The 44505-nt window shown below is 70.0% G+C and carries 44 protein-coding genes and 1 pseudogene; 17 read left to right on the forward strand and 28 right to left on the reverse strand.

Going from position 1 to position 44505, the window contains the following annotated elements; genetic code table 11:
• Positions 1 to 253 precede the first annotated feature (253 nt).
• The 4 genes from hsaB to hsaA are packed head-to-tail and all read right to left on the reverse strand — an operon-like array spanning position 254 to position 3851.
• Entirely contained in the window at positions 254 to 820 is a 567-nt protein-coding gene (gene hsaB, locus AC30CM_RS21630) for a 3-hydroxy-9,10-secoandrosta-1,3,5(10)-triene-9,17-dione monooxygenase reductase subunit (protein ID WP_490118967.1), read from the reverse strand.
• Between the two features lie 6 nt (positions 821 to 826).
• Complete coding sequence (gene hsaC, locus AC30CM_RS21635; RefSeq protein WP_490118968.1) at positions 827 to 1726, reverse strand: iron-dependent extradiol dioxygenase HsaC; 900 nt, start codon at positions 1724 to 1726, stop codon at positions 827 to 829.
• Positions 1727 to 1749: 23 nt separating this feature from the next.
• Positions 1750 to 2643 carry a 4,5:9,10-diseco-3-hydroxy-5,9,17-trioxoandrosta-1(10),2-diene-4-oate hydrolase gene (gene hsaD, locus AC30CM_RS21640; protein WP_490118969.1) on the reverse strand — a complete coding sequence of 298 codons (894 nt, stop codon included), beginning with the start codon at positions 2641 to 2643 and terminating at the stop codon, positions 1750 to 1752.
• A complete protein-coding gene (hsaA, locus tag AC30CM_RS21645; RefSeq protein WP_490118970.1) occupies positions 2643 to 3851 on the reverse strand; it encodes a 3-hydroxy-9,10-secoandrosta-1,3,5(10)-triene-9,17-dione monooxygenase oxygenase subunit in 1209 nt (402 codons plus the stop codon). Before hsaA ends, hsaD begins: the two co-directional genes overlap by 1 nt.
• 169 nt (positions 3852 to 4020) lie before the next feature.
• Here hsaA and AC30CM_RS21650 point away from each other — a divergent pair, with 169 nt between their 5' ends.
• Complete coding sequence (locus AC30CM_RS21650) at positions 4021 to 5082, forward strand: 2Fe-2S iron-sulfur cluster-binding protein (protein WP_490118971.1); 1062 nt, start codon at positions 4021 to 4023, stop codon at positions 5080 to 5082.
• A 22-nt stretch (positions 5083 to 5104) separates the two neighbouring features.
• On the forward strand, positions 5105 to 5638 hold the full coding sequence (locus tag AC30CM_RS21655) for a hypothetical protein (protein WP_490118972.1): 534 nt from the start codon (positions 5105 to 5107) through the stop codon (positions 5636 to 5638).
• Here the strand turns inward: AC30CM_RS21655 and AC30CM_RS21660 are convergent.
• The gene (locus tag AC30CM_RS21660; protein ID WP_490118973.1) at positions 5635 to 7761 is read right to left on the reverse strand and encodes an acyl-CoA dehydrogenase family protein; all 2127 of its coding nucleotides are present in this window, start codon (positions 7759 to 7761) and stop codon (positions 5635 to 5637) included. The two genes, AC30CM_RS21655 and AC30CM_RS21660, sit on opposite strands and share 4 nt — an antisense overlap.
• A gap of 277 nt (positions 7762 to 8038) precedes the next feature.
• Here AC30CM_RS21660 and kstR point away from each other — a divergent pair, with 277 nt between their 5' ends.
• A complete protein-coding gene (gene kstR, locus AC30CM_RS21665) occupies positions 8039 to 8644 on the forward strand; it encodes a cholesterol catabolism transcriptional regulator KstR (RefSeq protein WP_490119008.1) in 606 nt (201 codons plus the stop codon).
• A gap of 21 nt (positions 8645 to 8665) precedes the next feature.
• Positions 8666 to 9421 (forward strand): trehalose-phosphatase, encoded by a 756-nt coding sequence (gene otsB / locus AC30CM_RS21670; RefSeq protein ID WP_490118974.1) that lies wholly within the window; start codon positions 8666 to 8668, stop codon positions 9419 to 9421.
• Here otsB and AC30CM_RS21675 read toward each other — a convergent pair.
• From AC30CM_RS21675 to AC30CM_RS21700, 6 genes are all read right to left on the reverse strand, one after another.
• Positions 9418 to 10659 (reverse strand): globin domain-containing protein, encoded by a 1242-nt coding sequence (locus AC30CM_RS21675; protein ID WP_490118975.1) that lies wholly within the window; start codon positions 10657 to 10659, stop codon positions 9418 to 9420. The genes otsB and AC30CM_RS21675 overlap by 4 nt on opposite strands.
• A complete protein-coding gene (locus tag AC30CM_RS21680) occupies positions 10656 to 11111 on the reverse strand; it encodes an RrF2 family transcriptional regulator (RefSeq protein ID WP_490118976.1) in 456 nt (151 codons plus the stop codon). Before AC30CM_RS21680 ends, AC30CM_RS21675 begins: the two co-directional genes overlap by 4 nt.
• Positions 11112 to 11209: 98 nt before the next feature.
• The gene (locus AC30CM_RS21685; RefSeq protein WP_490118977.1) at positions 11210 to 12310 is read right to left on the reverse strand and encodes an Rv3575c family transcriptional regulator; all 1101 of its coding nucleotides are present in this window, start codon (positions 12308 to 12310) and stop codon (positions 11210 to 11212) included.
• Positions 12311 to 12590: 280 nt separating this feature from the next.
• Complete coding sequence (locus AC30CM_RS21690) at positions 12591 to 13475, reverse strand: metal ABC transporter permease (RefSeq protein ID WP_490118978.1); 885 nt, start codon at positions 13473 to 13475, stop codon at positions 12591 to 12593.
• Positions 13472 to 14266 carry a metal ABC transporter ATP-binding protein gene (locus AC30CM_RS21695; RefSeq protein ID WP_490118979.1) on the reverse strand — a complete coding sequence of 265 codons (795 nt, stop codon included), beginning with the start codon at positions 14264 to 14266 and terminating at the stop codon, positions 13472 to 13474. Before AC30CM_RS21695 ends, AC30CM_RS21690 begins: the two co-directional genes overlap by 4 nt.
• Positions 14253 to 15302 (reverse strand): metal ABC transporter solute-binding protein, Zn/Mn family, encoded by a 1050-nt coding sequence (locus tag AC30CM_RS21700; protein WP_490118980.1) that lies wholly within the window; start codon positions 15300 to 15302, stop codon positions 14253 to 14255. Before AC30CM_RS21700 ends, AC30CM_RS21695 begins: the two co-directional genes overlap by 14 nt.
• A gap of 76 nt (positions 15303 to 15378) precedes the next feature.
• Here AC30CM_RS21700 and AC30CM_RS21705 point away from each other — a divergent pair, with 76 nt between their 5' ends.
• Entirely contained in the window at positions 15379 to 16527 is a 1149-nt protein-coding gene (locus AC30CM_RS21705; RefSeq protein WP_490118981.1) for a GTP-binding protein, read from the forward strand.
• Here AC30CM_RS21705 and AC30CM_RS21710 read toward each other — a convergent pair.
• The 3 genes from AC30CM_RS21710 to AC30CM_RS21720 all read right to left on the reverse strand — a co-directional run bounded on the left by AC30CM_RS21710 (position 16513) and on the right by AC30CM_RS21720 (position 19864).
• On the reverse strand, positions 16513 to 18663 hold the full coding sequence (locus AC30CM_RS21710; protein WP_490118982.1) for a heavy metal translocating P-type ATPase: 2151 nt from the start codon (positions 18661 to 18663) through the stop codon (positions 16513 to 16515). The two genes, AC30CM_RS21705 and AC30CM_RS21710, sit on opposite strands and share 15 nt — an antisense overlap.
• A 4-nt stretch (positions 18664 to 18667) precedes the next feature.
• Positions 18668 to 18952 (reverse strand): DUF1490 family protein, encoded by a 285-nt coding sequence (locus AC30CM_RS21715; protein ID WP_490118983.1) that lies wholly within the window; start codon positions 18950 to 18952, stop codon positions 18668 to 18670.
• A gap of 78 nt (positions 18953 to 19030) precedes the next feature.
• A complete protein-coding gene (locus tag AC30CM_RS21720) occupies positions 19031 to 19864 on the reverse strand; it encodes a sulfurtransferase (RefSeq protein WP_490118984.1) in 834 nt (277 codons plus the stop codon).
• Here AC30CM_RS21720 and AC30CM_RS21725 point away from each other — a divergent pair.
• The 3 genes from AC30CM_RS21725 to AC30CM_RS21735 are packed head-to-tail and all read left to right on the forward strand — an operon-like array spanning position 19863 to position 22818.
• A complete protein-coding gene (locus tag AC30CM_RS21725) occupies positions 19863 to 20663 on the forward strand; it encodes a LamB/YcsF family protein (RefSeq protein ID WP_490118985.1) in 801 nt (266 codons plus the stop codon). The two genes, AC30CM_RS21720 and AC30CM_RS21725, sit on opposite strands and share 2 nt — an antisense overlap.
• Positions 20663 to 21583: an MBL fold metallo-hydrolase gene (locus AC30CM_RS21730; protein ID WP_490118986.1), complete on the forward strand. Its 921-nt coding sequence runs from the start codon at positions 20663 to 20665 to the stop codon at positions 21581 to 21583. Before AC30CM_RS21725 ends, AC30CM_RS21730 begins: the two co-directional genes overlap by 1 nt.
• On the forward strand, positions 21574 to 22818 hold the full coding sequence (locus AC30CM_RS21735; protein WP_490118987.1) for an SLC13 family permease: 1245 nt from the start codon (positions 21574 to 21576) through the stop codon (positions 22816 to 22818). The genes AC30CM_RS21730 and AC30CM_RS21735 overlap by 10 nt, the downstream gene beginning before the upstream one ends.
• Here the strand turns inward: AC30CM_RS21735 and rlmB are convergent.
• Genes rlmB through carD form a run of 4 tightly spaced genes read right to left on the reverse strand, consistent with a single transcriptional unit; the run spans position 22815 to position 26204 of the window.
• Positions 22815 to 23762 carry a 23S rRNA (guanosine(2251)-2'-O)-methyltransferase RlmB gene (gene rlmB, locus AC30CM_RS21740; RefSeq protein ID WP_490118988.1) on the reverse strand — a complete coding sequence of 316 codons (948 nt, stop codon included), beginning with the start codon at positions 23760 to 23762 and terminating at the stop codon, positions 22815 to 22817. The genes AC30CM_RS21735 and rlmB overlap by 4 nt on opposite strands.
• Positions 23762 to 25153, reverse strand: coding sequence for a cysteine--tRNA ligase (gene cysS / locus AC30CM_RS21745; RefSeq protein WP_490118989.1), 1392 nt, complete (start codon positions 25151 to 25153; stop codon positions 23762 to 23764). Before cysS ends, rlmB begins: the two co-directional genes overlap by 1 nt.
• A 56-nt stretch (positions 25154 to 25209) precedes the next feature.
• Entirely contained in the window at positions 25210 to 25716 is a 507-nt protein-coding gene (ispF, locus tag AC30CM_RS21750; RefSeq protein WP_490118990.1) for a 2-C-methyl-D-erythritol 2,4-cyclodiphosphate synthase, read from the reverse strand.
• Positions 25716 to 26204: an RNA polymerase-binding transcription factor CarD gene (gene carD, locus AC30CM_RS21755; protein WP_490119009.1), complete on the reverse strand. Its 489-nt coding sequence runs from the start codon at positions 26202 to 26204 to the stop codon at positions 25716 to 25718. Before carD ends, ispF begins: the two co-directional genes overlap by 1 nt.
• Before the next feature lie 347 nt (positions 26205 to 26551).
• On the opposite strand from carD, the gene AC30CM_RS21760 reads away from it, so the two are divergent.
• From AC30CM_RS21760 to disA, 3 genes are all read left to right on the forward strand, one after another.
• Entirely contained in the window at positions 26552 to 27169 is a 618-nt protein-coding gene (locus AC30CM_RS21760) for a copper chaperone PCu(A)C domain-containing protein (RefSeq protein ID WP_490118991.1), read from the forward strand.
• A gap of 63 nt (positions 27170 to 27232) precedes the next feature.
• Complete coding sequence (radA, locus tag AC30CM_RS21765) at positions 27233 to 28618, forward strand: DNA repair protein RadA (RefSeq protein ID WP_490118992.1); 1386 nt, start codon at positions 27233 to 27235, stop codon at positions 28616 to 28618.
• Positions 28619 to 28634: 16 nt separating this feature from the next.
• Positions 28635 to 29780 (forward strand): DNA integrity scanning diadenylate cyclase DisA, encoded by a 1146-nt coding sequence (gene disA, locus AC30CM_RS21770; protein WP_490118993.1) that lies wholly within the window; start codon positions 28635 to 28637, stop codon positions 29778 to 29780.
• Here the strand turns inward: disA and AC30CM_RS21775 are convergent.
• Both AC30CM_RS21775 and AC30CM_RS21780 read right to left on the reverse strand, forming a co-directional pair.
• Positions 29777 to 30568, reverse strand: a complete 792-nt coding sequence (locus AC30CM_RS21775; RefSeq protein ID WP_490118994.1) for a hypothetical protein — start codon at positions 30566 to 30568, stop codon at positions 29777 to 29779. The genes disA and AC30CM_RS21775 overlap by 4 nt on opposite strands.
• A 153-nt stretch (positions 30569 to 30721) precedes the next feature.
• A complete protein-coding gene (locus AC30CM_RS21780; protein ID WP_490118995.1) occupies positions 30722 to 31342 on the reverse strand; it encodes a carbonic anhydrase in 621 nt (206 codons plus the stop codon).
• On the opposite strand from AC30CM_RS21780, the gene AC30CM_RS21785 reads away from it, so the two are divergent.
• Both AC30CM_RS21785 and AC30CM_RS21790 read left to right on the forward strand, forming a co-directional pair.
• On the forward strand, positions 31341 to 32249 hold the full coding sequence (locus tag AC30CM_RS21785) for an HhH-GPD family protein (RefSeq protein WP_490118996.1): 909 nt from the start codon (positions 31341 to 31343) through the stop codon (positions 32247 to 32249). The genes AC30CM_RS21780 and AC30CM_RS21785 overlap by 2 nt on opposite strands.
• Before the next feature lie 55 nt (positions 32250 to 32304).
• The gene (locus tag AC30CM_RS21790) at positions 32305 to 33654 is read left to right on the forward strand and encodes an adenylate/guanylate cyclase domain-containing protein (RefSeq protein ID WP_490119010.1); all 1350 of its coding nucleotides are present in this window, start codon (positions 32305 to 32307) and stop codon (positions 33652 to 33654) included.
• 22 nt (positions 33655 to 33676) lie between these two features.
• Here AC30CM_RS21790 and AC30CM_RS21795 read toward each other — a convergent pair whose 3' ends face one another.
• Entirely contained in the window at positions 33677 to 34642 is a 966-nt protein-coding gene (locus tag AC30CM_RS21795) for a helix-turn-helix domain-containing protein (RefSeq protein ID WP_490118997.1), read from the reverse strand.
• 71 nt (positions 34643 to 34713) lie between these two features.
• Between AC30CM_RS21795 and AC30CM_RS21800 the strand changes: the two genes are divergently transcribed.
• Positions 34714 to 34935: a hypothetical protein gene (locus AC30CM_RS21800; protein WP_490118998.1), complete on the forward strand. Its 222-nt coding sequence runs from the start codon at positions 34714 to 34716 to the stop codon at positions 34933 to 34935.
• Here AC30CM_RS21800 and AC30CM_RS21805 read toward each other — a convergent pair.
• A complete protein-coding gene (locus AC30CM_RS21805; RefSeq protein ID WP_490118999.1) occupies positions 34932 to 35708 on the reverse strand; it encodes an alpha/beta fold hydrolase in 777 nt (258 codons plus the stop codon). The genes AC30CM_RS21800 and AC30CM_RS21805 overlap by 4 nt on opposite strands.
• Before the next feature lie 42 nt (positions 35709 to 35750).
• On the opposite strand from AC30CM_RS21805, the gene AC30CM_RS21810 reads away from it, so the two are divergent.
• Positions 35751 to 36068 carry an antibiotic biosynthesis monooxygenase family protein gene (locus AC30CM_RS21810; protein ID WP_490119000.1) on the forward strand — a complete coding sequence of 106 codons (318 nt, stop codon included), beginning with the start codon at positions 35751 to 35753 and terminating at the stop codon, positions 36066 to 36068.
• A complete protein-coding gene (locus AC30CM_RS21815; protein ID WP_490119001.1) occupies positions 36043 to 37431 on the forward strand; it encodes a serine hydrolase in 1389 nt (462 codons plus the stop codon). Before AC30CM_RS21810 ends, AC30CM_RS21815 begins: the two co-directional genes overlap by 26 nt.
• Before the next feature lies 1 nt (position 37432).
• On the opposite strand, the gene AC30CM_RS21820 is transcribed toward AC30CM_RS21815, so the two are convergent.
• The 6 genes from AC30CM_RS21820 to lysS form a co-directional block, all read right to left on the reverse strand.
• A complete protein-coding gene (locus AC30CM_RS21820) occupies positions 37433 to 37987 on the reverse strand; it encodes a histidine phosphatase family protein (RefSeq protein ID WP_490119002.1) in 555 nt (184 codons plus the stop codon).
• A gap of 3 nt (positions 37988 to 37990) precedes the next feature.
• Positions 37991 to 38794 carry a CbtA family protein gene (locus AC30CM_RS21825; protein ID WP_490119003.1) on the reverse strand — a complete coding sequence of 268 codons (804 nt, stop codon included), beginning with the start codon at positions 38792 to 38794 and terminating at the stop codon, positions 37991 to 37993.
• Positions 38795 to 38814: 20 nt separating this feature from the next.
• Positions 38815 to 39030 carry a CbtB domain-containing protein gene (locus AC30CM_RS21830; protein WP_490119004.1) on the reverse strand — a complete coding sequence of 72 codons (216 nt, stop codon included), beginning with the start codon at positions 39028 to 39030 and terminating at the stop codon, positions 38815 to 38817.
• Between the two features lie 218 nt (positions 39031 to 39248).
• Positions 39249 to 41777 (reverse strand): ATP-dependent protease ATP-binding subunit ClpC, encoded by a 2529-nt coding sequence (gene clpC1 / locus AC30CM_RS21835; RefSeq protein ID WP_490119005.1) that lies wholly within the window; start codon positions 41775 to 41777, stop codon positions 39249 to 39251.
• A 295-nt stretch (positions 41778 to 42072) separates the two neighbouring features.
• The gene (gene lsr2 / locus AC30CM_RS21840; protein WP_490119006.1) at positions 42073 to 42414 is read right to left on the reverse strand and encodes a histone-like nucleoid-structuring protein Lsr2; all 342 of its coding nucleotides are present in this window, start codon (positions 42412 to 42414) and stop codon (positions 42073 to 42075) included.
• 107 nt (positions 42415 to 42521) lie between these two features.
• Complete coding sequence (gene lysS / locus AC30CM_RS21845; protein WP_490119007.1) at positions 42522 to 44024, reverse strand: lysine--tRNA ligase; 1503 nt, start codon at positions 44022 to 44024, stop codon at positions 42522 to 42524.
• Positions 44025 to 44050: 26 nt separating this feature from the next.
• On the opposite strand from lysS, the pseudogene AC30CM_RS21850 reads away from it, so the two are divergent.
• Positions 44051 to 44505: pseudogene (locus AC30CM_RS21850) on the forward strand (amino acid deaminase); the annotation flags it as partial.

Here is a 44505-nt window from a genome sequence, read left to right on the forward strand (position 1 = left end):
CGGCATGGGCGGCGGCCAGCAGATCGGCCATGTGCGACAGCCGCGCCGCGCACGCCGCGTTCTCCAACCGCGCGCACGCCCGCAGTCCCGCCGCCGCCGTACGCGCCGCGACGACCTCGGCCACCAACATTTCGAACACATGTTCTACGATACCGGCCCCACCCACCGGCCACCAGCACCATCACCCCCACCTGTGGATGAATCCACCACTGGGGACGAACACCCGAAAACGTCAGCGCGGCATGCTAAAGCGCTACAACCACGTATCCGGCGTGGTAGCCGTCAGGAACGCCTCGAGGTCGTCGCGCCACTGTGCCGGGGTGTTCTTGTCCGGCTCGATGCCGGTGTACTCGCCCCGGTAGAACAGCAGCGGGCGCGGCTTCTCCTTCGGCACCTCCGAGAGCGAGTGCACCGCACCGAACACCACGAAGTGATCGCCGCCGTCGTGCACCGACGCCACCGTGCAGTCGATGTGCGCCAACGTGCCGTCGATGATCGGCGAGCCCAACGGCGAGGGCCGCCAATCGATCCCACCGAACTTGTCCGGCTCCTTCGAACCGAACCGCGCCGACACGTGCTGCTGACGCTCGTGCAGCACGTTCACGCAGAACTGGCCGCTGGCCTCGATCGCCTGCCACGACCGCGACACCTTCGTTGGACAGAACAGCACCAGCGGCGGCTCCAGTGACAAGGCCGCGAACGACTGGCAGGCGAACCCCACCGGCTGGTCCTCGTGCACCGTGGTGATGATGGTGACGCCCGTGCAGAACTGACCGAGCACGTGACGGAAGGTGCGCGGATCGACCTCTGGCGCGCTCACCACGGACTACTTGAAGCCGATGCTGAAGTCATGACCCCACAGGCTCACCGCGGTGCTCTCCCGCGCCACCCAATCGTCGTCGTCGACTTCCAGTCCCTCACACCCGAACTCGATGTCGAAACCACCGGGCGTCTTCATGTAGAACGACAGCATCTTGTCGTTGACGTGACGGCCGAGCGTCGCGGACATCTTCACCTTGCGGCGCAGCGCCCGATCCAGGCATAGACCCACGTCGTCCGCCTCGCCCACCTCGACCATCAGATGCACGATGCCGCTGGGCGTCTCGCCCGGCATGAAGGCCAGACTGTGGTGGCGGGGATTCACCCCGAGGAACCGCAGCCACGCCGGCGACCCGTCGGGGGGCCGGCCCACCAGCTGCGGCGGCAGCTTCATCGAGTCGCGCAGGAAGAAGCCCAGCACGTCCCGGTAGAACCGCAGGGTCTCCGCGTCATCGCGCGTGGTGAGCACCACGTGCCCCAGCCCCTGCTCTTCGGTAACGAAGCGGTGCCCGTAAGGGCTGACGACGCGGCGATGCTCCAGCGCCACCCCGTGGAACACCTCGAGGGTGTTACCCGACGGGTCGTCGAACACGATCATCTCGTCCACGCGGCGGTCGGCGAGCTGGGCGGCGGTGCCCTCCTTGTACGGCGTGCCCTCGACGTCCAGACGCTGCCGAATGTCCTGCAGCGCGGCGGCATTCGCCGTCTCCCAGCCCGATTCCAGCAACCGGTCGTGTTCGCCGGGCACGATGATCAGACGTGCCGGGAACTCGTCCATCCGCAGGTACAGCGCACCCTCGGTGGGGCCCTTGCCCTCCACCATGCCGAGCACCTTGAGCCCGTACTCCCGCCACGCCGCGACATCGGTGGCCTCGATGCGCAGGTAGCCCAGCGACTTGATGGTCACGCGCGGTTCCTTCCCTCCACCAACTACTTGCTCAAGAAGTCGACGGTCAGCTTGTTGAACTCGTCGAACTTCTCCAGCTGCGCCCAATGCCCGCACTGCCCGAAGACGTGCAGTTGCACTCGGGGAATCTGCTTGAGCGCCACCAGGGCACCGTCGAGCGGATTCACCCTGTCCTCACGACCCCAGATCAGCAGCACCGGCTGACGCAGCTTGTACACCTCGCGCCACATCATGCCCAGCTCGAAGTCCGCTCCCGCGAACGACTTGCCCATGGCCTTGGCCGCGGCCAGCGACTCGGGCTTGCTGGCGATGGCGAAGCGCTCGTCGATGAGTTCCTCGGTGATGAGGCTCTGGTCGAACACCATGATGCGCAGGAACTTCTCGATGTTCTGCCGCGTCGGGTCGACGGTGAACTTGCCCAACAGCTTGACGCCCTCGGTGGGGTCGGGCGCGAACAGGTTCACGCTCAACCCGCCCGGGCCCATGAGCACCAGCCGGCCTGCGCGCTTGGGATTGTCCAGCGCGAATCGCACCGCCGTGCCGCCGCCCAGCGAGTTGCCCACCAGGGCGGCCCGCTCGATGCCCAGGTGATCGAACAGGTTCAACAGCGCCGTGGCGCTGTAGCGGTTGTACTGCTCGTGTTCGGTGTGCTTGTCCGACAACCCATATCCGGGCTGATCGACCGCCAGCACGTGGAAGTGCTGGGCCAGGACCGCGATGTTCTTCGAGAAGTTCGACCAGCTGGACGCCCCGGGACCCCCACCGTGCAACAGCACGACGGTTCCCGCGGTATCTCGGTTCCATTCGCCCGCTTCGTGATAGTGCAAGCGCATGTCGTCGCTGACCTGCGCGTACCGCGACGTCGATTCGAAGGTGATCTCCTGCTGCTGGGCAGCTTCCGCGGCGAACGACGTCATCAGACCATCGTGTCCTGTGGCGGCAGACCGAACGCCTCGTTGCCGAAGATCATGTACGCCCGTTCGGGCTCGTTGGCCGCGTGCACCCGGCCGGCGTGGGCGTCGCGCCAAAAGCGTTGCACGGGCTTGTCGATCTCGAGCGCGGTGGCACCGGAGGCCTCGAACAGCAGGTCGATGGACGCGATGGCCCGCGCCGTGGCACGCACCTGGTCGCGGCGGGCGCGGGCGCGCAACTCGAACGGGATCTCCTGGCCCGCCTGCAACAGCGCGTACTCCTCGCCGACGTTGCCGATCAGCTGCCGCCACCCGGCGTCGATGTCACTGGCCGCCTCTGCGATGCGCACCTTGGCGAAGGGATCGTCCTTGGACTTCTCGCCGGCGAAGGCGGCGCGAACGCGCTTGCCCTGGTGCTCGACGTGCGCCTCGTAGGCGCCGTAGGCCATGCCCATGATGGGTGCGGTGATGGTGGTGGGATGCATGGTGCCCCAGGGCATCTTGTACACCGGCGCGGTGTTGTTCTCCAGGCCACCTGCGGTCTTGTCGTTCATCGCCTTGTACGACAGGAAGCGATGCCGCGGTACGAACACGTCCTTGACCACGACGGTGTTGGACCCGGTGGCCTTGAGGCCCACCACGTGCCAGACGTCGTCGATGCGGTACTCGCTGCGGGGGATGAGGAAGCTGCCGAAGTCGACGGGCTTGCCGTCCTTGATGACCGGCCCGCCGAGGAACGCCCACGTGGCGTGACCCGAACCCGACGACCACTGCCACGCACCGCTGACCAGGTAGCCGCCGTCGACGACGACGCCCGCACCCATCGGTGCGTACGAGGACGAGACGCGCACGGAGGGATCGTCACCCCACACCTCGTCCTGGGCGCGCTGGTCGAACAGCGCGAGATGCCAGTTGTGCACGCCGATGATCGAACTGACCCATCCCGTGGAACCGCAGGCGCTGCCGAGTCGACGGACCGCCTCGTAGAACACCGTGGGATCGCACTCCAGCCCGCCCCACTGCGAGGGCTGCAGCAGCTTGAAGAAGCCCACCTCGTCCAGTTCGGCGATGGTCTCGTCGGGGATCTGCCGCAGGTCCTCGGCCGCTTGGGCCCGCTTCGCGATCCGTGGCAACAGGTCGTCGATCCCGCTCAGGACCGATTGCGCATCGCGTTGTTGGATATCGTCGAGGGAAGTCACCGCTCTTGCCTCCATGGGTGTGGGCCGAGAACACCAGCCTGGCTGATTGTCAGATTAGAACACGTTACGATTTGTGTCGAGTACGGCCGTTCGTAAGTCACCTAGACCTGCGGCAGAGCGTTTTTGTAACATGTTCTAGTTCTGGCCCCGCATGGGCTGCACTGGACCCACGAGGGGAGACGGCGTGACGGACGAGCCACTCGGCAGCCACGTGCTGGAGTTGCAGGTGGCCGACGTCGTCGAGGAGACCGCCGATGCGCGTTCCCTGGTGTTCACGGTCCCCGACGGCGCCGAGATCCCGGCCGACCGGCTGCGCTACGCCCCCGGCCAGTTCCTGACCCTGCGGGTACCCAGCGACCGCACCGGCTCGGTGGCGCGCTGCTATTCGCTGTCCAGCTCACCACACACCGACTCCGCGCTCACCGTGACGGTGAAGCGCACCGACGGGGGCTACGCGTCCAACTGGCTCTGCGACAACGCTCGGCCCGGGATGCTGATGCACGTGCTGGCACCGTCGGGCACGTTCGTACCCACGTCGCTGGACACCGATCTGCTGCTGCTCGCCGCGGGCAGCGGCATCACGCCGATGATGGCGATCTGCAAGTCGGCGCTGGCCGAGGGATCCGGCAAGGTGGTGCTGGTCTATGCCAACCGCGACGAGCGCTCGGTGATCTTCGCCGAGGAGCTGCGCAAGCTCGGCCAGGAGCACCCCGACCGGCTGGTCGTCGTGCACTGGCTGGAGACCGTGCAGGGCCTGCCGTCGGCGGCCGCACTGGGCGCCCTCGTCGGCCCGTTCGCCACGCACGACGCCTTCATCTGCGGCCCCGGCCCGTTCATGGCGGCCGCGAAGGAGGCGCTGCGCGCGGCGGGCACCCCCGACCGCTCCGTCCACGTCGAGGTGTTCACCTCACTGGAATCCGACCCCTTCGCCGCCGTCGTGATCGACGAGGACGCCGACGACGACCGCGGCCCCGCGACGGCCGTCGTGGCCCTCGACGGCACCACCCACGAGGTGCGCTGGCCCCGCGGCGCCAAGCTGCTCGACGTGTTGCTGGACAAGGGCCTCGACGCCCCGTTCTCCTGCCGGGAGGGGCACTGCGGCGCGTGCGCGGTGCTGATGAAGAGCGGCGCGGTGGACATGGCGGTCAACGACGTCCTCGAACCCGCCGACCTCGAGGAGGGACTGATCCTGGCCTGCCAGGCCACCCCGACGTCGGATTCGGTGGAAGTGACCTACGACGAATGAGCCGCGGGCTACCGTGCACAGCGTGACGCGATTCGCCGGAGTGCTCGCAACGGCGGCGGCCGCCGGGCTCGTGCTGGCGGCGCTGACGCCGCCCGCGGTGGCGGGCGCCGCCGAGAACAGCGCGACGTCGTCGATTCCCGTCGACCCCGCCACCACCATCGAGATGCACACCACCGCCAACTGCGTGCTGGCCGACAACCAGTGCTACTTCACGACGTCGGCGAACCTGCGCGGCCCGGACGGCCCCATCCCGCTGCCCGGCGACTTCTACGGCCGACAGACCACCACGTTGCGGTCGATGGACCGCAACATGTACTTCGACTCGGACTTCGACGGGCCCAACACCCGAATGTTCAAGTCACTCACCGACAACGAGTTCGCGACGGTGTTCTTCGGCAACGGTCCCGCCGTGCTGCGCGGCAACACCCGCACCGTCGACTGGAGCACCGGCAGGCCCAAGACCGATGCCGACTACATCGTGTGCGCCCACATCCAGGTGGTGTACTCCGGGGTGAACCTCACCACCCCGGACGCCTGCGCGCAGACGCGCTACTAACGCGGCAGCCCCAGCAGACGCTCCCCTGCCACCGTCAGCAGGATCTGTTCGGTGCCACCGGCGATCGACAGGCACCGGGTGTTCAGGAAGTACCGCACGTCGGGTGAGTCGACGATGCCCGCCCCGGGCTGCCAGTCCATGATGGTCTCGGCCAGCGCCTGGCGGTACCGCACGCCGATCAGCTTGCGCACGCTCGACGGGGCGCCGGGATCGTGGCCCTCGAGGGCCATCTTGGCGATCAGTTGATCGAGCAGCGCACCGACCTGCGCGCCGATGATCAACTGGCCCAGGTGATCCGCGGCCGCGGGATCGAGGTCGCCCGAACCGATCACGTCGAGCAGGTGCACCATGCCCTTGTCGAGGGCGCCGCCTGCGGCCATCGCGACCCGCTCGTTGGCCAGCGTGGTGCGCGCCAGGGGCCACCCACCGTCGACGGCGCCCACCACACACTCGTCGGGCACATAGACGTCGTCGAAGAACACCTCGTTGAACAGCGCCTCCCCGGTGATCTCCCGCAGCGGCCGGATGTCGATGCCGGGCGAGCGCATGTCGACCAGGAAGTAGGTGATGCCCTTGTGCTTGGGGGCATCCGGATTGGTGCGCGCCAGGCAGATTCCCCAGTCCGCGCGGTGGGCGTTCGACGTCCACACCTTCTGCCCGGTGAGCAGCCAGCCGGTGTCCTCAGGATGGCGAACTGCCTTGGTGCGCAACGCCGCCAGGTCCGAACCCGCACCGGGCTCGCTGAACAGCTGGCACCAGTAGACGCTGCCGTCCAGCGTGCCGGGGATGAACTTCTCGATCTGCTCGGGCGTCCCGTGCCCCAGGATGGTGGGCGCCGCCCACCATCCGATGGAAATGTCCGGCCGCACGACGCCCGCCGCCTCGAGTTCCTGGTCGATGACCAACTGTTCGGCCGCCGACGCGCCCCGCCCGTAGGGCCGCGGCCAGTGCGGGGCCATCAGGCCGGACTCGGCCAGCGCGACCTGCCGCTTCTCCTCCGGCAGCGCGGCGACGTCGGCGACCAGGCCGGCGATCTCGGCGCGCACACCCTCGGCGTCGGTGACGTCGACGTGCAGGTGCCGCCGCACCCCGGCCCGCGTCAGCTCCACGCACCGGCGCAGCCAGCGCGACCGGCCGCCGAGGAACTGCCCCAGCGCGTACGCGCGGCGCAGGTAGAGGTGCGCGTCGTGTTCCCACGTGATGCCGATGCCGCCCAGGACCTGGATGCAGTCGCGGGCGTTGAGCTTGGCCGCGTCGATGCCGACGGCGGCCGAGAGCGCCGCCGCGAGCGACAGCTGCGACCCGTCCGGGTCGTCGATGGCCTCGGCGGCATCGGCGGCGGCGACGTCGACCTGCGAGGACCGCAGCAGCATCTCGGCGCACATGTGCTTGACGGCCTGAAAGCTGCCGATGGGCTTGCCGAACTGCTCGCGCACCTTGGCGTACTCGGTCGCGGTGCGCAGCGTCCAGCGCGCCAGCCCGGCTGCCTCGGCGGACAGCATCGCCGCGGTGAGTTCGGTGACGCGGGCGCCGTCGAGGCGGGTGGCCGGGGCGGCCGTCAACTCCACCCGCGCCAGAGGTCGCGAGAAGTCGGTGGCGGGCAGCGGTTCGACGGTGACGCCGGTCGCCGTCCCGTCGACCAGCACCCAGTCCTCGCCGGCGGGCAGCAGCAGCACGCCCCCGGGTTCGGCGCCCAGCACGTAGTCCGCACTGCCGGTCGCGGTGGACCCGTCGACGGCGATGTCGGCAGTCAGCGCCACCCCCGCGGTGCGCCGGCCGGCCACCAGCTCGTCGAGCAGGGCACGGTCGGTGACCAGCAGCGTGGCCAGGGCGGTGGTGGCGACGGGTCCGGGCACCAGCGCGGCCGCCGCCTCGTCGACCATGGCGCACAGCGTCTGCACGCCCGCACCGGCACCGCCGAGCGCTTCCGGCACGGCGACGCCGAAGATTCCCAACTCGGCCAGGGCCCGGTAGGGCGCGCGCCAGGCGTCGGGGTCGCCGAGCTCGACCGCACGCACCGCCGCGATGGCACCCGCACCGGCCGCCCAGTCGGCCACCAGCCCCCGCGCGGCAAACTGTTCCTCGGTGCCGGGAGCGGATCCGACGGGAGCGGACAGAGCCATCTCGGGCCTCCTTGCCTAGGGCGAGAAGGCGATGCTTCTCACTAGAACGTGTTCTAATGGTGACAGCGTTCGGCCGTCAAGTCGACGGTCGTCGTCGCAGGACACGTGGGTGCCCGCGGGTACGGAGGTGGGAAATCAGCGATCGGAATGTGTACCGTTTCTCCCCTACCGCGCAATACGAAGGAGTGCCCGCCGCATGCCTGCAGTCTCGGGGCCAGCACACACCAACCCGGGTTCCGGCGCTGAATCTGCGACCGGCCCCAGGCACGTCATGAACGTGTCCGTCCTCTCCGAGTCGGAGCTGGGCTCCGAGGCACAACGCGAACGCCGCAAGCGCATCCTCGACGCCACGCTCGCCATCGCCTCCAAGGGCGGCTACGAGGCCGTGCAGATGCGGGCCGTCGCCGAGCGTGCCGACGTCGCGGTGGGCACGCTCTACCGCTACTTCCCGTCGAAGGTGCACCTGTTGGTGTCGGCGCTGGGGCGCGAATTCGAGCGCATCGACGCCAAGACCGACCGGGCGTCGCTGACCGGCGGCACGCCGTACCAGCGGCTGAACATCATGGTGGGCAAGCTCAACCGCTCGATGCAGCGCAACCCGTTGCTCACCGAGGCCATGACACGCGCCTTCGTGTTCGCCGACGCCTCCGCAGCCGGTGAGGTCGATCACGTCGGCAAGGTGATGGACTCGATGTTCGCGCGCGCGATGAGCGACGGCGAACCCACCGAGGACCAGTACCACATCGCGCGCGTCATCTCCGACGTCTGGCTGTCGAACCTGCTGGCCTGGCTGACCAGACGCGCGTCGGCCACCGACGTCAGCAAACGCCTCGACCTGGCCGTCCGATTGCTGATCGGCGACGGCGAGCACCCGAAGATCTGACTCGCGGACCCGCCGGGAAGGATGGGCTGCGTGCTCCCGGTTGACCTGGTCCGCGCCCTCGACCACCTGGCCGCCACGCCGCGCCTGCTCGTCGTCTCCGACTTCGACGGCACGCTGGCACCCATCGTGTCCGACCCGACGACCGCGCGCGCCCTACCCGCCGCGGCGGCGGCCCTGACCGGGCTGGCCGAGCTACCCGACACCACCGCCGCCGTGGTGTCCGGCCGTGCGCTGGCCGTGCTGCGCGAACTGACGGGCCTACCGCCGACGGTGCACCTGGTAGGGAGTCACGGGGCCGAGTACGACACCGGATTCGGCATAGACGTCGACACCGAACTGCTGGACCGCATCGTCGCCGACCTCAGGGCGATCGCGGACGGTCGGCCCGGCGTCGCCGTCGAAACCAAGCCGGCGAGCGCTGCCCTGCACGTACGCAACGCCGGCCCCGACGACGCCGCCGCGGCCATGGCGGCAGCGCACGCCGCGCTGCCCGGCTGGCACGGCGCTCACCCCACCGAGGGCAAGGCGGTACTGGAGATCGCCGTCATCGACACCGACAAGGGCGCGGCGGTCGACCTGCTGCGTACGCAGACGTCGGCGACGGCGGTGCTGTTCCTCGGCGACGACGTCACCGATGAGAAGGCGTTCCGCCGCATGCGCGACGGCGACGTCGGGGTCAAGGTCGGCGACGGCGAGTCCCTGGCACGGTGGCGCGTCGATTCGCCAGCGGACGTCGCCGCGGCCCTGCTGCACCTGCGCGACGCGCGGCGCGGTTAACCCAGCAGCCAGTCGTTGGGGCTGAACAACTCGCAGTGCAGGCGGTCGGCGGGAACCCCCGACGCGACCAGCTGATCGCGCACGGCATGCACGAAACCCGGATTGCCGCACAGGTATACGCGAGCATCGGCGGGCACGTCGGGAATCACCATCCGGCCGGCGTGCACGTCGACCGCCATGGGCGTACCCGCGTCTTCGTACCAGACGTCGAGCGTGCCGTTGGGCAGCTGGTCGACCAACTCGCGCTGCCGATCGCGCAGCGGGTGTTCGGAGGCACTGCGGTCGGCGTGCCATGCCAGTACCCGCGCCTGCGGCGACGTCGCCACGAGGTACTCCAGCAACCCGATCATCGGGGTGATGCCGATGCCCGCCGAGATCAGCACCGTCGGCGCGGCGGTGGGGGTGGGCAGGTCGCCGAACGGCAGCGTGACGTCGAGCAGGTCACCCACGCGCACGGTGTCTCGAATGTGGGTGGACACCTCGCCGGCGGGCCCGGCCGCGGCGTCGACGGGCTTCACGGCGAAGGTCAGCGTCGGCGACCCCGGAGCGTTGACCAGGCTGTACTGACGGAGCTGACGCGCCCCGTCGGGCAGTACGACACCTACCGAGACATATTGTCCGGCAACGAAGCTCGGATGTTCATCGGTCGCCAGGCGGACCGTCAGCAGCACCGCTCCCGACGGATCGTCGACCCGATCGACCACCGTCGCCCGGCGATACACGTCGCCGGGCGCCACCCCGGCATCGGCGTAGAGCCGGCGCTCCATCGCGATCAGGGTGTCGGCCATGATCCAGTACACGCGGTCCCACGCCGCGGCGACCGGCGCGGTGACGGTGTCGGCACCCAGCACCTCGACGATCGCGGCGAACAGGTTGTCGTGCACCACGGGATACTGGTCCGCCGTGATCCCCAGGGAGGCGTGCTTGTGGCCGATGCGCGACAGCAGGTCCGTCGGGTGCGGCAGGTCGGGGTCGACCAGGTGCGCCGCGAACGTCGCGATCGACGCGGCCAACGCCCGCTGCTGCGCGCCCTGCGCCTGATTGCCGCGGTTGAACAGATTGCGCAGCAGCCCGGGATGATTGGCGAACAGCCGCTGATAGAAGTTCGACGTGATCTCGTCGACGTGTGCACCCACCAGCGGCAGCGTTGCCCGAATCACCTCGGCGTGCTGCGGTTCCAATTCCTCGCGGACGGTCGGATCGACGGACGGGGCTGGATGGTCGGAGACTGCGGTCATCGGTGCTTCCCTTCGGTGGAGGTGGAGATTCGGAGGATCACGGGAAGGCTTGGGCTTCCCGCGAGGTCGGTGACGGTGTAGCGGTCGAGTTCGCGGTAGAACGCGTCCTTGGCCTCGGCCAGGGCGCGCCGCAACCGGCACGCCGCGATGAGCGGGCACGGGTTCTCGCCGTCGCATTCGACGACCTCGCGGTCGCCCTCGAGTTGGCGCACCAGCCAGCCGATCGAGGCCCGGCGGCCGGCGTCGGTCAACTCCAGACCGCCGAGCCGGCCGCGGTGGGCGGTGACCATGTCCAGCTCGACGAGTCGCGAGACCGCCTTGGCGATGTGATGTTCCGACGCTGCGGCACCTGCGGCGATGGTCTTGCTGGTGACCCGGCGATCGGCGTGCTCACCGGCCGCGAGGAGCATCATCGCCCGCAACCCCAGGTCGGTGAACCGCGTCAACTGCATGCCTACAGACGCTATTAATTCCGCACCGAAGATGCGAGTTTTCTGCGTGTGTGGTCAAACACCACGTCAGACGCGGTTTTTTGACCTGCGAGAACTGGTCAGCCGGGCGGACCGGACGTGCGCCCGCGGATCAACTCGGTGTCGAGCACCTCCACCACGGGCAACCCCGACCGCGGCGGTTCGTGCAACAACCGGCCCGCCCGCCTACCCTTCTCGACGCTGGGCTGGCGCACCGTCGTCAGGCCCCGCGCCACCGCGTCGGGAACCCCGTCGAAACCGGTCACCGTCATGTCACCCGGAACGTAGATGCCGCGGGCCCGCAGGTGGTCCATCGCCGAGAGCGCCAGCACGTCGGCGGTGCACATCAGCGCGGTGATCCGCGGATTGGCCTCCAGGGCCAGCTCGGCGGCGAAGCCACCCGAGGTGGGCCGATGCTCGTAGCTCTCGACGATGGTGACACCGTCGGGATCCCGCCCGGCGGCCGCCATCGCGTCGCGCACACCCTGGACGCGATCGCCCTGAACGCCGAAGTGCGGCATGGCGATCCGTGCGGGAGCTGCCACCGCCGCCGGTGCCGCGCCGGCGGGCCACGATCGGTCGAGGCGCATGGTGAGCAGCCCGATCTCCTTGTGGCCCAACCCGATCACGTACTCGGCCACCCTGCGCATCGCGGCCCGGTCGTCGATGCCGACGTACGACGCGCCGGGGACGTCCTTGGGTTGATCGACGACCACCAGGGGCAGCGCGCGCTCCTGCACCACCTCCAGATAGGGGTCGTCGTCGGAGGCCGAGTAGACGACGAAGCCGTCGACGCCCGCGGCCAGCACGGCGGCGACCCCGTCGGCGACACTGCGATTGGGCCCGATGGCCACCAACAGCAGGCCCTGGCCCGCCGCCTCGCATGACTCGGCCAGTCCGGCAACGAAGTCGAGGGCGGCGGGATCACGGAACGAGTAGTTCAGCGGCTCGGTGATCATCAAGCCGACCGCACCGGCCCGCCGCGTCCGCAGCGACCGCGCGACGGGATCGGGCCCGGGATACCCCATCTCCTTGGCCGCCGCGAGCACGCGCTCACGCAGATCCGCCGACAGTTGGTCGGGCCGGTTGTAGGCATTCGAGATGGTGGTGCGGGACACCTTGAGTTCGGCGGCCAGGGAGGCCAGCGTCGCCCGTCTCTTGGGCGCAGGACCTCGAGCCATGCTCGGTGAGACTAGCGGGTTCGTCCAGGGCTCGTCACCGCGAGGTTCGCTACCGAACCACCTGCCTCGGTTCGCCGACCACGCCGACCCCTCATGCGTCGTCGTCGGACGAACCTCGTGCCCGCCCCGTCGTCCCCCTGTCGACGAAACCGACCCGCTGCCTGCGATGACGACCCTGAACGTCCGCCGTGTAGATATTGACAGCCCCGCTGGGGAGATGAATCGGGGAAAACCCTATGTTTGCGGTAGGGGTCCACGTCCCGACCCGGGGATGGCGTCCTCAGGCGTCGGTGAGGGTGCCGCCGTGTGTCGTGGGCGTGACGGCGCGGCGTTCGCGGCGTGACGCCAGCCACACGGCCAGCCACACCAGGGTGACCAAGCTGGTGATGACGAAACTGGGCGGCACGTTGAACATGGCCGACACCGCGAGCCCCAGCCACACGGCAAGCACGGCCAGCCCCGTGGCGAGCGCGATCGCGACACCCGGGCGCGCCGACAGCATGATCGCCGTCGCGGCGGGTGTGACGACGAGCGCGAACAGCAGCAGGGTGCCGACGGCCTGGACGGCCATGGTCACCGCCAGCCCCAGCAAGGTCATGAACACCACCGAGAGCACCCGCACCGGAACCCCCCTGGCCTCGGCGACCTGCGGGTTGACCGAGGCAAACAGCAACGGTCGATAGACGACGGCCATCGCCACGATGATCACGGCGACCCCGATGCCGAACGTGACCAGTTGGTCGTCGGTGATGGCCAGCAGGTTTCCGAACAGCACGTTGGTCACCGTGCTGTTGCTACGGGTCGCCTGCGAGCTGAAGAACAAGCCCAACCCGGTGGCCGCCGCGAGCACCGTGCCGGTGGCCACCTCGCGCTCGTCGGCGCGTTTGCCCAGGGCTCCGATCACCAGCGCGCCACCCACGCAGAACACCGTGAGCCCCGCCGTCACCGGCAGCCCCAGCAGGACCGCGCCGGTGGCACCGGGGAAGCCGATGTGCGCCAGCGCATGCGCGGCGAACGCGCTGTTGCGCACGACGATGAAGAAGCCGATGAGCCCGGCCGCGAGCGCCACCAGGGTGCCGCCGACGAGGGCGTTGCGCATGAAGTCCGACGCCAGGATCTGCGGCCAGTTGTCCTGATATCCCAGGGCCAGGATCGACGCGCTCACCACACGCTCCGCATGTACAGCTCGCCCTGCGGGGTGTGCACGACCTGGACGGACGTGCCGTAGAGGTGGGTCAGCAGCTCGTCGTTCACGACCTCGTCCATGGTGTCGAAGTGCGGGTGGCCATCCAGCAGGTAGATGGCTCCGTCGAGGATGCTCAGCAGCGGGTTGAGGTCGTGGGCGACCACCAGGATGGTCACGTCGAACTCGGACCTGATCTTGGCCAGCAGCCGCACGATGCCGCGTTGATTGCGGACGTCCAGCGACGTCAACGGTTCGTCGAGGACCAGCAGTTCGGGCCGCGACACCAGGGCCTCGGCGATCGCGATGCGCTGGCGCTGCCCGCCGGACAGCTGGGACAGCCTGCGGCAGGCGAAGTCCTGGGCGTCGACGGCGGTCAGCATCTCGTCGACACGGGCGCGCTGTTCGGCACTGGCCCGGCCGAAACCCCAGCGCCGTCCGGTGAGCCCGAGCATCACGGCATCGCGGGCCCGGATGGCCGTGCCCGCCGCAGCGGCGTAGTTCTGCGGGACATATCCGATGAGGCCGGTGGCCTCACCGGGGCGCCTGCCGAGCACCCGGATCTCCCCGGAGCTGATCGCGACCATGCCCAGCACGGCGTGCAGGAGCGTGGTCTTGCCCGAACCCGACGACCCGATGACGGCGTACGTGCCGCCGGCGGGCACCTCGAACGTGCCCTCCGACCAGATCAGGGTGCCGCCACGGACGACGCTGACGTCGTCGAACTTCAGCGCCGGCGGACCGGACGGGACGGGACGGTCAGGCCGGGACACCGAGGGCCTTGGCCAGCGAGGTGAGTTGGTCCACCTGCCAAGCCTCGAACGTTTTCGCGCCGGGCGCCACCGTTTCGGTGACGTCGACGACCGGGATGCCCGCCGACTCGGCCGCCGTGCGGATCTGCTGGGGCACCGAACCCTCGGTCTGGGTGTTGTAGATCAGCACGTCGACGCCCTTGTCGCGCAGCAGCGTCAGGAACGCGTCCAGGTCTGCCGGCGACGGATCGGTTTCGTTGGCCGAGGCCGTCTGGTAGCCCGCGGGCGTCTTGTTCTGCAGGCCGACGGCGGCCGCCATGTCGTCGAAGACGCTCTCGGTGGCGGCGTAGGTCTTGCCCGCGGCGCCGGACTTGATGGCGGCGATGGCGTCGTCGTAGGGCTTGAGGTCGGTGCCGAACTCGGCACGGCGCTCGGTGAAGTACGACGACGCGTCGGGCGCCAGCTTGGTCAGCTGGGCGGTGACCGCGTCGGCGACGGCCTTGACGGTGGCGGGGCTGTACCAGACGTGCGGGTTGGCACCCCCGTGATCGTGGCCATCGTGATCGTGGCCATCGTGATCGTGGCCATCGTGATCGTCGTGGCCTGCGGCGTCGTGGTCGGGCGCCTCGCCGCCGGCGCTCTCGCCCACGCCCAGCAGCACCGCGTCCACCACGGGAGCGTTGGGGGCCGAACCGGCCGCCAGCTTGTTGGCCCATTCGTCGTAGTGGCCGCCGTTGACCACGACGAGCTGGGCGCCCTGGAACTTCGCGGCGTCGGCGGGCGACGGCTCGTAGTCGTGGGGGTCGACCGACGAGCTGGCCAGCAGCGTGGTGACGTTGGCGCAGGCGCCCCCGAGCTCGGAGACGATGTCACCCCACTGGTCCACGCTGACGACGACGTCCACCGGCTTCGTGGGGCACGCGGGGGCATCCGAGGCGACCGTGGTCGAGCCGGACTCGGTGCCGCCGCCCGAGCAGGCGGTCAACAGCAGTGGTGCGGCGAGCAGTGCGGCGGCGAGCCGGGCGGGCACCGAGGATGCGGAGGACGTGGCGGACATGGCGATAACGATAACCGTTTGCATTAGATCCGAGCCACCCGGGGTCTACTTTAATGAAAATGATTACCATTAAGGCATGACCCTCCGCCCCGTTCCCGTCACCGTCCTGTCCGGCTTCCTCGGAGCAGGCAAGACCACCCTGCTCAACCACGTCCTGGCCAACCGCGACGGCCGTCGCGTCGCGGTCATCGTCAACGACATGAGCGAGATCAACATCGACGCCGCGCTGCTCGCCGGCCAGGGTCACCTCGACCGCACCGAGGAGAAGTTCGTCGAACTCACCAACGGCTGCATCTGCTGCACCCTGCGCGAAGACCTGGTCGAGAGCGTCGGCGCACTCGCCCGCGAAGGCCGATTCGACCACGTGCTCGTCGAATCCACCGGCATCTCCGAACCGATGCCCGTGGCCGCCACGTTCGAGTGGGAGTTCGACGACGGGTTCCGCCTCGCCGACCTCGCTCGGCTGGACACGATGGTCACCGTCGTCGACGCATCGACGTTCATGACCGAACTCGCCAGGGGCGAGGCGCTGGCCGACCGCGACCTGGCCGCAGGCGAGGGCGACGGTCGCAGCATCGCCGACCTCCTGGTGGATCAGGTGGAGTTCGCCGACGTCCTGCTCCTCAACAAGACCGACCTGGTGAGTGACGCCCTGCTCGGCACCGTCGAGACCACGATCCGTCGACTCAACCCGACCGCCAAGGTGCTGCGCACCGACCACGGCGTCGTCGACGTCGGCGACATCCTCGACACCGGCCTGTTCAACCCCCTCGCAGCCGCCGAACTGCCCGGCTGGGACGAGGAGATCGCGAACGGTCACACCCCGGAGACCGAGGAGTACGGCATCTCCTCGACGGTGTTCCGCTCCGATCGCCCCTTCCACCCGCAGCGGCTCGCCGAAGCCCTCGACGGCATGCGAGGAATCCTGCGCAGCAAGGGGTTCTGCTGGATCGCCAGCCGCCCGACGATCGCGGCGATCTGGTCGCAGGCCGGACCCAACCTGGTAATCGAACCGGCGCAGTACTGGTCGGGCACCGAGATCGCACCCGGTCAGGAACTGGTGTTCATCGGCATCCGCCTCGACCGCGCCGACGTGCACCGCAGGCTGAGGTGGGCCACCCTCGACGACGCGGAACTGGCTGCCGGGCAACGGGCCTGGCTCTCCTACCCCGATCCGCTACCCACCTGGCAGGTGCACGAACACGCGCACTCAGCTGCCCGCTGACTCCGTCCCGTACCGGATGAGCCGGGAACTGTTGCCCACCACCGCGACCGACGACGCGTTGTGCAGCACGGCCGCCAGCACCGGGGACAGCGCGCCGCCGGCACCCAGAAGCAGCCCGAACGCGTTCACCGCGATGGACATCGCGTAGTTCTGCCGGATGACGTCGACCGCGCGTCCGCCGAGGTCGCGGACGTCGAGCAGCTTGCGCAGGTCGTCGCCTGCCAGCGCGACGTCGGCGGTCTCGACGGCGACGTCGGTGCCACCCAAACCCATGGCGATGCCGATGTCGGCAGCCGCCAACGCCGGGGCATCGTTGATGCCGTCCCCCACCATGGCCACCACGTGACCCGCATCGCGGAGTTGCCGAACCACCTCGAGCTTCTCCTCGGGCAGCACCTCGGCGCGCCACTCCGTGATCCCCAGGCTCGCGGCGACGGCGCGCGCCGTCTGCGGATGATCGCCGGTGAGCATCACGATGCGGGTCACGCCCGCACTGCGCAGTCGGCGCAGCACGGGCTCGGCTTCCAGACGCACCTCGTCGCGCAGGCTGATCAGCCCCACCAGCACGCCGTCCACCGCCAGCAACAGCGGGGTTTCCGCCTCGCCGCGCAGTCGGGCCACCCACCCGTCGGCGTCCGAGCCGACGTGCACGTGTTCCTGCGTCAACAGCGCCGGACTGCCCAGCAGCAGCACCTGCCCGTCGGCGCGGGTCCGCATGCCGAGACCCACCAGCACCTCGCACTCCTCGTGGGGTGGGATGGCGATGTGCCGTTCCGTCGTCGAGCGAATCACGGCCTCCGCCAGTGGATGTCGCGAGTGGATCTCCGAGCTGGCGGCGTAGGCCAGCACGCGTTCCGGCGGCCAGTCGTCCTGGAAGCTCACCACGTTCGTGACCACCGGCCTACCGCGCGTCAGCGTGCCCGTCTTGTCGAACACCACCGCGTCGATCCGGCCGGCCTGCTCGAGGTGCGCACCGCCCTTGATGAGGATGCCCCGCCGCGCCCCGTTGCCGATCGCCGCGCTGATGGCCGTCGGCGTGGACAGGCCGACCGCACATGGGCACGCGACCAACAGCATGGTCATGGCGCGCCGCACGTCGCCGGTGAGCACCAGCGTCGCGGCGGACACCACGAACGACAGCGGGACGAATCGGCGCGAGAAGTTCTCGCCGACGGTCTGGATGGGCGCGCGGTCGTGCTGCGCCTCCTCCACGCGCGCGATGATCCGACCGATCGCAGTGTCGGCGCCGACGGCCGCAGCTGCCACCACCAGCCGACCACGGATCACGATGGACCCGGCGTGCACCCAGCCGCCGGTCTCGATGCGCACGGGCAGCGTCTCGCCGGTGATGGCCGACTGGTCGAGGATCGCCTCACCGTCGACGACGGTGCCGTCGACCGGGACCGCGACCTGCTCGTGCACCACCACGTGGTCCCCGACGCGTACCGCGTCCAGCGCCACCTGCACCTCGGTGCCGTCGGCAAGGACCGTCCACGCCGAATCCTGGTTACCACGAAGCAGATTGGCGATGGCGCGGCGCGTGCGGCGCAGTGTGAGGTCTTGCAGGTACTCCCCGATGTTGAGCAACCACAGCACCGTCAACGCCACGACGTTCTCGCGCAGCACCAGGCTGGCGACGGTCGCGGCGGACACCAGCAGGTCGGTGCCCGCCGACCGGCCACCACGCAACGACCGCAACGCGCCCCGCAAGAACGGGTATCCGGTGACGATCGTGGCGCCGGTGGCGAACGTCCGGGCCGCGGATCCCAAGAGTGGCGCCCTCCGCAGGCCGTAGCGTCGAAACCCCAACAGCGTCAGCGCGAACCCGCCGAGCGCGATGCGCAGCACGTCGGCATTGCGGACGTCGGCCGAACGCGGCACCAGGGAGGTGCCGGCAGGTGCGGCGTGCCGCGCCGCCGCGATGGCCGCCAGCAGGTCGGCGCTCGCGCACCGCAGCGGCGAGTACCACACCACCACCGAGCCGGTGCGCGGGTAGGCGTGCACCGTGCGCACCCCGGCCACGTGGTCCACCGCATCCTCCACGGCCACGGCGCGCGGCGTGTCCGAGCGCAACCACGGGACGTGGACGCGGATGCGGCCACCCGCGTCGGACAGGACGGTCAGCTCCTGCGCCATGTCGTCAGTGCTCGTGCTGGTGCTCGCCGCCCGCCGTCACCGGCGGAGTCGCCTCCTCGCCGATGCGCTCCTTGGCCTCTGCGACGACGTCGGCCACGCGCAGCCGCGCCGACTCGGCACCCTCCTCCGCCTTGCGGACGCCCCTGAGCGCGACGGCGGTGGTGGCGACGGCCGCCTCGTGCAGCGGCGCCTTGGCCGCGACCTTGCGGACGGTCTCGTATGCGGCCACGCCCACCAGGCCCGTCATCACCGTGCCCGCGGCCTTCGCCAACACACCCGACAGCATCATCCGTTCTCCCTCGACTGGTCGTACCGGCTCGCGCCGCATTTGCGACAACGATAACCATTTCCACCAGATTGCGGGCAGTCAGTCTCCCGTCGCCACCCCACGCCCCGGTTCCGCGCACCACTGTGACCACGACCCCGGGAACAACGCCACCGGCTCGCCCACCACGGCCGACGCCGCGACCAGCACCGCCGCCGTGACGCCGCTGCCGCAGTAGGCACCCGTCGCAGCACCCAGCGCGCTCCGCAACCGGGCGTCGTCGGCGAAGGTCCCGTCGGCGGTCAACACCGAGGTACTGGGCACGTTCACCGCCCCGGGAACGTGCCCGGCCACCGGATCGACGGGCTCGACGTCACCACGGAACCTCTCCGGCGCGCGGGCGTCCACCAACCCCGCGCCCACCGACGCGGCCTCCTCGGCGGTCAACGTGGGCAGCGCCCCGGCGTACAGGTCGTCGTGGGCCACCTCGACGTCCCCGGGCACGACGTCCGCCGCGCCGGTCTCCAGGGCGCCGCCGCGACCCACCCAGGCCCCCAGCCCGCCGTCCAGAATCCGTACGTCGGGGATGCCCGCCGCCGTCAACACCCACCACGCGCGCGCCGAACCCGCCCGGTTCCAGTCGTCGTAGACCACGACCGGCACCCCCGTGCGTACGCCGACCCGCCGCGCCGCGTCCCGAACGCGCGCCCCCGAGGGCAGGGGGTGCCTGCCGCGGCCGGCCACGTCGTGGTCGGACAGGTCGTCCTCGAGTGACAGGTACGCCGCGCCGGGCACGTGACCGGCCTCGTACGCGGGCCGGCCGTCGGGCACCCCGAGTTGCCAGCGCACGTCGACGAGGGTGACCGGCCGACCCGCGTCGAGGTCGGCCGCGAGATCGGCGGCGCTGATCAGGACACCGGAGCGAGTTCCGTTCATGCCTCGATGCTGCCACCCACGACGCGCCCGTAGGCTGACCGTCGTGGCCATCGACCTCAACGCCGACCTGGGCGAGGGTTTCGGCGCCTGGCGACTCGGCGACGACGAGGCCATGTTGGCACTGGTGAGCAGCGCCAACATCGCCTGCGGCTTCCACGCCGGGGACCCCAGCGGGCTGCTGCACACCTGCCGCGAGGCCGCCCGACGTGGCGTGCGCATCGGCGCCCAGGTCGGCTATCGCGACCTGGCGGGGTTCGGCCGCCGGTACATCGACGTGGATCACGACGACCTGGTGGCCGACGTCATCTACCAGATCGGCGCCCTGCAGGCCCTGGCGCGCGCCGCGGGCTCGACCGTCGCCTACGTCAAACCCCATGGCGCGCTGTACAACACCATCGTCACCGATGCCGGGCAGGCCGAGGCGGTCGCCACCGCCGTCGCCACGGTGGACCCCGGGCTACCCGTGCTGGGCCTGGCCGGATCTCGATTCTTCTCCGCCGCAACACGATTGGGCTTGCGCACGGTGGCCGAGGCATTCGCCGACCGAGCATATCGGCCCGACGGCACGCTGGTCCCCCGTCGTGAACCCGGCGCGGTGCTCGACGATCCAGGGCACGTCGCCGAACGCGTCGCCGCGATGGTGCGGCACGGCCGCGTCACGGCGGCCGACGGCAGCGAGGTCGCCATCACCGTCGAATCGGTGTGCGTCCACGGCGATTCGCCCCACGCCGTGCGCATCGCCGGCGCGGTCCGCGACCGGCTGCTCGCCGACGGCGTCGAGCTGGCGGCCTTCACCTGATGCGACTCAAGCCCGGGAGACCAGACCTGCGCGCCTACGCGGCGCACGTCGACGTACCCGTCGCCGCGCCCGACGCCCCCGTGACCGTCACCTGGGCCGGCGTCACCACCCTGCTCGTCGACGACGGCGACGGCGCACTGCTGACGGACGGGTTCTTCTCCCGCCCGGGACTGCTGGCCGTCGGGACTCGGCGACTGCGGCCCTCGCTGCCCCGCATCGACGGCAGCCTCGCCCGGTTGCGCGTCGATCGACTGGCCGCGGTGCTGCCCGTCCACTCGCACTTCGACCACGCCATGGACAGCGCCGTGGTGGCCCAGCGCACCGGCGCCCGCCTCGTCGGCGGTCGGTCGACCGCCAACGTCGGCCTCGGCGGGGGTATGCCCGCCGACCGCATCGTCGTCGTCGAACCGGCGGTGCCCGTGGACCTCGGCGCCTTCGAGGCCACGCTGATCACCGGTGCGCACTGCCCGCCCGATCGCTTCCCCGGCGAGATCGAGACCCCCGTGGTCCCTCCGGCCAGGGCGTCGGCGTACCGCTGCGGCGAGGCCTGGTCGCTGGTGCTGCATCACCGTCCCAGCGGGCGGCGGCTGCTCGTCGTCGGCAGCGCGGGGTTCGTCCCGGGAGCCCTCGCCGGGCAGCACGCCGACGTGGTGTACCTGGGAATCGGCCAGCTGGGGCTGATGCCGGAACGCTACGTCGCCGACTACTGGACCGAGACCGTGCTCACCGTCGGCGCCCGACGGGTGGTCCTGATCCACTGGGACGACTTCTTCCGGCCACTGCACGCGCCGCTGCGTGCGCTGCCGTACGCCGGCGACGACCTCGACGCCTCGATGCGGGTGCTCACGCGCCTGGCCGCGCGCGACGGCATCCCCCTGCACCTGCCGAGACTCTGGGAGCGCACCGACCCATGGCGCTGACCGTCTCGCTCCTGGCGCTGGCGGCGGTCCTCGGCTTCGCCCTGGTCCGCCCGCGCGGCCTGCCCGAGGCCGTGGCCGCGATACCGGCCGCGGCGTTGGTGATCGCCGTCGGCGCGGTGACCTGGGACCAGGCCCTCGCCGAGGTCACCCGACTACTTCCGGTGGTCGGCTTCCTGGCCGCCGTCCTCGTGCTCGCCAAGCTGTGCGACGACGAGGGTCTCTTCCACGCCGCCGGCGTCGCCATGGCCCGACGCAGTGCGGGCAATCCACGACGCCTGCTCGTCACGGTGTTCGCCATCGCCGCGGTCACCACCGCGGTGCTCAGCCTCGACGCCACCGTCGTACTGCTCACGCCCGTGGTCCTGGCCACCGCCGCGACGCTCGGTCTGCCGGCGCGGCCCCACGCCTACGCCACGGCGCACCTGGCCAACAGCGCATCGCTGCTGATGCCGGTGTCCAACCTGACGAACCTGTTGGCCTTCAGCGCCGCGGGCCTCACCTTCGCCCAGTTCACCGCCGTGATGACGCTGCCATGGCTGCTGGTGATCGCGGCCGAGTTCGTGGTGCTGCGCCTGCTGTTCCGCCGCGAACTGGCCGCCGCACCCACCGGCGACACCGCCCCGCCCCCGGCCGAGACCCCGGTGTTCGTCCTGGCCGTGCTGGGACTGACGCTCGCCGGTTTCGTGGTGCTGTCACTGGTGGACCTGTCCCCCGCGTGGGCAGCGCTCGGCGGCGCCGTGGTGCTGGGCATCCGAACGGTGGCACGGCGGCACGCCACCGCGCTGGACGTCGTGCGGTCGGCGAACGTGCCGTTCTGCGCCTTCGTGCTGTGCCTCGGCGTCGTCGTCGCCGCCGTCATGCACAACGGCCTGGACACCGCGATGCGCGACGTCGTGCCGCTCGGCACGACGCTGCCCGCACTGCTGGGCATCGCGGCCATCGCCGCGCTGCTGTCGAACGTGGTGAACAATCTGCCGGCCGTCCTGGTGCTGCTGCCGCTGGCCGCACCCATCGGCCCGGCCGCGGTGCTCGCCGTGCTGATCGGCGTCAACGTCGGACCGAACCTGACCTACCCCGGGTCGCTGTCGAACCTGCTGTGGCGCAACGTCGTGCACCGCAGCGCCGTAAAGGCGTCGTTCCTCGAGTTCAGCGGCGTGGGCCTGGCCACGGTGCCGGTGACCTTGCTGCTCGGCGTGTGCGGCCTGTGGGCCGGAATCGAACTGCTGGGCCTCTAGGCGTTACGACGCTGGCGCGCGATCTCGGCGAGCACCACGCCCGCGGCCACCGAGGCGTTGAGCGACTCGGTGGGGCCCGCCATCGGAATCGACACGATGGCATCGCAGTTCTCGCGCACCAGACGTGACAGTCCCTTGCCCTCGGACCCCACCACCACGAGGATCGGGCCGGCGCCGTCCAGTTCGTCGAGCTGGGTGTCGCCACCGGCGTCCAACCCGACCACCGTCAGCCCGGCGTCGTGGTAGCTCTTCAGCGTGCGATTCAGATTCGTGGCCCGTGCCACCGGAAGACGCGCTGCCGCACCGGCACTCGTCCGCCACGCCACCGCCGTCACCGACGCCGAGCGACGCTGCGGGATCACCACGCCGTGCCCGCCGAACGCGGCCACCGAGCGCACGATGGCTCCCAGGTTGCGCGGATCGGAGATGTTGTCCAGCGCCACCAGCAGCGCCGGTCGCACGTCCGCGGTGGCGTCGCGCAGCAGATCCTCCGGATGCGCGTACTGGTACGGCGGCACCTGCAGCGCGATGCCCTGATGAAGTCCGTTGGCGCTCAACCGATCCAGATCGTGGCGTTGCACCTCCAGGATCGCGATGCCCTTGTCGGCGGCCCGCGTCACCGACTCGGTGAGCCGCTCGTCGGATTCGGCGCCCAGCATCACCCACAGCGCGGTCGCAGGCACGCCCGCCCGCAGGCACTCCAGCACGGGGTTGCGTCCCAACACCACCTCGACGTCGTCGGTCTTCTTGGTGTGCCGACCCTGCGCCGACCGCGCCGCCTTGGCCGCCCGCTTCGCCGCGGGATGCCCGGTGCGTGCCTCGGCGGGTGGGGTGGCGCCGCGACCGGCGAGGCCACGGCGGCGCTGACCGCCGGAGCCGACCTGGGGGCCCTTCTTCGTGCCTTCCTTGCGGATCGCGCCACGGCGCTGCGAGTTGCCTGCCACTATCTTTCGCTCCCGTCGAGCAACGACCACTGCGGACCGTCGGCGGTGTCGGTGACCTCGATACCAGCCGCCTTCAACCGGTCCCTGATCTCGTCGGCCTGCGCCCAATTCTTCTGCTGTCGCGCCTCGGTGCGCTGCACCAGCGCCCACTGCACCAGTTCGTCGACCGCGGCCAGCGCCGCCGACGTCTCGTCGCGCGACTCCCACCGCTCGTCGAGCGGGTCGCAGCCGAGGATCCCCATCATCGCCCGGATGGCCCGGGCCTGCGCCATCGCGGCCTCGTGATCGCCGGAGTCCAACGCCCGGTTGCCCTCTGCCCGGGCCGAGTGCACCTCCGCGAGCGCGGCCGGCACCGCGAGGTCGTCGTCGAGCGCGGCGCCGAACCTCTCGGTGGGCTCACCCATCTCGATGGCCCCGACGCGGCTGCGCACGCGGTGCAGCAGATCCTCGATGCCGGTGTAGGCCTTCACCGCATCCTGCAGGGCGGTCTCGGAGAACTCCAGCATCGACCGGTAGTGCGCGCTGCCCAGGTAGTAGCGCAACTCTGCGGGCCGAACTCGCTGCAGCACGGCGGGAATCGAGAGCACGTTGCCGAGCGACTTGCTCATCTTCTCGCCGCCGAGCGTCACCCACCCGTTGTGCAACCAGTACCGGGCGAAACCGTCGCCCGCGGCCGTGGCCTGAGCGATCTCGTTCTCGTGATGCGGGAACACCAGGTCCATGCCGCCGGCGTGGATGTCGAACGCCGGCCCCAGGTAGGCCTCGCACATCGCCACGCACTCGGTGTGCCATCCCGGTCTGCCGGGACCCCACGGCGTGGGCCAGGACGGCTCGCCCGGCTTGGCGCCCTTCCACAGCGTGAAGTCGCGAGGATCCCGTTTGCCGGTCGCCGCGCCCTCACCCTGGTGGACGTCGTCGATGCGATGCCCGGACAGCGCCCCGTACTCCGGCAGGCTCAGCACGTCGAAGTAGACGTCGCCCGCGTTGGCGTAGGCGTGCCCGCGGTCGATCAGCCGCTCGATGAGCTCGACCATCTGCGTGATGTGGCCGGTGGCCCGCGGCTCGGCCGACGGCGGCAGTACCCCCAGCGCGTCGTAGGCCTGCGAGAACGCGCGCTCGTAGGTCGCGGCCCACTCCCACCAGGGCCGACCCGCGTCGGCCGCCTTGGTCAGGATCTTGTCGTCGATGTCGGTGACGTTGCGGATGAACGCGACGTCGTAACCCTTGTGCGTCAGCCAGCGGCGCAGCACGTCGAACGCGACCCCACTGCGAACGTGCCCGATGTGCGGCAGGCCCTGCACGGTGGCACCGCACAGATATATCGACGCGTGGCCGGGACGCAGCGGGACGAAGTCACGCACGGCACCGGTCAGGGTGTCGTGTAGCCGCATGGGCTCAGATTCTCCTCGCGTCCGCACGGCGGGCCAGCTTACCTGCCAAAACGGCGCTAAACCGCATCGGCGTCGGCCGACCGCTCGGCGTCGTTGCTCGTGATCAAGGCCGTCGCGATGGCCGCGAGGCCCTCCCCGCGGCCGGTCAGGCCCAGCCCGTCGGTGGTGGTCGCCGAGACCGACACGGGCGCCCCGAGCAGTTCGGAGAGCACGCGCTGCGCCTCGCCGCGGCGCGGACCCACCTTGGGGCGATTGCCGATGACCTGGACCGCGGCATTGCCGACCACGTAGCCCCGCGCGAGCAACAGCGAACGCACGTGCCGCAGCATGGTGGCACCGCTGACCCCGTCCCACTCGGGACGGCCGGTACCGAAGACCTCGCCGAGATCTCCGAGACCGGCCGCACTGAGCAGGGCGTCGCACAGGGCGTGCGCAGCCACGTCGCCATCGGAGTGACCAGCACACCCGTCGGCGTCATCGAACGAGAGACACAGCAGCCGGCATGGCCGCCCTGCCTCGATGGGATGGACGTCGGTCCCGAGACCGACGCGTGGAAGCCCCACTAGGAGGCGGCGGCGAGCACCTCGTCGAGAATGGTCTCGGCCTTCTCGTCGTCGGTGTTCTCGGCCAGTGCCAGCTCGCCGACGAGGATCTGCCGAGCCTTCGCCAACATGCGCTTCTCACCGGCGGACAGACCACGCTCCTGGTCCCGACGCCACAGATCGCGCACCACTTCGGCCACCTTGTTCACGTCACCGGACGCGAGCTTCTCGAGGTTGGCCTTGTAGCGGCGCGACCAGTTGGTCGGCTCCTCCGTATGCGGGGCACGCAGCACCTGGAAGACCTTGTCGAGACCTTCCTGGCCCACGACGTCGCGCACACCCACGTATTCGGCGTTGGCGGCGGGAACTCGGACCGTCAGGTCACCCTGGGCAACCTTGAGCACCAGGTATTCCTTTTGCTCGCCCTTGATGGTCCGGGTTTCGATCGCCTCGATCAACGCAGCACCGTGGTGTGGGTAGACGACGGTATCTCCGACCTTGAAAATCATCAGATTAGAGCCCCTTTCACCCGTCCATGTTAGCACGGGCGGCGATGGCGTGTCGCGCAACTATGCAGGTCAGGGGCACCATGCGGCAAGACTCGGGGTTGACAGGGTATCGAATCCGTGCAACGCGGACGGCCGATGCGGGTGCCGTCGGAGTCCTCGCGGCACCCGCTCGAGGCACCCGCGACAGGCCCCCGACACGCCCCCGACACGCCGAAGTCGACGCCCGGCAACCGGGATCGGAGACCTCCGCTTCCGCGTCCGAGGCGGCTCTACTACTCTGCATAGTCGACGCCCCGGACGACCGTCCGCGGCCGCAGGACGGCCCATGGCCCACGCAGGAGGCTCGAGTGACCCGCTCTCGATCGCGCACTTTCGCCGTCGGTTCCGGTCTGGCCGCATGCGGCCTCGCCGCCTCCGTGGTGCTGTCCGGCTGCGGCGCCGGCCAGGTGTCCCAGACCGCCATGCAGATGCCGGCGGTCAACGGCACCAACGCCTGGGTGGGCCAGGTCAACTACGGCGTGGCGCTGCGCAACCTGCACCTGCGGGCCCCCCAGACCACCGACTACGTGGAGCCCGGCAGCACCGCCGACCTGCTGTTCGTCGCGGTCAACGGCAACGCCGAGACCCCCGACCGGCTGGTGTCCATCACCTCCGACGTGGGCCGCGTGACCGTGACGGGCAATGCCGCGCTCCCCGCGGGCGGCTCGCTGCTCGTCGGCACCCCCGACGGCCAGAACGCCGTCCAGATGGACGCCGACGCGGCCGCCGAGGACGCCGACGTCGTCAAAGCCACCGTCGCGCTGAGCAAGCCCATCACCAACGGCCTGAACTACGACTTCACCTTCACCTTCGAGAAGGCAGGCGTCGCCACCGTCGCCGTGCCGATCTCGGCGGGCGAGGCCCCACGCCGCGACGCCGAACCCGCCGCCGCCCCCGGCGGCGAGGGCGAGGGCGGCGGCCACTAGCCGCACCCCGCCTGCCCGCGTGGCCTGAGCCGCGCTGTCACCGCAGGCGGATATCTTCACGGCGTGGCTTCCAAGAGTTCCAAGGCGCGGACGCAGTACCGCTGCTCGGAGTGTCAACACGTGACTCTGAAGTGGGTCGGCCGCTGCGCCGAATGCGGCACCTGGGGAACCGTCGACGAGGTACCGGTGCTGACGAGTGTGGCCGCCGGCACGCAGCGCTCCGTCGCCCCGGCGTCACCGGCAGTGCCCATCAGCTCCATCGATCCCGGCACCACGCGGCACTTCCCCACCGGCATCACCGAACTCGACCGCGTGCTCGGAGGCGGGGTGGTGCCCGGATCGGTGGCCCTGCTGGCCGGCGAACCGGGCGTCGGCAAGTCGACCCTGCTGCTGGAGGTCGTGCACCGCTGGGCCCAGTCCGGCCGCCGCGCGCTCTACCTGTCCGGCGAGGAGTCCGCGGGCCAGATCAGGCTGCGCGCCGAACGCACGGGGTGCACTCACCCCGAGGTGTTCCTGGCCGCCGAGAGCGACCTACAGATCGCGCTGGGCCACATCGAGGCGGTGCGGCCCACGCTCGTCGTCGTCGACTCCGTGCAGACCATGTCCTCCACCGACAACGACGGCGTCACCGGCGGTGTGACCCAGGTGCGCGCCGTCACCACCGCACTGACCATGGCTGCGAAGACCACGGGCGTCGCGATGGTCCTGGTCGGCCACGTCACCAAGGACGGCGCCATCGCCGGACCCCGCTCCCTGGAGCACCTCGTCGACGTCGTACTGCACTTCGAAGGCGACCGGGCGTCGACGCTGCGGATGGTGCGCGGTGTGAAGAACCGCTTCGGGGCGTCCGACGAGGTGGGCTGCTTCCAGTTGCACGACACCGGGATCGAGGGCGTCGCCGATCCGTCGGGCCTGTTCCGGGACCAACGCCCCACGCCGGTACCGGGAACCGCGGTCACGGTCACCATGGACGGCAAGCGGCCCCTCATCGGCGAGGTGCAGGCGCTCGTCGCCGAGTCGTCGGCGGGCATCCCGCGGCGCGCGACCAGCGGCATCGACTCCTCGCGCGCGGCCATGATCCTCGCGGTGCTGGAGAAGCGTGCCGGCGTCCCCCTGGGCAAGCAGGACGTCTACCTGTCGACCGTCGGCGGCATGCGGCTGTCCGACCCCTCGTCGGACCTCGCGGTCGCGACGGCCATCGCGTCGGCTGCCAGCGAGGTTCCGATGCCCGCCGACGCGGTGTTCATCGGCGAGGTGGGCCTGGCCGGCGACATCCGGCGCGTCACCGGCACCGATCGCAGGCTCGCCGAGGCCGCGCGGCTGGGATTCCGCACCGCGATGGTCCCGCCGGGCGTGACGCACGCCCCCAAGGGCCTGCGCATCCGGACCATCGAGGACATCGGCAAGTTGTTGCAAGGGGTGCGGCTGATCGCCCACAATGGCGGCTGATCCGAGGAGGCGCCCCATGGCGGTGAAGTCCGGCACCGGCAGGGCCGCTCACACCGGCGCTCGCGCCACCGCGAGCAACGTCGTGCAGCTGACCCGTCCCACCCTGCGAGAGACGCTGGGCAGGCTGGCACCGGGCACCCCGCTGCGCGACGGCCTGGAACGCATCCTGAGGGGCCGCACGGGCGCACTCATCGTCCTCGGTTACGACGAGAGCGTCGAGGCGATCTGCGACGGCGGTTTCTCCCTGGACGTCTTCTACGCCCCCACCCGCCTGCGGGAGCTGTCCAAGATGGACGGCGCGGTGGTGCTCTCCAGCGACGGCACGCACATCCTGCGCGCCAACGTGCAGCTGGTCCCGGACCCCTCGATCCCCACCGACGAATCCGGTACGCGGCACCGCTCCGCCGAGCGCACCGCCGTGCAGACGGGCTATCCGGTGATCTCGGTGAGCCACTCCATGAGCATCGTGACGGTCTACGTGGCCGGGGAGCGCCACGTGATCCCGGAGACGCCCACCATCCTGTCGCGGGCCAACCAGACCATCGCCACCCTGGAGCGCTACAAGACCCGGCTCGACGAGGTCAACCGGCAGCTGTCGACGGCCGAGATCGAGGACTTCGTGACGCTGCGCGACGTCATGACCGTGGTGCAGCGCCTCGAGATGGTGCGCCGCATCAGCCTCGAGATCGACGCCGACGTCGTCGAACTCGGTACCGACGGCCGCCAGCTGAAGCTGCAGCTGGAGGAACTGGTGGGTGACAACGACACCGCCCGCGAGCTGATCGTGCGCGACTATCACGCCAACCCGGAGCCGCCGACGGCAGCGCAGGTCGGCTCCACACTCGACGAGCTGGACGCACTGTCGGACAACGAGCTGCTCGACTTCACCACGCTGGCAAGGGTCTTCGGGTATCCGTCGACGCTCGAGGCCCAGGATTCCGCGATGAGTTCCCGCGGCTACCGCGCCATGGCCGGGATCCCGCGCCTGCAGTTCGCACACGTCGACCTGCTGGTGCGCTCGTTCGGCTCACTTCAGGGCGTGCTCGCCGCCAGCGCCAGCGATCTGCAGTCCGTCGACGGCATCGGCTCGATGTGGGCCAGGCACATCCGGGAAGGCCTCTCGGCGCTGGCCGAGTCGACCATCGCCGACCAACTGGCCTAGCCGGCAGCCGGGGCGGGGGTCTCCGGGGCCGGCGGAGCGGCCTCGGCGGGCGGCGCCGCCTGGCCCGGAGCGGCGGGGGCGGCCTCGGCGAGGATGAACGGCACGGTCGCCGATCTCAGGTTCCCCAGCTGGACCACCAGGTTGTAGGTTCCCGGCCCGATCGGCTGGCGCGGCAGGGGGCAGTTCGGCGCGGAACTCATGCCGGTCCACGTCACCTCGGTGGTGACCTGCTCACCCGGGTTGAACGTCTTGACCAGGGTTTCGTTGGACGGCGCGCAGTCCAGGTTGGACCACAGCCGTTCGTTGTTCAGGTTGTAGACGTAGGCGGCGAGCACCGCGGCGCCGACGTCGCGCTGGCACGCCACCAAGCCGATGTTGGTGACGACCATGGTGAACTTCGGCTGGTCGCCCACGACGTAGTTCGGCTGGCTGGTGATGCCCTTGACCGCGAGCGTGGAATCCGGGCAGTCGTCACCCGCCTTGAGCACCGGAGGCGGCACGACGGCGGTGGTCGGCGTCGGGGTGGGCGGCGGCGCCTGCTGCGCCGGGGGCTGAATCGGCGTCTTGACCTCGGGGTTCTCCCCCGGCAGCGGCGTCGGCGGCGCCACGGCGGCGGTGTTCACCGTCGAGTCCGGTTGCGCCTGACCGGAGTCCGAGCCCGACGCGTTCGACATCACGACCAGCACGATGGCCACGACGACGACCAGGACGAGCGTGACGACGCCTATCGCGAGGAACCGGCGCCGTCGGTAGATCTCCGGCGGTAGCGGGCGTTCGGTATCCAGCACGTTTCCACGGTAAGCGCGGGTCACGCGCGACCGCTCCACCTCACTCGGCGTGTCGCCCTCGGGCTTTGCGTGACTTCCCCGCGACGACGGCCCCGGTGTGCTATGCCACCCGTTCGGGCCCGCCCCGGGGGCGAATCAGCCCCTCGGCCGCGGTCAGGCCTCGCCGAGGTCGCCGATGTGTTCGCGCAGCTGCGCCTTGCCGTCGGCGAGGTGGTAGGTGACACCCGCGACCGCCAGCCGGCCTTCGTCGATGGCCGACGCGATGGCCGCCGACCGATCCCGCAGCTGCCGGACGGTCTCCTTGACGTGCTTGGCCTCGAACTCGTCGACGCGGGCGAGCCCCTCGCGCCGGCCGACCAGGATCGACGGCGTCACGCGCTCGACGACGTCGCGGACGTACCCGCCGGGCACCGTGCCCTCGTCGAGCGCGGTCAGCGTGGCCTGAACGGCCCCGCAGCTGTCGTGCCCGAGCACCACGATGAGCGGCACGTTGAGCACCGTGACGGCGTACTCGATGGAGCCCAGCACGGCGGAGTCGATGACGTGTCCCGCGGTGCGGACCACGAACATGTCGCCGAGACCCTGGTCGAAGATGATCTCCGCGGCCACGCGGCTGTCAGCGCATCCGAAGAGCACCGCCGTGGGCCGCTGCCCCTCGACGAGGCGGGCACGATCGGCGACGCTCTGGCTGGGGTGCTGTGGCACGCCACCGACGAAGCGGTCGTTACCCTCGCGTAGTGCCTTCCAAGCGCTCACCGGATTCGAGTTGGGCATGGCCCACATTCTGGCAGGTGCATGTCGGGAGAACACCGTGAGCCTGCTCGTCGAGGAGTTGTTGGACTGGTACGACCGCGAGCAGCGGGATCTGCCGTGGCGCCGCCCCGGCACCAGCGCCTGGCAGGTACTGGTGAGCGAGTTCATGCTGCAGCAAACCCCGGTGGCGCGCGTCGACCCGATCTGGCGGGACTGGATCGCCCGCTGGCCCACCCCGTCGGCCACCGCCGCGGCGTCGGCCGCCGACGTGCTGCGCGCCTGGGGCAAGCTCGGCTACCCCCGGCGGGCCAAGCGCCTGCACGAGTGCGCGGCCACGATCGCCACCGAGCACGGCGACGTGGTACCCGACGACGTGGACACCCTGCTGAGCCTGCCCGGCGTCGGCACCTACACCGCCCGCGCGGTGGCCTGCTTCGCCTACGGGAAGCGGGTGCCGGTGGTGGACACCAACGTTCGCCGCGTGGTGGCTCGGGTGGTGCACGGCAGGGCGGACTCGCCTGCCAGCGTCCGCGACTTGGCCGACGTCGAGGCGCTGCTCCCCGACGACGACAGCGCACCGCGATTCTCGGTGGCCCTGATGGAACTCGGCGCGGTGGTGTGTACGGCACGGTCGCCGAAGTGCGGCGCGTGCCCGCTGAGCGCGTGCGCGTGGCGCACGGCCGGATTCCCGCCCGCGACCGAACCGGCGCGCCGCGCGCAGCGCTACGCGGGCACCGACCGGCAGGTTCGCGGCAAACTCCTCGACGTGTTGCGCGCGACCGCCGCCCCAGTGACGCGAGCCGAACTCGACGTCGTGTGGCTGACCGACACCGCCCAACGCGATCGGGCGCTGCTCTCGCTGTTGACCGACGGGCTGGTGGAACAGACCGCCGACGGGTTGTTCGCCTTGGCGGGCGAGGGCGGCTGACACGCCTCGCGGGGAGGCTCACCTGGACTAACCTTGGCGCGTGGCAGGACGCGGTCTGGCGCGCACCTCACCGACGCCGCGAACCCGTTACGCGTCGCGCGGTGACCTCGACGTCGCCTATCAGGTGCTCGGCGACGGACCGATGGACCTGGTCGTCATGCCCGGGCCGTTCGTCCCCATCGACGCGATGGACGCCGAACCCGCGATGTACCGGTTCTTCCGCAGGTTGTCGTCGTTCTGCCGGGTGATCCGGTTCGACCAGCGGGGCATGGGCATGTCCTCGCGCATCGGTTCGGCCGACACGATCACGCCGTCGTGCTGGGCGGAGGACGCCGTCACGGTGCTCGACGCCATCGGATCGTCGCGCGCTGCGGTGCTGGCCTCGGGTTTCACCGCGGTGAGTGCGTTGCTGCTCGCCGCCGATCACCCCGAGCGGGTCAGCCACCTGGTCGTGGTCAACGGCGCTGCGCGGACGCTGTGGGCGCCCGACTACCCGGCAGGGGTCGCGGCCGACGGCGCCGCCGCGTTCGGCTCCGTCGCGCTGGAACCGGATGCGCTGGACCGCGGGTTCGACCTGCTGCACGTCCTCGCGCCGTCGGTGGCCGGCGACCGCGGCTTTCGCAGCTGGTGGGACCACGCCGGCAACCGCGCCGCATCGCCCAGCATGGCGCGCCGCTCCACCCAGGCCCTGACCGATGCCGACGTGCGACACAAGCTCTCGGCCATCACGGCACCGACGTTGGTCGTCCACCGCGCGGATGCGACGTTCGTGGGGCCCGGTCACGGCCGTTACCTGGGTGAGCACATCCCGGGCGCCCGCTACGTCGAGTTACCCGGTGCGGACTCGCTGTACTGGGTGGGCGACGCGGCGCCCGTGCTCGACGAGATCGAGGAGTTCGTCACCGGGGCGCGCGGCGGCGCCGACGCCGAACGGGTGCTCACCACGATCGTGTTCACCGACATCGTCGGTTCGACGGCGCGGGCCGCAGCTCTCGGAGACGACCGCTGGCGGGACCTGCTCGACCACCACGACGCCGCCGTCCGCGCCGAGCTGGAACGGTTCCGTGGTCGCGAGATCAACACGGCGGGAGACGGTTTCATCGCGACGTTCACCAGTCCCAGCACGGCGCTGGACTGTGCCGAGGCGATGGTGGACGCCGTGCGCTCGCTGGACCTGGAGGTGCGCGTGGGCGTCCACGCCGGCGAGGTCGAGATGCGCGGCGACGACGTCGCGGGCATGGCGGTGCACATCGGCGCGCGCGTCGCCGCGCTGGCCGGGCCCGGCGAGATCCTGGTGTCCTCGACGGTGCGCGAGATCGTCGCCGGGTCGAGGCGGGAGTTCACCGCGCGGGGCGCGCACGCGCTCAAGGGCGTGCCGGGCACCTGGCACCTCTACGCACTGTGAGCCTGCCCAGGCGTGACGTCACCTAGGCCGTGGCGGCGCAGTCGGCGCAGGAGAACCTCCTGCGGTAGTCCGACGGCGTGACGCCGATGACGCGACGGAAGTGGTGACGCAGCAGCGTCGACGTCCCGAACCCCGACCGGTCGGCCACCCGGTCGATGTCGAGGTCGGTCTCTTCGAGCAGGCGGCGGGCGTACAGCACGCGCTGGTCGGTGACCCATTGCATCGGGGTGCGGCCGGTCTCCTCGACGAATCGCCGCGCGAACGTGCGCGAGGACATGCTGGCGCGCTTGGCCAGGCTCGCGACGGTGTGCGGCTTGGCCAGGTTGCCGAGAATCCAATCCAGGTGTGGGGCAAAGCCTTCCGAGCAGCGCACCGGAATGGGCTGATCGATGTACTGCCGCTGCCCACCGTCGCGGTGCGGCGGCACCACCATGCGCCGGGCGATCACGTTGGTGACCTCGCTGCCGAGTTCGCGGCGTACCAGGTGCAGGCAGGCGTCGATGCCCGCGGCGGTTCCCGCGCTGGTGATCAGGTTGCCGTCGTCGACGTAGAGGACGTTGCGGTCGACCGTGGCGGTCGGGTACATCGCGGCGAGTTCGTCGGCGTGCATCCAGTGCGTCGTGCACGGTCTGCCGTCGAGCAGGCCCGCGGCGCCCGCCACGAACGCACCCGAGCACACGGTGAGGATGATCGAGCCGGTGTCGGCGGCACGCCGGATGGCATCCAGCGCCTCCTGCGGATACTCGCCACCCGCTATGGCGGGAATGGCCACCAGGTCCGCACCGACGAGGTCGTCGAACCCGTGGTCGGGGATCAGTGACGCGCCCACCGTGGTGCGCAGCGGCTTGCCCGGTTCCGGACCGCAGATCTTGAAGTCGAAGTTGGGAACCCCGTCGGCCGTCCGGTCGATGCCGAAGACCTCGCAGATGACGCCGAACTCGAAGACGGCGAGGCCGTCCAGCACCAGCGCGGAGACGCTCTTGAGCATGGCAGTATCTTATCCTCAGTCGGCGCTGCTGCCACTGTTGGCAGCAAGCTCATGGTCGAACAATTCCTGCCATGGACATCTTCCTGACCCTCGTCATCCTCGCCGCGCCGTTCACGGCGGCGGCCCTGCTGAGCTGGTGGTCCCACCGACGCCACGTCGCCGCGATCCATCCCCGGGGCCTGCCCGACGACCCCGACTGGTCGCGCGTGGCCCACGACGCCGACGCCGTGCGCACGCGCTTCGAACACCACCCCAGCTGGCCCACCCCCGGAGCCAGGGGCGAACGCCGCTAGTGCCCGCGGTGCGCGGCGAGGAACGCCGTCACCACCCGCCGGAACTCCTCGGGCGCCTCGTCGTGCACCAGGTGCCCCACACCCGGCACGCAGACGTACTCGGCGTCCGCGCCGACCTCGTGCATCTGGCGCATCTGCCCCGGTGGCGTCACCGAGTTGCCCGCCTCGATCAGCAGCGTCGGCGCCCGCACGGCGCGCCACTGCTGCCAGTACGCGCGGCGGCCCCACTCCGCGGCGATCTCGACCCAGCGGCGCGGCTCACCGTGCAGCCGCCACCCCGTCGCGGTCCGGTCGAACGCCTCCAGGAAGTACCGGCCCGCGACGTCACCGAACGCCTCCACCACCTGTGCCTGCGACGCGAACTCCGTCGGCAGCGCATAGAGCCACGGCTCCCACGGCCCGGTCGTGCGGCCCCGGAAGTCCGGAGCCATGTCCTCGACCACCAGCGCCGCCACCAACTCCGGATGGGCCGCGGCGAGGCACCACGAATGCAGCCCGCCCATCGAATGCCCGATCAGGGTGACCGGGCCGTCCGCCGCGGCGACCGTGGCGACGGCCGCCGCCAGGTCCTCGACGAAGCGTTCCGTCCGGATCGGCGCGGGGTCCGCGACGTCGAGGCCGCGATGCCACGGCGCGTCGTAGGCGTACACGTGCCCCAGTGCGGTGAGCCACGGCAGCTGCCGCGTCCACGTGCTGCCACGCCCCATCAGCCCGTGCACCAGCACCACCGGGTCCCCGGTTCCGCCGAGATCGGTCAGCGCGACGCTCGCCATGGGCTAGATACTGCCCTGACCCCGGCGAGTAACGTGTGGGCCATGTCCGTGGTGAAGATCAACGCCATCGAAGTTCCGCCCGACGCCGGCCCCGAGCTGGAGAAGCGCTTCGCCAACCGCGCGCACGCGGTCGACGGCCAGCCCGGTTTCCTGGGCTTCCAGCTGCTGCGCCCGGTCAAGGGCGAGGATCGCTACTTCGTGGTGACCCAGTGGGAGTCCGAGGAGGCCTTCCAGGCGTGGGCCAGCGGACCCGCCGTCGAGGCGCACAAGGGACAGCAGACCAAGCCGGTGGCCACCGGTGCGACGCTGCTCGAGTTCGAGGTCGTGCTCGACGTTGCAAGGACCGACGACAAGGCCTAGCGCGAGCCGGTCGCGGCGTCGACCGGTGCGGGCCCGGTGCACGGCACTGCTCGCCGCGGTCGTCGCCGCCGCCATGGCTTGCGGCTGCACCTCCCCCGCCCCTGCGCACCCCGAGACCAACTACGGCGCACACATCGACGTCAACACCCCGCAGGGGCTGCGCGCCAAGCAACTCCTCGACATGGTCAACTCCGACTGGCCGCTGGGCTCCATCACCGTGGGCACGTTCGCCAGCCCCCAGTTCGTCGAGGCCGCCACCGGCATCATGGACCGGCTGTGGGCCGACCGGCCCATCACGGTCACCAGCGTCTACGTCGGCGCCGGCCACGCCACACTGCACCTGCGCAACTCCTACGCGGTCTCCCAGGACGTCGAACTGCGCACCGACGACGCGGGTTTGGTCGATCGCCTCGAGGTCGCAGTGACCAAACCCCCCATCCGGCAGTGGGCCGACGTCGACGCCGCCATCCAGACCACCGGAGCGCGCTACTCCTACGCGGTGTCGAAGGTGACCGGCGGGACGTGCACTCGGGTGGCGGGCACCAACGCCGACGACAACCTGCCGTTGGCGTCGATCTTCAAGCTCTACGTCCTGCTGGCGGTCGCCGAGGCGGTCAACGCCGGCCGGCTGAACTGGGACGACCAGCTGCTCATCACGCCCGAGGCCAAGGCCGTCGGCTCCGCGGGCTTCGACAAGCTCCGACCCGGATCTCACGTGAGCGTCGAAGCCGCTGCGCGACAGATGATCTCGGCCAGCGACAACATGGCCACCGACCTGTTGATCAACAGGCTCGGACCCGGAGCCGTCGAGCATGCGCTGGTGACCGCGGGACACCACGACCCCGCCGCCATGACACCCTTCCCCACCACTCACGAACTGTTCACGATCGGCTGGGGCAAGCCCGACGTCCGCGAGCAGTGGAAGCAGGCCACACCCGCTCAGCGCGCGTCGATGTTGGCCCACACCAACGAGATCCCCTATGAGCCGGATCCCGAGCGCACGCGCACCCCGGCGTCGCCCTATGGCGCCGAGTGGTACGGCACCGCCATGGACATCTGCCGCGCGCACGCCGCGCTGCAGGCAGCCGCCGTGGGCAGGGCTGCGCGGGTACGCGACATCCTTTCCGCCACACCGGGTATCGACCTGGATCGCAGCAAGTGGCCGTACATCGCCGCCAAGGGCGGCAACCTGCCCGGCGACCTGTCGTTCAGCTGGTACACCACCGATCGCACCGGCCAGGGGTGGGTGAGCAGCTACCAGCTGAACTGGCCGCAGTACCGCAGCCTGACCGCTGCGACATGGCTGCTGTCGATCGCCACGCAGGCCTACGACCTGCTGCCGGTAGGCCAACCCGCCCGGTAGGTCAGTCGCGGCCCGTCGACCGCAGCGTCCACGCGTGCCCGCGCAGGTGCAGCACCGTGCGACTGGCAGGCGCAACGTCGATGCGCCAGAACGACTTCGGCGGAGCGTCGAGCGCCACCAGCACCGCCGCGCGGATCACCGCCGGAGACGTCACCGCCACCACCCTGCCGCGCCACGACCCCGGTGGCCGCAACCACGACCGCACCCGTGCCACCACGTCCACCACCGATTCGCCGCCGTGCGGTGCCTGCGAGGCATCGGTGAGCCAGACTGCGAGATCGGCCGGGGGCACCCCGGCCAGCACCTGCCCGCGCCACGTGGCGCAGTCCAGATCGGCGAGCGCGTCGTCGACCTCGGCGCGCAGGCCCAGGGCTTCGGCGGTCTGCCGCGCGCGCTTCTCGGGCCCGCAGAGCGCGACGTCGACCCGGCCCACGTCGAGTGACGTCAGTTGGGCGTGGCCCAGTGCGTTGAGGGGTTCGTCGATGGGAAATCGTCCGGCCGCCATGGCATCGGTCATGCCGTGCGAGACCAGGGTCAGCCGGACGACCTCACTCATCCGTCACCGCGTCAGGGCGTCCTGTCGCTTTCCCCCGAGCACCCGCGAGATCAACGCCGCCGACACCAGCCCGATGGTCGCCCAGATGATCATCTGGTTGCCCAGCGCGTACAGCCGGAACTCGTAGAGGTCCGCGGCGGGAAAGCCAGGGAACACGATGGATCCCGCGTCGTTCACCAGCGGCCCCGGCGTCTCGTCGATGGTCGGCAGGATCGCCATCACCACGAAGCAGGCCACCAGGTACGCCGCACCCGCGACCAGGGTCGCGTTCCACGCGCCGAGCCTCGCCGTCAGCTGGCGGCCCAGGTACACCGCCGCCACCATGAACACCGCCGACAGCCCCACCAGGAGCAGGTAGAGCATGGAGCGCTGGAAGATCGTGGCGTCGTCGCTGGTCGCCGGCGGGCTCGGCGGGTACTTCAGCGCCGGCACGATCCACAGCGCGACCAGCATGCCGCCTGCCACCAGCACCGACAGCACCCTGGGCGAGACGTTCCCGACGCGGCCGTAGGCCACGCAGAACACCACCGCGAACAGCGCCCCCAGCGCGACGCTGAACAGCAGCACGCCGAAGCCCATGCCGACGGTCGACTGGATGCCGCGGCTGAACAGTTCGCCGCCTTCGCCGTGGTGATGCCCGCCGCTACCCGCGGCCATCTCCATGGCCTGGTGCGCTGCCGCGGTGCCGTCCTCGAAGTCGATGGCGCGGCCGACGACCGGTTCGATGAAGATCTTCGAGAACACGAACGCGAGCACACCTGCGAGGGCGCCGGCCAGCAGGCCGCACCCGATGATTCGTCTTTCCATCTGAGTCGCTCGTCCCCCGGCTAGTGGCAGGGGAACCCGAGCAGGTGGCGGGCGTCGTGCACGAACTCGTGGATGTAGGTGTTGTCGCCGAACACCGACGTGGCGCCCTGGTCGAGGCCGACGAAGTACAGCACCACGAGGGCCAGGAACGCGGTGAGCGACAGCCAGAGGGCGGCCTTGGTGGCCGACAGATCGATGGCGGGCGCCTTGCCCGACCGGGCGTGCGGAGTGGTCATGGGGATTCCTTCCCGGGATTTCGCGTCCCGTATGGGGGTGACGGCATCGGGTCTGACTTTCACAGTGGCGCGACCGTCCTGGACTTTCACCAGGTTCCATCAACCGTCTCGTACAGCGAGCATCGTAAACCCCCGAGATCGCAGGCGTCGCGCATACGTCCCGGAACGCCGAATGCCCCCGGCGCGTGCCGGGGGCATTCGGTGTCGATCCGTTCGGACTACTCGCTGGCAGCCGCCGCTGCAGGCTCCGCGTCGACGGTCTCGGCCGTCTTACGCGAACCGGCGAACGTGAACTTCGCGTCCTCGGTCGCGTTGCTCTCGCCGTCCCAGCCCTCGACGTCCACGACGACGTGCTGACCCGGGCCGACCTCCTCGAAGAGGATCTTCTCCGACAGCTGGTCCTCGATCTCGCGCTGGATGGTGCGCCGCAGCGGGCGGGCACCCAGCACCGGATCGAAACCGCGCTTGGCCAGCAGGGCCTTCGCCTTCGGTGTCAGATCCATCGTCATGTCCTTGGCGGCCAACTGCTTGCCGACCCTGCCGATCATCAGGTCGACCATCTGGATGATCTCGTCCTGCGTCAGCTGGTGGAACACGATGATGTCGTCGATGCGGTTGAGGAACTCCGGCCGGAAGTGCTTCTTCAGCTCGTCGTGGACCTTCTGCTTCATCCGCTCGTAGTTGTTCTCGCCACCACCCTGGGTGAAGCCGAGACCAACGGCCTTGCTGATGTCACTGGTACCGAGGTTCGACGTGAAGATCAGCACGGTGTTCTTGAAGTCGACCGTGCGACCCTGACCGTCGGTGAGGCGGCCGTCCTCGAGCACCTGCAGGAGGCTGTTGTAGATCTCCTGGTGGGCCTTCTCGATCTCGTCGAACAGCACGACGCTGAACGGCTTGCGGCGCACCTTCTCGGTGAGCTGACCGCCCTCCTCGTACCCGACGTACCCCGGAGGGGCACCGAACAGGCGCGAGGCGGTGAAGCGGTCGTGGAACTCGCCCATGTCGATCTGGATGAGCGCGTCGTCGTCGCCGAACAGGAAGTTGGCCAGCGCCTTGGACAGCTCGGTCTTACCGACACCGGACGGGCCGGCGAAGATGAACGAACCGGACGGACGCTTCGGATCCTTCAGGCCCGCCCGCGTACGGCGGATGGCCTTGCTGACCGCCTTGACGGCGTCCTCCTGGCCGATGATCCGCTTGTGCAGCTCGTCCTCCATGCGCAGCAGGCGCGTGGTCTCGGCCTCGGTCAGCTTGAACACGGGGATGCCGGTCCAGTTGCCGAGCACCTCGGCGATCTGCTCGTCGTCGACCTCCGCGACGACGTCGAGATCGCCGGATCGCCACTGCTTCTCCCGCTCGGCGCGCTGGGCGACCAGCTGCTTCTCCTTGTCGCGCAGGCTGGCGGCCTTCTCGAAGTCCTGCGCGTCGATCGCGGACTCCTTCTCGCGACGCGCGTCGGCGATCTTCTCGTCGAACTCGCGCAGGTCCGGCGGCGCGGTCATGCGACGGATGCGCATGCGGGCACCGGCCTCGTCGATGAGGTCGATCGCCTTGTCGGGCAGGTAGCGGTCGTTGATGTAGCGATCGGCCAGCGTCGCGGCCGCCACCATGGCGCCGTCGGTGATCGAGACGCGATGGTGCGCCTCGTACCGGTCGCGCAGCCCCTTGAGGATCTCGATGGTGTGCTCGACGGTCGGCTCGCCCACCTGCACCGGCTGGAAGCGGCGTTCCAGCGCGGCGTCCTTCTCGATGTACTTGCGGTACTCGTCGAGCGTGGTGGCGCCGATGGTCTGCAGCTCGCCGCGGGCCAACTTCGGCTTCAGGATGCTGGCGGCGTCGATGGCACCCTCGGCGGCGCCCGCGCCGACGAGCGTGTGCAGCTCGTCGATGAACAGGATGATGTCGCCGCGGGTGTTGATCTCCTTGAGCACCTTCTTCAGGCGCTCTTCGAAGTCACCGCGGTAGCGGCTGCCCGCGACCAGCGAACCCAGGTCCAGGGTGTAGAGCTGCTTGTCCTTCAGCGTCTCCGGCACCTCGCCGTGGACGATGGCCTGCGCGAGGCCCTCGACGACGGCGGTCTTGCCGACGCCGGGTTCGCCGATCAGCACCGGGTTGTTCTTGGTGCGCCGGCTCAGCACCTGCATGACCCGCTCGATTTCCTTCTCGCGGCCGATGACCGGGTCGAGCTTGCCCTCCATGGCCGCCGCGGTGAGGTTGCGACCGAACTGGTCGAGCACCAGCGACGTGGACGGGTTGCCCGACTCGCCGCCGCGACCGCCGGTGCCCGCCTCGGCGGTCTCCTTGCCCTGGTAGCCGCTCAGCAGCTGGATGACCTGCTGGCGCACGCGCGTGAGTTCGGCGCCGAGCTTCACCAGCACCTGCGCGGCGACGCCCTCGCCCTCACGGATCAGACCCAGCAGGATGTGCTCGGTGCCGATGTAGTTGTGGCCGAGCTGCAGCGCCTCGCGCAGCGACAGCTCGAGGACCTTCTTGGCGCGCGGCGTGAACGGGATGTGGCCGGACGGCGCCTGCTGGCCCTGGCCGATGATCTCCTCGACCTGACTGCGCACGCCCTCCAGGGAAATGCCCAGCGACTCCAACGACTTGGCGGCGACGCCCTCGCCCTCGTGAATCAGTCCAAGAAGGATGTGCTCGGTGCCGATGTAGTTGTGGTTCAGCATCCTGGCCTCTTCTTGGGCCAGGACGACGACGCGTCGTGCGCGGTCGGTAAAGCGTTCGAACATCGGTGGTTACCTGCTCTCCATCAAATAGCGCAGTTGGTGAAACTCCGCGGCGTGGTAGACCACGCTCTGCACCTACCGTCCACTGTAGTGGGCGGCGGCCCGGGCTGCCCCGCCTGTATCCCTGTTACCCGGGACTGCACACGTGCAACGCGACCAGGTCGCGAAAGGTTTCCGCTCCAGGTCCCGCGGCGTTCCGCCGCTAGCGAACGCTTCTGGACGACACCTCGGGACCCGTCGGCCCGACGTCGAACTCGGCAACCCGTCGCGGGATTGCCAGGATCGCACGCGGACGCGATTACGTCGCGGCGTGGAACGCGTCGATGACGTCGGCGGGGATGCGTCCGCGCGACGACACGTTGTGCCCGTTGCGCCGCGCCCACTCGCGGATGGCAGCGCTCTGTTCGCGGTCGATGGCCGCCCGCCCGCGGCCGGTACCCGCCGCGCGACCGCGCCTGCGGCCACCGACCCGCCGGCCCGCTTCGACCCACGACTTGAGGTCGTTGCGCAGTTTTGCGGCATTCTTCGCCGAAAGGTCGATCTCATAGCTCACGCCGTCGAGTGAGAATTCCACCGTTTCATCGGCAGGTCCGTCACCGTCGAAATCGTCGACCAGGGTGACGGTCACCTTCTTCGCCATTTGTATTCTTGACCCTTCTGCCGTGAGCACCGTTCGGGCCCAGCAGGAACCCTGGCCCCAATGCTGACACGAAAATGCGTATCATTCAAGAAGTATGATACGCCGGGCTAGGAAGTCTGGCGGCGCACGATCGGGAACAAAACCGTTTCCCGAATCGACAACCCGGTCAATGCCATGAGAAGCCTGTCGAGGCCCATTCCGGTCCCCGTCGACGGCGGCATGCCGTATTCCATCGCCGCCAAGAAGTCCTCGTCCAGGACCATTGCCTCGTCGTCCCCGGCGGCCGCGGCACGGGCCTGTGCCGCGAACCGTTCGCGCTGCACCACGGGGTCCACCAATTCGGAGTAACCGGTCGCCAACTCGAACTTCCGGACGTACAGGTCCCACTTCTCCGTGACACCCGGAATGCTGCGGTGAGCACGGGTCAGCGGCGTCGTCTCCACCGGGAAGTCGCGGACGAAGGTCGGCGCCCACAACGTGTCACCGACGGTGTGCTCCCACAGTTCCTCGACCAGCTTGCCGTGCCCGTAACCGCGGTCACGCGGCAATTCCAGGCCCAGCCCCCCGGCGATGGCCCACAGCCGTTCCGCCGGCGTTTCCGGGGTGATCTCCTCACCGAGTGCGGTCGACAGCGAGGGATACATTTCGACGGTCGCCCATTCCCCGTCGAAGTCGTACGTCGTACCGTCGGCGAGGGTCACGTTTCGGGTGCCAATGGCTTCGTCCGCGACTTCCTGAATGACCTCGCGAGTGACGACGGCAGAATCGTCGTAGGTGCCGTAAGCCTGATATGTCTCCAGCATTGCGAATTCTGGCGAATGCGTGGAATCCGCGCCTTCGTTGCGGAAGTTCCGATTCAATTCGAAGACCTTCTCGAAACCGCCGACCAGACACCGCTTGAGGAACAACTCCGGGGCGATGCGGAGGTAGAGGTCGGCGTCGAGCGCATTCGAGTGCGTCACGAACGGCCGCGCCGCCGCGCCGCCGGCCTGCGTCTGCAACATCGGGGTCTCGACCTCGAGGAAGCCGCGACGTTCCAACGCCGACCGCAGGGCACGCACCACGGCCACCCGCTGCCGCGCCACCGTCCTGGCCTCGGGTCGCACGATCAGGTCCACGTAGCGCTGACGGACCCGGGTCTCCTCGCTCATCTCCTTGTGCGCGACGGGCAGCGGCCTCAGCGCCTTCGAGATGATTTGCCAAGAATCGGCAAGCACAGACAATTCGCCCCGGCGCGAGCTGATCACCTCGCCGTGCACGGAAACCAGGTCACCCAGGTCGACGTCGGCCTTCCAGTCGTCCAGCGAATCCTGGCCCACCTTGTCCAGGCTGAGCATCGCCTGCAGCTGGGTACCGTCGCCCTCCTGCAGCGTCGCAAAGCACAGCTTGCCGGTGTTGCGCGCGAACACCACCCGCCCGGCGACCCCGACGGTCTGCCCCGTCGCGGTGTCGGGGGCCAGGTCGGCGTGGGCGGCGCGCAGCTCGGCGAGCGTGTGCGTCCGATCCACCTCGACGGGATAGGGGTCCCGGCCCTCCGCGAGCAACCGCTCCCGCTTCGCCTGACGAATCCGGAACTGTTCGGGGACGTCGAGATCATCAGCTGTGCTCACGACCCGCCAGCTTAAATGAGGCGGTGATGGACCGATCGCGCGCGACTGACCCGGTACGCCTCGACGCCACGCTCCGGCGGCTCGCGGACGAGCCCCTCGACTGGCGCCACAAGGGGCTGCCTGCCGCCTGGTGGGGACGCACGGCCGCGCAGCTGTGCGCCGCCGGCGCCGCCCCGTTGGCCGACGGTGCCGTCGGTCCGCTGTGCGTGCTGTCGGATGCGGCCCTGAGACACAACGTCGCCGCCATGGTCGCCTGGTGCGCCGACCGCGGCGTGGAGCTGGCCCCGCACGGCAAGACCCACATGTCACCGCAGCTGCTCGCCCGCCAGGCGGACGCCGGCGCGTGGGCCGTCACCGCGGCGACCATCGCCCAGGTCCGCACGTTCGTCGCGTTCGGCGCCCGCCGCGTCCTGCTCGCCAACGAACTCGTCGACGAGGCCGGGCTGCGCTGGCTGGCCGCGGCGCGCGCCGCCGACGCCGA

It is taken from the genome of Mycobacterium sp. DHQP2018-32-09 (genome assembly GCF_058148405.1).

Excerpts from the sequence above, each read along its gene's own strand:
- hsaD (WP_490118969.1), bottom strand. The coding sequence starts at position 2,643 with ATGACGTCGTTCGCCGCGGAAGCTGCCCAGCAGCAGGAGATCACCTTC.
- hsaA (WP_490118970.1), bottom strand. The coding sequence starts at position 3,851 with ATGGAGGCAAGAGCGGTGACTTCCCTCGACGATATCCAACAACGCGAT.
- AC30CM_RS21660 (WP_490118973.1), bottom strand. The coding sequence starts at position 7,761 with ATGGCTCTGTCCGCTCCCGTCGGATCCGCTCCCGGCACCGAGGAACAG.
- otsB (WP_490118974.1), top strand. The coding sequence starts at position 8,666 with ATGGGCTGCGTGCTCCCGGTTGACCTGGTCCGCGCCCTCGACCACCTG.
- AC30CM_RS21675 (WP_490118975.1), bottom strand. The coding sequence starts at position 10,659 with ATGACCGCAGTCTCCGACCATCCAGCCCCGTCCGTCGATCCGACCGTC.
- AC30CM_RS21680 (WP_490118976.1), bottom strand. The coding sequence starts at position 11,111 with ATGCAGTTGACGCGGTTCACCGACCTGGGGTTGCGGGCGATGATGCTC.
- AC30CM_RS21685 (WP_490118977.1), bottom strand. The coding sequence starts at position 12,310 with ATGGCTCGAGGTCCTGCGCCCAAGAGACGGGCGACGCTGGCCTCCCTG.
- AC30CM_RS21700 (WP_490118980.1), bottom strand. The coding sequence starts at position 15,302 with ATGTCCGCCACGTCCTCCGCATCCTCGGTGCCCGCCCGGCTCGCCGCC.
- AC30CM_RS21705 (WP_490118981.1), top strand. The coding sequence starts at position 15,379 with ATGACCCTCCGCCCCGTTCCCGTCACCGTCCTGTCCGGCTTCCTCGGA.
- AC30CM_RS21710 (WP_490118982.1), bottom strand. The coding sequence starts at position 18,663 with ATGGCGCAGGAGCTGACCGTCCTGTCCGACGCGGGTGGCCGCATCCGC.
- AC30CM_RS21715 (WP_490118983.1), bottom strand. The coding sequence starts at position 18,952 with ATGATGCTGTCGGGTGTGTTGGCGAAGGCCGCGGGCACGGTGATGACG.
- AC30CM_RS21725 (WP_490118985.1), top strand. The coding sequence starts at position 19,863 with ATGCCTCGATGCTGCCACCCACGACGCGCCCGTAGGCTGACCGTCGTG.
- AC30CM_RS21720 (WP_490118984.1), bottom strand. The coding sequence starts at position 19,864 with ATGAACGGAACTCGCTCCGGTGTCCTGATCAGCGCCGCCGATCTCGCG.
- AC30CM_RS21730 (WP_490118986.1), top strand. The coding sequence starts at position 20,663 with ATGCGACTCAAGCCCGGGAGACCAGACCTGCGCGCCTACGCGGCGCAC.
- AC30CM_RS21735 (WP_490118987.1), top strand. The coding sequence starts at position 21,574 with ATGGCGCTGACCGTCTCGCTCCTGGCGCTGGCGGCGGTCCTCGGCTTC.
- cysS (WP_490118989.1), bottom strand. The coding sequence starts at position 25,153 with ATGCGGCTACACGACACCCTGACCGGTGCCGTGCGTGACTTCGTCCCG.
- carD (WP_490119009.1), bottom strand. The coding sequence starts at position 26,204 with ATGATTTTCAAGGTCGGAGATACCGTCGTCTACCCACACCACGGTGCT.
- disA (WP_490118993.1), top strand. The coding sequence starts at position 28,635 with ATGGCGGTGAAGTCCGGCACCGGCAGGGCCGCTCACACCGGCGCTCGC.
- AC30CM_RS21785 (WP_490118996.1), top strand. The coding sequence starts at position 31,341 with ATGGCCCACATTCTGGCAGGTGCATGTCGGGAGAACACCGTGAGCCTG.
- AC30CM_RS21780 (WP_490118995.1), bottom strand. The coding sequence starts at position 31,342 with ATGCCCAACTCGAATCCGGTGAGCGCTTGGAAGGCACTACGCGAGGGT.
- AC30CM_RS21795 (WP_490118997.1), bottom strand. The coding sequence starts at position 34,642 with ATGCTCAAGAGCGTCTCCGCGCTGGTGCTGGACGGCCTCGCCGTCTTC.
- AC30CM_RS21800 (WP_490118998.1), top strand. The coding sequence starts at position 34,714 with ATGGACATCTTCCTGACCCTCGTCATCCTCGCCGCGCCGTTCACGGCG.
- AC30CM_RS21805 (WP_490118999.1), bottom strand. The coding sequence starts at position 35,708 with ATGGCGAGCGTCGCGCTGACCGATCTCGGCGGAACCGGGGACCCGGTG.
- AC30CM_RS21810 (WP_490119000.1), top strand. The coding sequence starts at position 35,751 with ATGTCCGTGGTGAAGATCAACGCCATCGAAGTTCCGCCCGACGCCGGC.
- AC30CM_RS21820 (WP_490119002.1), bottom strand. The coding sequence starts at position 37,987 with ATGAGTGAGGTCGTCCGGCTGACCCTGGTCTCGCACGGCATGACCGAT.
- AC30CM_RS21825 (WP_490119003.1), bottom strand. The coding sequence starts at position 38,794 with ATGGAAAGACGAATCATCGGGTGCGGCCTGCTGGCCGGCGCCCTCGCA.
- AC30CM_RS21830 (WP_490119004.1), bottom strand. The coding sequence starts at position 39,030 with ATGACCACTCCGCACGCCCGGTCGGGCAAGGCGCCCGCCATCGATCTG.
- clpC1 (WP_490119005.1), bottom strand. The coding sequence starts at position 41,777 with ATGTTCGAACGCTTTACCGACCGCGCACGACGCGTCGTCGTCCTGGCC.
- lsr2 (WP_490119006.1), bottom strand. The coding sequence starts at position 42,414 with ATGGCGAAGAAGGTGACCGTCACCCTGGTCGACGATTTCGACGGTGAC.